56 protein-coding genes (1 of these 56 cut by a window edge) are annotated in these 56,101 nt (G+C 69.8%); 19 read left to right on the top strand and 37 right to left on the bottom strand.

The genetic code is table 11. The features are described 5' to 3' along the window. The 6 genes from scy to AB0M67_RS37940 all read left to right on the top strand — a co-directional run. On the top strand, positions 1–144 hold the end of the coding sequence (gene scy, locus AB0M67_RS37965; protein ID WP_365752273.1) for a polarized growth protein Scy. It extends 3,576 nt beyond the left edge of the window; only the last 144 of its 3,720 coding nucleotides appear in the window; its start codon lies beyond the left edge, outside the window; the stop codon is at positions 142–144. A 114-nt stretch (positions 145–258) separates the two neighbouring features. Next, on the top strand, positions 259–1,197 hold the full coding sequence (locus AB0M67_RS37960; RefSeq protein ID WP_365752271.1) for a cellulose-binding protein: 939 nt from the start codon (positions 259–261) through the stop codon (positions 1,195–1,197). Between the two features lie 124 nt (positions 1,198–1,321). Further along, positions 1,322–2,317, top strand: a complete 996-nt coding sequence (locus tag AB0M67_RS37955; protein ID WP_365752269.1) for an ATP-binding cassette domain-containing protein — start codon at positions 1,322–1,324, stop codon at positions 2,315–2,317. A gap of 1 nt (position 2,318) precedes the next feature. Continuing rightward, on the top strand, positions 2,319–3,098 hold the full coding sequence (locus AB0M67_RS37950) for an ABC transporter permease subunit (protein ID WP_365752267.1): 780 nt from the start codon (positions 2,319–2,321) through the stop codon (positions 3,096–3,098). A gap of 191 nt (positions 3,099–3,289) precedes the next feature. Continuing rightward, the gene (locus tag AB0M67_RS37945) at positions 3,290–4,471 is read left to right on the top strand and encodes an ABC transporter ATP-binding protein (RefSeq protein WP_365752265.1); all 1,182 of its coding nucleotides are present in this window, start codon (positions 3,290–3,292) and stop codon (positions 4,469–4,471) included. Further along, positions 4,468–5,346, top strand: a complete 879-nt coding sequence (locus tag AB0M67_RS37940; protein ID WP_365752263.1) for an ABC transporter permease subunit — start codon at positions 4,468–4,470, stop codon at positions 5,344–5,346. The genes AB0M67_RS37945 and AB0M67_RS37940 overlap by 4 nt, the downstream gene beginning before the upstream one ends. A 50-nt stretch (positions 5,347–5,396) precedes the next feature. Here the strand turns inward: AB0M67_RS37940 and AB0M67_RS37935 are convergent, their stop codons facing one another. Further along, complete coding sequence (locus tag AB0M67_RS37935; protein WP_365752261.1) at positions 5,397–5,726, bottom strand: ATP/GTP-binding protein; 330 nt, start codon at positions 5,724–5,726, stop codon at positions 5,397–5,399. A 210-nt stretch (positions 5,727–5,936) separates the two neighbouring features. Between AB0M67_RS37935 and AB0M67_RS37930 the strand changes: the two genes are divergently transcribed. Further along, positions 5,937–6,965 (top strand): LLM class flavin-dependent oxidoreductase, encoded by a 1,029-nt coding sequence (locus tag AB0M67_RS37930; protein ID WP_365752259.1) that lies wholly within the window; start codon positions 5,937–5,939, stop codon positions 6,963–6,965. Between the two features lie 61 nt (positions 6,966–7,026). Here AB0M67_RS37930 and AB0M67_RS37925 read toward each other — a convergent pair whose 3' ends face one another. Further along, complete coding sequence (locus AB0M67_RS37925; protein ID WP_365752257.1) at positions 7,027–7,419, bottom strand: SCO5389 family protein; 393 nt, start codon at positions 7,417–7,419, stop codon at positions 7,027–7,029. A 212-nt stretch (positions 7,420–7,631) separates the two neighbouring features. Between AB0M67_RS37925 and nucS the strand changes: the two genes are divergently transcribed. Further along, positions 7,632–8,303 carry an endonuclease NucS gene (gene nucS / locus AB0M67_RS37920; RefSeq protein WP_193563976.1) on the top strand — a complete coding sequence of 224 codons (672 nt, stop codon included), beginning with the start codon at positions 7,632–7,634 and terminating at the stop codon, positions 8,301–8,303. A gap of 251 nt (positions 8,304–8,554) precedes the next feature. After that, positions 8,555–9,586, top strand: a complete 1,032-nt coding sequence (locus AB0M67_RS37915; RefSeq protein ID WP_365752255.1) for a medium chain dehydrogenase/reductase family protein — start codon at positions 8,555–8,557, stop codon at positions 9,584–9,586. A gap of 40 nt (positions 9,587–9,626) precedes the next feature. Here the strand turns inward: AB0M67_RS37915 and AB0M67_RS37910 are convergent, their stop codons facing one another. From AB0M67_RS37910 to AB0M67_RS37895, 4 genes are all read right to left on the bottom strand, one after another. Next, a complete protein-coding gene (locus AB0M67_RS37910) occupies positions 9,627–12,212 on the bottom strand; it encodes an ATP-binding protein (protein ID WP_365752253.1) in 2,586 nt (861 codons plus the stop codon). Between the two features lie 211 nt (positions 12,213–12,423). Further along, on the bottom strand, positions 12,424–12,747 hold the full coding sequence (locus AB0M67_RS37905) for an STAS domain-containing protein (RefSeq protein ID WP_030351976.1): 324 nt from the start codon (positions 12,745–12,747) through the stop codon (positions 12,424–12,426). A gap of 171 nt (positions 12,748–12,918) precedes the next feature. Then, positions 12,919–13,767, bottom strand: coding sequence for a 3-hydroxyacyl-CoA dehydrogenase family protein (locus tag AB0M67_RS37900; RefSeq protein WP_365752251.1), 849 nt, complete (start codon positions 13,765–13,767; stop codon positions 12,919–12,921). Between the two features lie 154 nt (positions 13,768–13,921). Next, entirely contained in the window at positions 13,922–14,560 is a 639-nt protein-coding gene (locus AB0M67_RS37895) for a TetR/AcrR family transcriptional regulator (RefSeq protein ID WP_365752249.1), read from the bottom strand. Positions 14,561–14,640: 80 nt separating this feature from the next. Here AB0M67_RS37895 and AB0M67_RS37890 point away from each other — a divergent pair, with 80 nt between their 5' ends. Genes AB0M67_RS37890 through AB0M67_RS37880 form a run of 3 tightly spaced genes read left to right on the top strand, consistent with a single transcriptional unit; the run spans position 14,641 to position 16,799 of the window. Next, on the top strand, positions 14,641–15,423 hold the full coding sequence (locus AB0M67_RS37890) for an ATP-binding cassette domain-containing protein (RefSeq protein WP_365752246.1): 783 nt from the start codon (positions 14,641–14,643) through the stop codon (positions 15,421–15,423). Positions 15,424–15,457: 34 nt separating this feature from the next. Continuing rightward, positions 15,458–16,213, top strand: a complete 756-nt coding sequence (locus AB0M67_RS37885; protein WP_365752243.1) for an ABC transporter permease — start codon at positions 15,458–15,460, stop codon at positions 16,211–16,213. 13 nt (positions 16,214–16,226) lie between these two features. Then, the gene (locus AB0M67_RS37880) at positions 16,227–16,799 is read left to right on the top strand and encodes a cob(I)yrinic acid a,c-diamide adenosyltransferase (RefSeq protein WP_326610365.1); all 573 of its coding nucleotides are present in this window, start codon (positions 16,227–16,229) and stop codon (positions 16,797–16,799) included. Positions 16,800–16,842: 43 nt separating this feature from the next. On the opposite strand, the gene AB0M67_RS37875 is transcribed toward AB0M67_RS37880, so the two are convergent. From AB0M67_RS37875 to AB0M67_RS37865, 3 genes are all read right to left on the bottom strand, one after another. Further along, on the bottom strand, positions 16,843–17,271 hold the full coding sequence (locus tag AB0M67_RS37875) for an RHS repeat-associated core domain-containing protein (RefSeq protein WP_365752303.1): 429 nt from the start codon (positions 17,269–17,271) through the stop codon (positions 16,843–16,845). A 132-nt stretch (positions 17,272–17,403) separates the two neighbouring features. Continuing rightward, positions 17,404–18,402 (bottom strand): alpha/beta hydrolase, encoded by a 999-nt coding sequence (locus AB0M67_RS37870; RefSeq protein WP_365752240.1) that lies wholly within the window; start codon positions 18,400–18,402, stop codon positions 17,404–17,406. Positions 18,403–18,501: 99 nt separating this feature from the next. Next, positions 18,502–18,819: an antibiotic biosynthesis monooxygenase gene (locus AB0M67_RS37865; RefSeq protein WP_365752238.1), complete on the bottom strand. Its 318-nt coding sequence runs from the start codon at positions 18,817–18,819 to the stop codon at positions 18,502–18,504. Positions 18,820–18,963: 144 nt separating this feature from the next. Here AB0M67_RS37865 and AB0M67_RS37860 point away from each other — a divergent pair, with 144 nt between their 5' ends. Both AB0M67_RS37860 and AB0M67_RS37855 read left to right on the top strand, forming a co-directional pair. Beyond that, positions 18,964–19,869 (top strand): AraC family transcriptional regulator, encoded by a 906-nt coding sequence (locus AB0M67_RS37860; protein WP_365752236.1) that lies wholly within the window; start codon positions 18,964–18,966, stop codon positions 19,867–19,869. 138 nt (positions 19,870–20,007) lie between these two features. Next, on the top strand, positions 20,008–20,757 hold the full coding sequence (locus AB0M67_RS37855) for an SDR family oxidoreductase (protein WP_030351986.1): 750 nt from the start codon (positions 20,008–20,010) through the stop codon (positions 20,755–20,757). Between the two features lie 327 nt (positions 20,758–21,084). Here the strand turns inward: AB0M67_RS37855 and AB0M67_RS37850 are convergent, their stop codons facing one another. Next, the gene (locus AB0M67_RS37850; RefSeq protein ID WP_365752234.1) at positions 21,085–21,669 is read right to left on the bottom strand and encodes a hypothetical protein; all 585 of its coding nucleotides are present in this window, start codon (positions 21,667–21,669) and stop codon (positions 21,085–21,087) included. A gap of 235 nt (positions 21,670–21,904) precedes the next feature. Here AB0M67_RS37850 and AB0M67_RS37845 point away from each other — a divergent pair, with 235 nt between their 5' ends. From AB0M67_RS37845 to AB0M67_RS37835, 3 genes are all read left to right on the top strand, one after another. After that, positions 21,905–23,068, top strand: coding sequence for a histidine kinase (locus AB0M67_RS37845; RefSeq protein WP_365752301.1), 1,164 nt, complete (start codon positions 21,905–21,907; stop codon positions 23,066–23,068). Next, positions 23,065–23,715, top strand: a complete 651-nt coding sequence (locus AB0M67_RS37840; protein WP_365752232.1) for a response regulator transcription factor — start codon at positions 23,065–23,067, stop codon at positions 23,713–23,715. The genes AB0M67_RS37845 and AB0M67_RS37840 overlap by 4 nt, the downstream gene beginning before the upstream one ends. Positions 23,716–23,861: 146 nt before the next feature. Then, positions 23,862–25,718 carry a glycoside hydrolase family 18 chitinase gene (locus tag AB0M67_RS37835; protein WP_365752230.1) on the top strand — a complete coding sequence of 619 codons (1,857 nt, stop codon included), beginning with the start codon at positions 23,862–23,864 and terminating at the stop codon, positions 25,716–25,718. 100 nt (positions 25,719–25,818) lie between these two features. Here the strand turns inward: AB0M67_RS37835 and AB0M67_RS37830 are convergent, their stop codons facing one another. The 25 genes from AB0M67_RS37830 to AB0M67_RS37710 all read right to left on the bottom strand — a co-directional run bounded on the left by AB0M67_RS37830 (position 25,819) and on the right by AB0M67_RS37710 (position 52,007). Continuing rightward, on the bottom strand, positions 25,819–26,265 hold the full coding sequence (locus AB0M67_RS37830; RefSeq protein ID WP_249953485.1) for a DUF2550 domain-containing protein: 447 nt from the start codon (positions 26,263–26,265) through the stop codon (positions 25,819–25,821). Between the two features lie 127 nt (positions 26,266–26,392). Next, positions 26,393–26,767 carry a F0F1 ATP synthase subunit epsilon gene (locus AB0M67_RS37825; RefSeq protein ID WP_365752228.1) on the bottom strand — a complete coding sequence of 125 codons (375 nt, stop codon included), beginning with the start codon at positions 26,765–26,767 and terminating at the stop codon, positions 26,393–26,395. Positions 26,768–26,888: 121 nt separating this feature from the next. After that, entirely contained in the window at positions 26,889–28,343 is a 1,455-nt protein-coding gene (gene atpD / locus AB0M67_RS37820; RefSeq protein WP_365752225.1) for a F0F1 ATP synthase subunit beta, read from the bottom strand. Further along, positions 28,343–29,275, bottom strand: coding sequence for a F0F1 ATP synthase subunit gamma (locus AB0M67_RS37815; RefSeq protein ID WP_365752223.1), 933 nt, complete (start codon positions 29,273–29,275; stop codon positions 28,343–28,345). The genes atpD and AB0M67_RS37815 overlap by 1 nt, the downstream gene beginning before the upstream one ends. Before the next feature lie 20 nt (positions 29,276–29,295). Then, on the bottom strand, positions 29,296–30,891 hold the full coding sequence (atpA, locus tag AB0M67_RS37810) for a F0F1 ATP synthase subunit alpha (protein ID WP_365752221.1): 1,596 nt from the start codon (positions 30,889–30,891) through the stop codon (positions 29,296–29,298). Positions 30,892–31,078: 187 nt separating this feature from the next. Continuing rightward, entirely contained in the window at positions 31,079–31,894 is an 816-nt protein-coding gene (locus AB0M67_RS37805) for a F0F1 ATP synthase subunit delta (protein WP_365752218.1), read from the bottom strand. After that, entirely contained in the window at positions 31,891–32,436 is a 546-nt protein-coding gene (locus tag AB0M67_RS37800) for a F0F1 ATP synthase subunit B (protein WP_365752216.1), read from the bottom strand. Before AB0M67_RS37800 ends, AB0M67_RS37805 begins: the two co-directional genes overlap by 4 nt. Before the next feature lie 43 nt (positions 32,437–32,479). After that, complete coding sequence (gene atpE, locus AB0M67_RS37795; protein WP_365752214.1) at positions 32,480–32,713, bottom strand: ATP synthase F0 subunit C; 234 nt, start codon at positions 32,711–32,713, stop codon at positions 32,480–32,482. A gap of 83 nt (positions 32,714–32,796) precedes the next feature. Beyond that, positions 32,797–33,654 carry a F0F1 ATP synthase subunit A gene (gene atpB / locus AB0M67_RS37790; RefSeq protein ID WP_365752299.1) on the bottom strand — a complete coding sequence of 286 codons (858 nt, stop codon included), beginning with the start codon at positions 33,652–33,654 and terminating at the stop codon, positions 32,797–32,799. A gap of 183 nt (positions 33,655–33,837) precedes the next feature. After that, a complete protein-coding gene (locus AB0M67_RS37785; protein WP_365752212.1) occupies positions 33,838–34,275 on the bottom strand; it encodes a hypothetical protein in 438 nt (145 codons plus the stop codon). Between the two features lie 274 nt (positions 34,276–34,549). Then, the gene (locus tag AB0M67_RS37780; protein WP_365752210.1) at positions 34,550–35,902 is read right to left on the bottom strand and encodes an MraY family glycosyltransferase; all 1,353 of its coding nucleotides are present in this window, start codon (positions 35,900–35,902) and stop codon (positions 34,550–34,552) included. Positions 35,903–36,047: 145 nt separating this feature from the next. Then, positions 36,048–37,304 carry a serine hydroxymethyltransferase gene (gene glyA / locus AB0M67_RS37775; protein WP_365752208.1) on the bottom strand — a complete coding sequence of 419 codons (1,257 nt, stop codon included), beginning with the start codon at positions 37,302–37,304 and terminating at the stop codon, positions 36,048–36,050. A 247-nt stretch (positions 37,305–37,551) separates the two neighbouring features. Beyond that, positions 37,552–38,211: a protein-tyrosine-phosphatase gene (locus tag AB0M67_RS37770; protein ID WP_365752205.1), complete on the bottom strand. Its 660-nt coding sequence runs from the start codon at positions 38,209–38,211 to the stop codon at positions 37,552–37,554. Continuing rightward, a complete protein-coding gene (locus AB0M67_RS37765; protein WP_365752203.1) occupies positions 38,208–38,855 on the bottom strand; it encodes an L-threonylcarbamoyladenylate synthase in 648 nt (215 codons plus the stop codon). The genes AB0M67_RS37770 and AB0M67_RS37765 overlap by 4 nt, the downstream gene beginning before the upstream one ends. Positions 38,856–38,947: 92 nt before the next feature. Then, entirely contained in the window at positions 38,948–39,787 is an 840-nt protein-coding gene (prmC, locus tag AB0M67_RS37760; protein WP_249953548.1) for a peptide chain release factor N(5)-glutamine methyltransferase, read from the bottom strand. 96 nt (positions 39,788–39,883) lie between these two features. Beyond that, entirely contained in the window at positions 39,884–40,963 is a 1,080-nt protein-coding gene (prfA, locus tag AB0M67_RS37755) for a peptide chain release factor 1 (protein WP_249953498.1), read from the bottom strand. Positions 40,964–41,064: 101 nt separating this feature from the next. Next, positions 41,065–41,289: a 50S ribosomal protein L31 gene (gene rpmE, locus AB0M67_RS37750; protein WP_066950131.1), complete on the bottom strand. Its 225-nt coding sequence runs from the start codon at positions 41,287–41,289 to the stop codon at positions 41,065–41,067. A gap of 214 nt (positions 41,290–41,503) precedes the next feature. Beyond that, entirely contained in the window at positions 41,504–42,604 is a 1,101-nt protein-coding gene (locus AB0M67_RS37745; protein ID WP_365752200.1) for an LCP family protein, read from the bottom strand. 208 nt (positions 42,605–42,812) lie between these two features. Beyond that, positions 42,813–44,885 (bottom strand): transcription termination factor Rho, encoded by a 2,073-nt coding sequence (gene rho / locus AB0M67_RS37740; protein ID WP_365752198.1) that lies wholly within the window; start codon positions 44,883–44,885, stop codon positions 42,813–42,815. Between the two features lie 394 nt (positions 44,886–45,279). After that, the gene (gene thrB / locus AB0M67_RS37735; RefSeq protein WP_365752196.1) at positions 45,280–46,197 is read right to left on the bottom strand and encodes a homoserine kinase; all 918 of its coding nucleotides are present in this window, start codon (positions 46,195–46,197) and stop codon (positions 45,280–45,282) included. A 286-nt stretch (positions 46,198–46,483) separates the two neighbouring features. Further along, positions 46,484–47,566 (bottom strand): threonine synthase, encoded by a 1,083-nt coding sequence (gene thrC / locus AB0M67_RS37730; protein ID WP_365752194.1) that lies wholly within the window; start codon positions 47,564–47,566, stop codon positions 46,484–46,486. Between the two features lie 7 nt (positions 47,567–47,573). Then, positions 47,574–48,875, bottom strand: a complete 1,302-nt coding sequence (locus tag AB0M67_RS37725; protein ID WP_365752192.1) for a homoserine dehydrogenase — start codon at positions 48,873–48,875, stop codon at positions 47,574–47,576. Positions 48,876–48,983: 108 nt separating this feature from the next. Next, positions 48,984–50,378: a diaminopimelate decarboxylase gene (gene lysA, locus AB0M67_RS37720; protein ID WP_365752190.1), complete on the bottom strand. Its 1,395-nt coding sequence runs from the start codon at positions 50,376–50,378 to the stop codon at positions 48,984–48,986. 23 nt (positions 50,379–50,401) lie between these two features. Then, positions 50,402–51,469, bottom strand: a complete 1,068-nt coding sequence (gene nrtL, locus AB0M67_RS37715) for an ArgS-related anticodon-binding protein NrtL (protein WP_365752188.1) — start codon at positions 51,467–51,469, stop codon at positions 50,402–50,404. A 55-nt stretch (positions 51,470–51,524) separates the two neighbouring features. Further along, positions 51,525–52,007, bottom strand: coding sequence for a response regulator (locus AB0M67_RS37710; protein WP_365752186.1), 483 nt, complete (start codon positions 52,005–52,007; stop codon positions 51,525–51,527). Positions 52,008–52,136: 129 nt separating this feature from the next. Here AB0M67_RS37710 and AB0M67_RS37705 point away from each other — a divergent pair, with 129 nt between their 5' ends. Both AB0M67_RS37705 and AB0M67_RS37700 read left to right on the top strand, forming a co-directional pair. After that, positions 52,137–52,541 (top strand): hypothetical protein, encoded by a 405-nt coding sequence (locus tag AB0M67_RS37705; protein WP_365752184.1) that lies wholly within the window; start codon positions 52,137–52,139, stop codon positions 52,539–52,541. 143 nt (positions 52,542–52,684) lie between these two features. Continuing rightward, positions 52,685–53,341 (top strand): response regulator, encoded by a 657-nt coding sequence (locus AB0M67_RS37700; RefSeq protein WP_365752182.1) that lies wholly within the window; start codon positions 52,685–52,687, stop codon positions 53,339–53,341. Here AB0M67_RS37700 and AB0M67_RS37695 read toward each other — a convergent pair. Both AB0M67_RS37695 and AB0M67_RS37690 read right to left on the bottom strand, forming a co-directional pair. Next, a complete protein-coding gene (locus tag AB0M67_RS37695; RefSeq protein ID WP_365752181.1) occupies positions 53,308–54,594 on the bottom strand; it encodes a hypothetical protein in 1,287 nt (428 codons plus the stop codon). The genes AB0M67_RS37700 and AB0M67_RS37695 overlap by 34 nt on opposite strands. Next, on the bottom strand, positions 54,587–55,780 hold the full coding sequence (locus AB0M67_RS37690) for an ATP-binding protein (RefSeq protein ID WP_365752179.1): 1,194 nt from the start codon (positions 55,778–55,780) through the stop codon (positions 54,587–54,589). The genes AB0M67_RS37695 and AB0M67_RS37690 overlap by 8 nt, the downstream gene beginning before the upstream one ends. Positions 55,781–56,101 lie beyond the last annotated feature (321 nt).

Raw genomic sequence — 56,101 nt, 5'->3', positions numbered from 1 at the left:
CAGGCCGAGATCTCCCGTGTTCAGGACGTACTCGAAGCGCTGGAGTCATTCGAGGCACCTGCCGTGCCCGCGAAGGACAACCCCGTCAAGGCGGGTGCGGCGGCGGGGACCACCCGTTCGAGTGGCAAGTCTTCCGACAGCTAGCCACTCAAAAGGCTGGACATTCTCCATATCAAACCCGCATCAGCTCGATGACACGCCGCTTCGGCCCCTAGGATTCCCCCTATCACCTCACCGGTCTCATTCGACAGGAACCCCATGAGCGACACTTCCTCCCCATTCGGCTTCGAGCTCGTGCGGCGTGGTTACGACCGCGGTCAGGTGGACGACCGCATTACCAAACTCGTCGCCGACCGTGACAGTGCCCTGGCCCGCATCACCTCTCTGGAAAAGCGCATCGAGGAGCTCCACCTCGAAACGCAGAACGCCCAGGCCCAGGTCAGCGACGCGGAGCCGTCGTACGCCGGCCTCGGCGCCCGCGTCGAGAAGATCCTCCGCCTCGCCGAGGAGGAGGCGAAGGACCTGCGCGAGGAGGCCCGCCGCGCGGCCGAGCAGCACCGCGAGCTGGCCGAGTCGGCGGCGCAGCAGGTGCGCAACGACGCCGAGTCGTTCGCCTCGGAGCGCAAGGCCAAGGCCGAGGACGAGGGCGTCCGTATCGTCGAGAAGGCGAAGGGTGACGCCGCCACGCTGCGCTCGGAGGCGCAGAAGGACGCGCAGTCCAAGCGTGAGGAGGCCGACGCGCTCTTCGAGGAGACCCGCGCCAAGGCCGCCCAGGCCGCCGCGGACTTCGAGACGAACCTCGCCAAGCGGCGTGAGCAGTCGGAGCGCGATCTGGCGTCGCGTCAGGCGAAGGCCGAGAAGCGTCTGGCCGAGATCGAGCACCGCGCCGAGCAGCTGCGGCTGGAGGCCGAGAAGCTGCGTACGGACGCGGAGCGCCGGGCCCGTCAGACCGTCGAGACGGCCCAGCGTCAGTCCGAGGACATCGTGGCGGACGCGAACGCCAAGGCCGACCGGATCCGCAGCGAGTCGGAGCGCGAGCTGGCGGCGCTCACCAACCGCCGCGACTCGATCAACGCCCAGCTGACCAACGTCCGCGAGATGCTGGCCACGCTGACCGGTGCCGCGGTGGCCGCCGCCGGCTCCCCGGCCGACGACGAGCCGATCTCGCGCGGCGTCCCGGCCCAGCAGTCGCGCTGATCCAGGGCGAACGCCGGTCGGTGGCGCTTCTCCGGCCGGATAACGATCGCGTCGGATAACGATCGCGCGAAGCCCCCCGTCACTCCGGTGGCGGGGGGCTTCGTGCCGTCTTAGGTTGGTCCGCATGATCGAGGTCCTCGGGCTCACCAAACGCTTCGGCCGCAAGGTGGCGGTCGATCAACTCTCCTTCCAGGTGAGACCGGGGGTGGTGACGGGCTTTCTGGGCCCCAACGGCGCGGGCAAGTCGACCACGATGCGCATGATGCTCGATCTGGACAACCCGACCAGCGGCTTGGTACGGATCGACGGCAGGCACTACCGCGAGCTGGCGGAGCCGCTCAAGCACATCGGGGCGCTGCTGGAGGCCAGAGCGATGCATGGCGGCCGGACCGCGTACAACAATCTTCTCTGTCTGGCGCAGAGCAATCGCATCCCGGCGAGCCGGGTGAACGAGGTGCTGGACATGGTCGGGCTCAGCGCCGTCGCGAAGAAGAAGCCGAAAGGTTTCTCTCTCGGAATGGGGCAGCGGCTCGGGATCGCCTCCGCGCTCCTGGGCGATCCCGAGATCCTGATGTTCGACGAACCGGTGAATGGTCTGGACCCCGAAGGCATCCACTGGGTACGCAATCTGATGAAGGCTCTGGCCCGCGAGGGACGCACCGTCTTCGTTTCGAGCCATCTGATGAGCGAAATGGCGCTGACCGCCGACCATTTGATCGTGATCGGTCAGGGCCGGCTGCTGGCGAACACCTCGATGGCCGACTTCATCCGGGAGAACTCCCGCAGTTACACGCGGCTGCGTTCGCCGGAGCGCGGGCGGCTCCAAGACGCCCTGCGCGACGCGGGGTTCACGGTGGTCGAGGCCGAGGACGGCGTACTGGAGATCGACGGCGCGTCCACCGAGGAGCTGGGGGAACTGGCCGCGCGGCACGGGATCGTGCTGCATGAGCTGAGTTCCCAGCGCGCCTCGCTCGAAGAGGCGTTCATGCGGATGACGGCGGAGTCGGTGGAGTATCACGCCCACGCGGGCCCCGGCGGCGGGCCGGAGCCGGCGGGCCCCCGATGGGGCGCGGACCCGGGCGCGGGCCGGAGCGGGGACCGGCGGAGCGAGGGGGTCTGACATGGCATCGGTAACGGCGGTCCTCCGGTCCGAGTGGACCAAGATCCGTACGGTCTCCTCCACGACCTGGACGCTGATCAGCGCCCTGGTGGTGACCGTGGCGCTGGGCGCCGCGCTGTCCGCGGTGCTGAACTCGCAGTTCGGGGATCTCTCCAGGGAGGAGCGGGCCACCTTCGACCCGACGTACACCAGCTTCTCGGGGATGGTCCTCGGTCAGCTGGCGATGGTGGTCTTCGGGGTGCTGGTGGTCGGCTCCGAGTACACCTCGGGCATGATCCGCACCTCGCTGGCCGCCGTGCCGCGGCGCGGCACGTTTCTCTTCTGCAAGATCCTGGTGGCCGGGGTGCTGGCGCTGGTGGTCGGGGTGCTGACCGGATTCCTCGCCTTCTTCGTGGGCCAGGCGCTGCTCGGCGAGCACGGTACGACCATCGGCGAGCCGAATGTGCTGCGCGCGGTGATCGGCAGCGGGCTGTACATGACACTGATCGCGCTCTTCTCGATGGGGGTGGCGGCGATGCTGCGCAGCTCCGTCCTCTCGCTCGGCATCCTGATGCCGTTCTTCTTCCTGGTCTCGCAGATCCTGGCGGCCGTTCCCGGCGCCAAGGAGGTCGCCCGGTACTTCCCCGACCAGGCCGGCCGCCAGATCACCCAGGTCGTCCCGAACGCGCTGAGCGCCAGCCCCGCCCCCTACGGGCCATGGGCCGGTCTCGGGATCATGGCCCTGTGGGTGGTGGCGGCGCTGGCGGGCGGATACGCGGTCATGAAGAAGCGGGACGCGTAGGCTCACACCGGGGAGACTCCGCCCGTCGCGGCGCTCCGCACCATCTCGTACGAGGGAATCACCCGGCGACGCCCCGTCGTAACGACTTGGCCGGAACCGTCAAGGCACGGATATCCTCGTAACTCTTACGGGGGCTTCAGGTCAGGAACGGCCACGGCCCCGACGACCTGACCTGTCGATGGGGCTGGAGAATGATCGAGGCAGTCGGCCTGACCAAGCGCTACGGCGCCAAGACGGCCGTGTACAACCTTTCCTTCCAGGTGCGACCGGGGTATGTCACCGGTTTCCTGGGCCCCAATGGTTCCGGCAAGTCCACGACGATGCGGATGATCCTCGGTCTTGACCGGCCGACCGCCGGCCAGGTGCGGATCGGCGGGCACCCCTTCCGGCAGCTCCCGAACGCACCGCGCCAGGTGGGCGCGCTGCTGGACGCGAAGGCGGTGCACGGCGGGCGCAGCGCGCGCAATCATCTGCTGTCGCTGGCCCAGCTCTCCGGCATCCCGGCCGCCCGGGTCGACGAGGTCCTCGGGGTCGTCGGCCTCCAGGATGTGGCCAAGAAGCGTTCCAAGGGCTTCTCGCTCGGTATGGGCCAGCGGCTCGGTATCGCGGCGGCGCTCCTCGGCGATCCGCAGGTGCTGCTGTTCGACGAGCCGGTGAACGGTCTCGACCCCGAGGGCATCCTCTGGGTCCGGAATCTGATGAAGCAGCTGGCCTCCGAGGGCCGTACCGTCTTCGTCTCGTCCCATCTGATGAGCGAGATGGCGGTGACCGCCGACCATCTGATCGTGATCGGACGCGGTCGGCTGCTCGCCGATATGACGATCAAGGATTTCATTTCGGCCAACTCCGCGGACTTCGCCCGGGTGCGTACCCCGGAGACCGATCCGCAGCGGCGAGAGAAGCTGACCACGGCGCTCGCCGAGGCGGGCGGCCAGGTGCTGTCCGAGCCGGACGGCGCGCTGCGGATCACGGGGCTGCCGCTGTCGCGGATCAGCGATCTCGCGTACGAGGCGGAGGTACGGCTCTGGGAGCTCTCGCCGCACCAGGCGTCGCTGGAGGAGGCGTACATGCGGATGACCCAGAACGCCGTGGACTACCGTTCGACGGCCGACGCGCTGGAGGGCTTCGAGCCGCCCTATCAGCCGGGCTTCGGGCCGCCCCAGGGCTCCGAGGCGCCTGTCGTCCCGGAGGTGCCGCAGCAGGGCTGGTACGCCCCGCCGCCGCCCGGGGCCAACCCGTACGCGGGCGCTCCCCCGGCGACGGCAGCGGCACCGGCTCCGACACCGGCACCGGAGTCCGCACCGTCGGCCGCTCCCTCGGCGGCATCCGCCGCAGACATGACGAAGCGCGACAGCAACGAGGACGCCCGATGACGACCCCGTACCAGCAGCCTCCGCAGCCCCCGACGCCGCAGCAGACCCCGCAGCTGGAGGGTGGCGGCCCCACGGCCGGCTACACCTCGCCGATCCCGGTCCGCCGGACACATCTCGGCGACGCCCTGGCCTCCGAGTGGACCAAGCTCCGTTCCGTACGGTCCACGATGTGGACCCTCGGCGTCATGGTCGTGCTGATGCTGGGTGTCGGACTGCTCGCGGCCCTGGTGGTCTCCACCGTGTCGAGCGAGCCGGAGATCCCCAGCGGCCAGGACGCGCTCTCCCTCGGCTTCTTCGGTGTGCTGCTCGGCTCGATGTGCGTGATCACGCTGGGCGTGCTGACGATCGCGTCGGAGTACGGCACGGGCATGATCCGTACGACCCTCACCGCGTGCCCGAGCCGGGGCCGGGTGCTCGCGGCCAAGTCGCTGGTCTTCTTCCTGCTGGTCTTCGTGATCGCGATGGTGGTCACGATGACCGTCGCGGCGCTCCAGGTCTCGATCGTGGGCGCGGAGTCGCCCAACGCCAGGGGCTGGCTGCTGGCGACGGTCGGGGTCAGCCTCTATCTGGCGACGCTCGGACTGCTCTCGCTGGCGGTCGGCACGCTGGTCCGGCACTCCGCGGGAGCGATCACCCTCATGATCGGTGTGGTGCTGCTGCCGCTCGTGCTGGCGATGTTCATGTTCTCGGACTCGCTCACGACGCTGCGTGAGGCCCTGTTCGACTACTCGATCCCGAACCAGATGGCGGCGTTCTACAGCGAAGGCATCCGCGTCTCCGGGCCTTCGGGCTGGGAGCCGCTGTGGTTCCTGCTGGGCGTGACGGCGATCGCGTGGGTGGCGGCGTTCTTCGCGCTGGACAAGCGGGACGTCTGAGCGGTCCGGGCCGTGCCCGGTTCCGAGCCGTCCTGACCTCGGCCCGCCGCTCAGTACTTCGGCGCGTTACGGGACCGCTGCACCCGCGTGGTGCGGCGGTCCTTCGCGTTCCAGCACGCCTGGTGCCAGTGCCGCCGGTCATCGACACCGCCGTACTCCGGCCACGCCACCACATGCGGCACCGCGCCGGGGATCTCCTGGTCGCAGCCCGGGCAGCGGTAGCGCTTGCCCGCGGCGCTGGCCCCGGCGACATGGCGCACCGACCAGCCCTCGCCCTGCCAGGACTCGGACCGCTGGAAGCCGCCGTACCGGTCCCCCGCCTCGCCTGCTCGCTCGGTCGGGTTCTCGCCGCCTCGGGGGCGGTTGCGGCGCGGGGACACAGGACACCTCACGGGGCAGACAGCACGGTTCCCTCCAGCCTACGGCCCGCGACACGGGGTACACGCCCCTCGCGGCCCAGGTCCGTCCGGCGCGCGAAAGGCACTGACCGGACAATCGCAAGAATCTCCAAAGAGTGCCGTGCCTTTGGCACGTGTCAGACGTTGTTGCCAGTAGGGGGAGTCGCGTCGGCCGCAAGGAGGCATAAGGCGATGCGTGTGGGAGCTTTTGTACTGGCCGCCCAGTTCCCGGGCCAGGGACAGGGGGAGGCGCTGCACCGGGCGGTGCGCACCACGGAGTTGGCGGAGGAATCCGGGCTCGACTCGGTCTGGCTCGCCGAGCACCATTTCGTGCCGTACGGCGTCTGTCCGTCGGCCGTGACCCTGGCCGGAGTGCTGCTCGGCCGGACCCGACACATCCGGGTGGGAACGGCCGTCAGCGTGTTGCCGAACGTACATCCGGTGGCACTCGGCGAGCAGGCGGCGCTGCTGCATCTCGTCTCCGGCGGCCGGTTCACGCTCGGTGTGGGACGCGGCGGCCCCTGGGTCGATCTGGAGGTCTTCGGCACGGGCCTGAGGGCCTACGAGGAGGACTTCCCCGAGTCTCTCGCCCTGCTGCTGCGCTGGCTGCGCGAGCCGCGTGTGGGGGCATCGGGGGAACGTTTCCGCTTCCGCGAGGTCCCCGTCGTACCGCGCCCCGACGAGCTGATCGAACCGAGCACCGGCCCCGAGACGGTCATGGCCTGTACCTCGCCCAAGAGCGTCGAACTGGCCGCCGAGCACGGCCTGCCGATGCTGCTCGGCATGCACTGCGGCGACGAGGAGAAGGCGGAGATGGTCGCCCTGTGGCGTACGCACGCGCGCGCGGCGGGGCGTACGGCCGACGAGATCGCCGGCGCCGCGCATGTGTCGGCCGGGGTGGCGCAGATCGCCGACAGCGGCGCGGAGGCGACCGAGACGCTCGTCAAGGCGATGCCAGGCTGGCTGCGCCAGGGCCTCGGCGCCCATGTCACGGTCGACGGAAGGATCCGGGCGATGCGGGACCCCGTGGAGTACACCGAACTGCTCTGCGGCCTCCATCCGGTGGGCCCGCCCCGGCTGGCCGCGGACCGTCTCGCGGCCACCGCGGAGCGCACCGGCATCACCCGCTTCGCCCTGCTCGTGGAGGGCTCGGGTGATCTGGCGACGACGGAGGAGAACGTACGGCGGCTGGGCGCGGACGTACTGCCCCAACTCGTCTGAGGGACGCTGCCGCTCCGACACCGTGCCGTCGGGGCGCGGTGTGGAGCGGCAGCAAGAGGCGTCAGCAGTCCCGGAGTTGGGGTGACTGGTTGAGCAACTGGGCCCGCACCGAGGTGAAGCGGGCCAGCCGCTCGTCGACCGTGGGGTCCAACGGGAACACCGCGACACGGTGGCAGTTCTGGAATGCGAGACGCACCCCGAAGTGACGCTGAAGTGCACCGCGAATGGCATCACTCGCGAGCGCGCGCAACAGCTGACCACGTGCTTGCTCGTCCGGCGGGGGCGTCTGGTTGTCGGCGAACTGTCCACCGTCCACCTTCAGCTGTGCCACCAGAGAACTGATCATCTCCCATGCGTAGGGCAGGGAGGTCCGGACGCAGTCGACGAAAGCCGCTTCGTCGACCTCGCCTCGCTCGGCCTGATCCAACAGCGCCGGTGAGACGTCGAGCGACATGGGTTCTCCTCTCGCGACCCCGGGAGGCGGGGTCTTACGGGCAGGGAAGGAGGCGACGACGACGCAGCGTGCACGACCGGCGACCTCCTGCATCCACGTTAGGCGCGCTGTCCGGACCACACCAGCAGAATGGGAACACAACCGGCCAACAACGAACGGGGCTTCCGGGGCGAATCGCGCGCGGTGGCGGCGGTCGAGTAGCGTTGCCGACCATGCGTCTCGTCATTGCCCGCTGCTCCGTGGACTACGCGGGCCGGCTCACCGCCCACCTGCCCTCCGCTCCCCGTCTCATCCTGGTCAAGGCCGACGGGAGTGTGTCGATCCACGCCGATGACCGGGCGTACAAACCCCTCAACTGGATGTCACCGCCTTGCACGCTGAAGGAAGGCGCCGACGCGGACGCCGGCGTGTGGACCGTCGTGAACAAGGCGGGTGAGAAATTGATCATCACCATGGAGGAGGTCCTCCATGACTCCTCGCACGAACTGGGCGTCGATCCCGGCCTCATCAAAGACGGCGTAGAAGCACACCTTCAGGAGCTGCTGGCCGACCGAATCGAGACGCTCGGCGAGGGCTACACACTGATCCGCCGCGAGTACCCGACGGCGATCGGCCCGGTGGACATCCTGTGCCGGGACGCGGACGGCGTGACGGTCGCGGTGGAGATCAAGCGGCGCGGTGAGATCGATGGCGTGGAACAGCTGACGCGCTATCTGGAACTGCTGAACCGCGATCCCCATCTGGCGCCGGTGCGAGGGGTGTTCGCGGCGCAGGAGATCAAGCCGCAGGCGAGGGTGCTGGCGACGGACCGGGGCATTGGGTGCGTGGTGCTGGACTACAACGGGATGAGGGGCATCGAGGACGACAAGTTGCGGTTGTTCTGACGGGCAGTTGACCGCCGTCCCGTGACGAGGGGCCCGAGCGCTCGGCCGATGCCGCGCCCGGGCCCTTTCTCATGTCCGCACCGCCGCGCCCGCACCGTCACGTCCGTACCGTCATGTCCGTACCGCGCGATCACACCCTCACGTTTCAGTTAGAGGCTATCGCGAAACTTATTGACACTCCCACTCGGCATGGTTATAACTTATAACGAGCGCGAGAGCGAGTTACCCAACGGAGTGCGGTGGAGGTCGTCATGAACCCCGAAGGACTGGTCGAGGTCATCCTGCCCGGCAAGGTGGCGCCGGAAGGGCTGCGGATCAGGCGCGGAACCGTCCCCGCCGCGGGCCCGGGACAGGTCGTGATCCGGATGGAGGCGACCGGGGTCTCCTTCGCCGAGCAGCAGATGCGCCGTGGCAGGTACTACGACCAGCCGGCGTACCCCTTCGTGCCCGGCTACGACCTGGTCGGCACGGTGGTGGCGGCCGGCGAGGGGGTCGAGCCCGGCCTGACGGGCACCCGGGTGGCCGCGCTGGTCAAGGTCGGCGGCTGGGCCAGCCATGTGCTCGTCGACGCGGCGGACGTCGTCGAGGTCCCTGCCGGGATCGGCGCGGCGGAGGCGGAGACCCTGGTGGTCAACGGCATCACCGCCTGGCAGATGCTGCACCGCAAGGCACGCGTCCGCGCGGGGCAGACCATCGTGGTGCACGGCGCCAACGGGGGCGTCGGCTCGGTCCTGGTCCAACTCGCCCACGCCGCCGGGGTGAAGGTGATCGGTACGGCGTCCGCCCGCCACCACGACGCCCTGCGGGAACGGGGCGTCACCCCCGTCGACTACCGCGCCGAGGACATCACCGCGCGGATCCGCGAGCTGGCCCCCGGTGGCGTGGACGCCGTCTTCGACCATGTCGGCGGCCGGGGCATCGTCGGCTCCTGGGGTCTTCTCGCCCCCGGCGGGACGCTCGTCTCGTACGGCAGCGCCTCCACCCGGGACGACGAGGGGTCCAAGCAGTGGCCCGTGTTCAAGCTGCTCGGCCGGGTGTGGTGGTGGAACGCGCTGCCCAACCGCCGCCGTGCCTACTTCTTCAACGTCTGGGCCGGACGCGCCCTGGCCAAGGACCGGTTCCGGGCCCGGCTGCGCGCCGATCTGACCGAGGTCTTCGCCGCCTACCGGCGCGGTGATGTCTCCGCCCAGATCGCCGCCCAACTGCCGCTCACGCGCGTCGCCGACGCCATGCGGCTGGCGGAGTCCGGCACCGTCACCGGAAAGGTCGTACTCACCCCGTAGCACTCCCCCGTAGCGCGTCGGTCCGCGGCCGGACCCCGGCCTACACGGCCGTCGGGTCCGGCGAGGAGTCGGACAGCCCCGGGTTCGGGCCGCTCACCGTGGTCTGAGGGGACGACGGCGGTGGCGGGGTCGCCGTGGGCTCCCCCGTCGGATCGTCGTCGCTCGGAGTCGTCGACGGTGACGGCGGCGGGCTCGACGAGCTGGACGGCGGCTTGCTCGACGAGGTCGGCGGCTTCGACGGCGGCTTGGACGGGGAGCCCGGCTCCGACGGGTCGTCGCCGGGGGACGAGGCGCTGTCCGACGGGGTGCCCGAGGGGGACGCCGAGTCGGAAGGGCTCGCGCTGTCCGTCGGAGCGGCGCTGCCGGAGGTGCTGGGTGCGGGCAGTTGGACGTCCGGGTTCGGGGGCACGTCGTCGACGGGCTGGTCGGCCGGCAGGTCGTCCCCACCGTTGTCCGCGTCCGGCGACTGTCCCGTACGGACGTTGTCCGCCGGGGCGTTGTCGCCGCCCGAGGTCGCGCCCAGCGTCACCACCGTGCCCAGGACGGCCGCGAGCATCGCGCCCGCTCCCGCCGCGACGAGGTTGCGGCGGGCGCCGAGGGCCGGGCGGCGGCGACGGTGGGGAGCGGGCAACGGAGCTGTGCCGGGGCCCGGTCCGGGTCCGGGGCCGGGCACCGCGGACTCGCGCCGGGTGACCAGCGTCTCGCTCTCGCCGGGGAGCGAGGCCACCTCGGGAGCGAACGCCGGTCCCTGGCCCAACGCCGGCGGCCCCTCCGCGCCCGGCGGCAACGCGGGCAGCACGAGCGGCGCGGACGTGCCGGGCCGTTCGGTCTCGCGGTCACTGACCAGCGCCAGCGCCCTGCGTCCCGCGACCGTGCCGACCTTGTCGGCGACGGCCCCGCGCATACCGATCGACGCCTCCAGCTCCGCGCGGGCCCGCTCCAGATTTCCCGCACAGAGCGCGAGGACGCCCAACTCATGGTGGAAGTACGCCTCTTCCGCGACCTCCCCGGCGATCCTGGCGGCCTCGGACCCGGACCGCAGCACGCGCTCCCAGGCGCCCCAGTGGAGCCCGGCCAGAAAGGCGGGCGCGGCGCTGCGGGCCAGCAGGACGGCCGCGCTCGGATGTCCCGACTCCTGACCCGGAACCAGCGGGCCCATCGCCGCGAGAATCGCGTCCGCCTCCGCGGCGGCGCGCTCGGGGGTGACCGAGGGGTGCCCCGCCCACCAGGCGTAGTGCTGGGCGGCGGTGTGCGCGTGGGCCACGGCGTCGTCCGCGTACCCCTTCGCCTCCAACTGCGTGGCGACGCCGGGCGCGAGCCGGTAGCGCGCGCCGACCGGGGTGAGGAGGCCGCAGCTCATCAGTTCGCCGAGCGCGGCGTCCGCGTGGGTGTCGCCCACCAGGGCCGGCAGATGCGCCTGGTGCGGTACCTCACCGCCGAGCGCGACCGCGAAGCGCAGTGTGGCGCGGGCGGCCTCGCTCAGCCGGGAGGCGAGCAGGACCGCGGGCGCGGCGCCTTCGCCGAGGGTGGGCAGTGGAATCTCGTAGCCGTCGGGGGTACCGGCGGCGAGTGCCGGCGCGTCGTCGGACTTCCGCTCGAAGGGCCGTACGAAGGGCTCGAACTCGTCGGAGGCCTCGGGGTTGCCGCGCAGTTGGTCGCGCTGCCGCAGCAGCGCGCCCGCCTGGACGAAGCGCACCGGAAGGCCCTCGGACTCGAACCAGAGGTCACCCGCCCAGTTCGCCTCCTCGTCGGTGAGGGGCCGTTCGACGACGCGCTCAAGCAGTTCGAGCGAGGAGCCGCGGCCGAGCCCGCCGAGTGCGACCTCCTCCAGGCCCGCGTCCGCGGAGGGCGGATCGGTGTCGGGCGTCGCGGCCAGCAGGTAGGCGCATTCGGGGGTCGCGGCGAGGAGTTCGTCCAGCGCCTCCCCGCCCAGCTCCAGATCGTCCAGGACTACGATCGCGCCGATCTCATGGACCAGTTCGAGCAGTCCCGCGCGGTCGGGCCGGTACAGCGCGGAGTGGTGGACGGCCGCGCACAGCTCGTACAGCAGCTCGGTGGTGGTGCGGCGGTGGCCGGAGAGGCGTACGACCCCGTCGGGCGCGAGGTCCGCGCAGTCCACGGCGACGGCTTCGAGCAGTGCGGTACGTCCGGAGCCCGGGGCGCCGGTGAGGCGTACGGACCGGCCGCGCCCCAGCAGCCCCACCAACCGCTCGCGTTCCGCGGCACGCTCCAGCAGTGGGAGAGGTGGCGCGGCGGGTCCCGGCGGTACGGAGGGCCGGCCCGCGCGCTGGAGATCGGCGCGTTCGGCGGCGGTGCGCCGCGCGGGGGCGTCGGGCTGTCTGCCGGGCGGACAGAGCTCGATCTCGCTGCCGTCGACGGGGTTGACGGTCAGCAGATACTCGCCGGAGATCAGCTGGACCGTGCGCGCGGGCGGCGGGGTGGTGACCGGCCCGGCGCCCTTGAGATGCGCCAGGGCAGGGGTGACATGGGCGGGGGTGACATGGGAAGGCGTGGCGTGCGTGGCCGCGGGCACGATCTCGGCGCGCGGCGGACGTGCCGAGTCCGCGCTCTCACCGGCGCGTTCGTCGTGGCCGTACTCTTCCGGTCCCCGGTCTATCGGGTCCATGGTGAAAAGCTCCCCAGATCCTGGTGTGCGGTGCCCCCCGGCCTCACACACCCATCTGTCGCTCCTGGTGCCGGTGTCTGCGTCTGCGTCCGCGGGTCAGTCAATCGGCAGACGGCCGAACCCTAGACCTCCGCAGGGTATCCGCCCGCAGCCGGGGTACCACGCCGTCCAAGACATCACGGTCTCATGAGAATTGTGCGATCCGGGACGTTCAGACCCGAGGGAGCGACTCTGCGGCGATTCCACCCTCGATGGCGAGAATGCGGTGCAGTCGGGTCGCCACCAGCAGTCGCTGCATCTGCGGTGGGACACCGCGCAGCACAAGCCTACGGCCGCACCGCCCCGCGCGTCGGTGGGCTCCCATGATGACGCCGAGTCCCGTGGCGTCCCAGGAGTCCAGTGCGGTCAGGTCGAGCACCAGATCGCCGACTCCGTCGTCGACCGCCGAGTGCAGGACCGTACGGGCGTCCGCCGCGCTGCGTACGTCGAGGCGGCCCCCGACGACCAGCTCGGCGTGGTCGCCCCTGATGTGCATATGCGCTCCCCGAGAGTACTTTCCGTGCTCCGTAGTCTGTTCTGTCTTCCAACAACTGACTGCCGCGCGACCCAAGAAGTTGCCGTCTGTAAGCGAACCGATATCGAATTCACCCTGTGGGGTGAGGTGCGCGTACCGATGGCGCGGCTCAGTGCTTACCGATGGCGCGGCTCAGTGCTTGTAGAACCCCTGCCCGCTCTTGCGTCCGATGTCACCCGCGTCCACCATCCGGCGCATCAGCTCCGGCGGTGCGAACTTCTCGTCCTGCGACTCGGTGTAGATGTTGTCGGCCGCGTGGAGCAGGATGTCGACACCCGTCAGATCGGCGGTGGCGAGTGGGCCCATGGCGTGGCCGAACCCCAGTTTGCAGGCGATGTCGATGTCCTCGGCGGAAGCGACGCCCGACTCGTAGAGCTTGGCGGCCTCGACGACGAGGGCGGAGATCAGCCGCGTGGTCACGAAGCCCGCCACATCGCGGTTGACGACGACGCAGGTCTTGCCCACCGATTCGGCGAACTCCCGTGCGGTGGCGAGGGTTTCGTCGCTCGTCTTGTAGCCGCGCACCAGCTCGCACAGGCGCATCATGGGCACCGGCGAGAAGAAGTGCGTCCCGACGACGCGTTCCGGGCGCTCGGTCACGGCCGCGATCTTCGTGATCGGGATCGCCGAGGTGTTGGAGGCGAGGACGGCGTCGTCCCGTACGAGCTTGTCGAGCGTACGGAAGATCTCGTGCTTGACGTCGAGCTTCTCGAAGACGGCCTCGACGACGATGTCCGCGTCGGCGGCGGCGTCCAGATCGGTGGTCGTGGTGATCCGGGCGAGCGCCGCGTCGGCGTCGGCCTCCTCCAGCTTGCCCTTGGCGACGAACTTGCCGTACGAGGCCCTGATCCCGTCGATGCCCCGGGCCAGCGCCGCGTCGGTGACATCCCGCAGGACGACGTCCCAGCCCGCCTGCGCCGAGACCTGCGCGATACCGGACCCCATGAGTCCGGCCCCGATGACGGCGAGCTTCCTTGCCACGACGCACCCCACGATTCTTGTTCGGCTTCTGTTCAGCCTTAACACCTGTTTACATTGCGCTCTCTGCCGGAGGTTAGCGGTCACGGACGGCCAAGTGACGGTGAAGAGATGCGCGTCACGTCTCACATGACGGACATCACACCAGCGGCGCCCATCAGGCGTCGCGCGCCGCGTACTTGAGCACCCTCTCCCCCAGTACCGCTTCCATGTCGTCCAGCAGAACGAGCGCTTCGCGCGAGGCCGGGCCGGGCTCGGCGCCCTCCAGCATCCGCTGGGCGATCCGCCCCATGAGCGTCCCGTGCACCCAGGAGAGCTGGCCGGCCACGAGCGTGGGGAGCGTGTCGTCCTCGTCGGCGCCGGTCTCCTCGCGCAGCGTCCTGTCGAGGTCGACGAGGACTTCGTGCTGGAGGAATCCGAGCCGGGAGCCGAGGGTGTGCGAGCCGTGCACGACCTCCATGAAGCGTGCGTACCCCTCGAAGAGACCGATGGCGGGCGACACGGCCTCGACCAGCTCGCGCAACTCGCGGAAGACGGCGTCCGAGGCCGACTCGCCCTTGCCGCGGGCCCGTACGAAGCGGGAGAGCCGGTCCACGATGGACTTGCTGCGGTCGAGGAAGAGATCTTCCTTCGCCTCGAAGTAGTTGTACACCGTGTTGACGGAGACGTCCGCCCCCTCGGCCACCTCCGCGATCGTCACCGCGTCGAAGCCGCGCTCCAGGAAGAGCCCCGTGGCCACATCCGAGATGTGCTGCCTGGTCTGCCGCTTCTTCCGTTCCCTGAGGCCCTCGGACATGGCCCCATCCTAGGCTCCGCCGTCATGAGTGAAAACTTGGAGTCATTGCAAACTTTAAGAGACTCTGTTTTTCTGGGGCCATGCCCATCATCAGTACGGCCGGGCTCGCCCGGACCTTCCAGACCAAGAACGGACCCGTCGAGGCCGTTCGCGGCATCGATCTGACCGTCCGCCCCGGCGAGATCATCGGCTTCCTCGGCCCCAACGGCGCCGGCAAGACCACGACCCTGCGGATGCTCACCACCCTGCTGCCGCCCACCGGGGGCGCGGCGACCGTCGCGGGCTTCGACCTGGAGCGCGAGCCGGAGGCGGTCCGGCGGAAGATCGGGTACGTCGCCCAGGCCGGCGGCGTCGATCCGCAGATCTCCGTACGCGAGGAACTGGTCACGCAGGGACGGCTCTACGGCCTCGGCAGGACCGCCGCCCTCGACCGGGCCGGGGAACTGGCGCGCGATCTCGGCCTCGTGGAACTGCTCGACCGCCCGTGCGGCGCGCTCTCCGGCGGCCAGCGGCGCCGGCTCGACATCGCGCTGGGGCTCATCCACCGGCCCGAAGTGCTCTTCCTCGACGAACCGACCACCGGACTCGACCCGGGCAGCCGGGCCGACCTGTGGGATCTGATCCGCTCCATCCGCGAGCGGCATGGCACGACCGTCTTTCTGACCACGCACTATCTGGACGAGGCGGACGAGCTCTCCGACCGGCTGATCGTGGTCGACCGGGGCGTGGTGGTGGCCGAGGGCACCCCGAGCGCGCTCAAGCGCGCGTACGCCGGTTCCCCCGACGCCACCCTCCAGGACACCTTCCTCGCGATCACCGGGCGCGGGATCGCCCCGGGGGACGCCACACCCGTAGCCGTGTGACCACCTTTCGGCTTCCCGTCACAGGAGATACGTGATGACCGCGCTGCTGTCCGACACCGCGCTGATCTTCGGGCGCTACACCCGTCAGACCCTGCGCTCCCGGTTCCAGATCCTCTTCGGCGTGCTGATGCCGCTGCTCTATCTGCTCTTCTTCGGTCCACTGCTGACCGGGCTGCCGCTCGGTGGCGCGGGTGACTCCTGGCAGGTCCTCGTGCCCGGCCTGCTGCTCCAGCTCGCCCTGTTCGGCGCGCTCTTCGCCGGCTTCTCGGTCATCGTCGAGAAGCAGCTCGGTGTGGTGGAGCGGATGCGGGTCACACCCGTCAGCAGGCCGGCCCTGCTGCTGGGACGGGTGCTGCGGGACGCCGCGCTCCTCGTCCTCCAGGCGGTGCTGCTGGTGCTGGCCGCCCTGCTGATGGGGCTGCGCGCGCCGCTCGCCGGCGTCCTCATCGGCTTCGCGTTCGTGGCGGTACTGACGATCGCGCTCGCCTCGCTCTCGTACGCCCTCGCCCTGAAGGTCGGCACACCGCAGGAGTTCGGTCCCACCATCAACGCCGTGAGCATGCCCTCGATGCTGCTCTCCGGACTGATGCTGCCGATGGCGCTCGCACCGGGCTGGCTGGACGTGCTGTCGCACTTCGTCCCGTTCCGCTACCTGGTGGACGCGGTCCGGGCCGGCTACGTGGGCGACTACGCCGGTACGGCCATGCTGTACGGGGTCCTGATGGCGGTCGCGCTCACGCTCATCTCCGTCACCGTCGGTACACGGGTCTTCCGGAAAGCGGGCGCCTAACTACGCTGGCCATATGGTCAATCTGACGCGCATCTACACCCGCACCGGCGACAAGGGCACGACGGCGCTCGGCGACATGAGCCGTACCGCCAAGACCGATCTGAGGATCGCCGCGTACGCCGACGCCAATGAGGCCAACGCGGTCATCGGTACGGCGATCGCCCTGGGGCAGCTGCCCCCCGAACTCGTGAAGGTCCTCGTCCGCGTCCAGAACGATCTGTTCGACGTGGGCGCGGACCTGTCCACCCCGGTGGTGGAGAAGCCGAAGTTTCCGCCGCTGCGCGTCGAGCAGCCGTACATCGACAAGCTGGAGGCGGACTGCGACCACTTCCTGGAGCAGCTGGAGAAGCTGCGCAGCTTCATCCTTCCCGGCGGCACCCCGGGCGCGGCCCTGCTGCACCAGGCATGCACGGTCGTACGTCGCGCGGAGCGCTCCACCTGGGCGGCGCTCGACGTACACGGCGAGACGATGAACGCCCTGACGGCGACGTACCTGAACCGCCTCTCCGACCTCCTGTTCATCCTGGCCCGCGTGGCGAACAAGGAGGTCGGAGACGTGCTCTGGGTCCCGGGCGGCGAACGCTGACGCCGGGCTCTACGCGGTTTTGTCCGTGTCCGTGCCCGAGCCGTCACCCGGCCGGGGGCCCGGGTCTCGGTTGCGTGGTCGGAGTCGGCGCCGACTCGTCGTCGGCTTCCTCCATGGCCTCGTCGATGGCTTCGTCGATCGTGTCGATGGCCGCCTCGATGGCGACGGTTGCGGCTGCCACCACAACCACAGCGGCCACCGCGACGACCGCGACCGCGGCCACGGGCACCAGAACGGCGAACCAGACCAGATGGCCGTCCAGTTCGACGAAGCTGGTCGGATTGCCACCGGTGAAGGCATACCTGTCACCGGTGTACGGGTCCATGCCGAGGTTCATGTCGGCGGGGGCGCCGGTGTACATGTCCCGGGTGGTGAAGCGGTTCAGACCCGGACTGTAGTCGCGGAAGCCCATGTCGTACGTACGGGACTGTGCGTCCCAGCGCTTGGAGTTGTACCGGTAGGAAGCGCGCAGGTTCGCAGATTCCTGGAGGGGAGCGAGCGAGAACCCGCGCGCCGGTCATCCGATTTAAAGGAGCCCTGACGCGCGGGTTCTGCATGTTGATGGCGATTCTTGGAAATGGGTTGGACCGCGTATCCGTGAAAGCTATGGACGATCACCGTCGACTGGAGTCAGCGGCGCTATGCGGCGCAGTTCGAGGAGTCGGGCGAGCCAGTCGGTGCGGGTTCGGCGGGCTGTGGTCGAGATGTGTGCCTGCGGGTACAGGGCGTCGAAGCCGTGGAAGCCACCCGCCCAGACGTGGAGTTCGGCCTGGCCGCCCACCGCCCAGATGCGGGTGGCGTAGTCGGTGTCCTCGTCACGGAAGACCTCGGCGGAGCCGGTGTCGATGTAGGTGGTCGGCAGGCCCGAGAGATCTTCGGCCAACGCCGGCGAGACGTATTCGGACACCTCGGCGTCGGTGAGGTCGCCGAGGACCGCGCCCCATCCGAACGCGTTCATCTCACCGGTCCAGACGCCGGGCACACCGGAGTACTGGCGGCTGGAGGTGGTGGTGTTGCGGTGGTCGAGCATGGGGCAGATCAGCATCTGCGCGGCGATCGCCGGGCTGCCGAGGTCGCGGGCCAGCAGGGTGACGCCGGCGGCGAGGCCGCCTCCCGCGCTGGCGCCCGCGACGACGATCCGGGCGGGGTCTATGCCCAGTTCGGCGGAGTGTTCAGCGACCCAGAGCAATCCCTGATAGCAGTCGTCGACCAGGGCGGTGCCGGTGGCCTCGGGTGCGAGCCGGTAGTCCACGGAGACCACGACCGCGCCGAACTCGTCGAGCCACTCCAGCGGGATGTCGATCTGGGAGAAGCGGTCTCCCATGACCATCCCTCCGCCGTGGATCCAGTAGATGCAGGGTGCGGCAGTGGTCCGATCGGTGTTCGCAGGGCTGAGGACCGAAAGAGGAATCGGGGCACCGTCCTTGGCGGGCACGGTGATCTCGCGCCGGTCGACCTGTCGGTGTTCGAGGAGGGATTCGATGGGTGTCGAGGGGAGTTGGCGCAGTTGCGCGAGGACTTCCGGGTTGAGCCGGGACATGAGGGGCATGTCGGCCAGGAGCTCACGCAGTTCGGGGTCCAGGGCGGGTCGTGCCATGGTCATGGTCGTTTGCCTTTCGTGGTGGTGCCGGACGGCCGGGCAGGGAGGGTGCCGCCTCGGCGGGCGCCGAGGCGGCAGGCCGGGGGGGGATTGATCGGGGCTTCAGAAGGCGGCCTTGCCGCGGACCGGGACGTAGTCGGTGTACTCGGGCTCCTTGGCCAGCAGCGGGTCGATCTGCGCCACGATGGCCTGGGCGACCTCACCGGCGAAGATCCGGTGATGGTCGCCCTCGCTGGTCCAGCCCTCGGTGACGTGGACGACGCCGGGATCGGACGCGGAGCGGGAGACCAGGTAGACGACGCAGTGTTCGCTCGCGCCGGGGCTGCCCTCGTTCAGACCGGTCAGCAGCAGGTCGACCAGCCGGTCGCCCATGCCGGGCCTGGCGGTCAGGGTGGCGCTGAAGCCATAGTTGGCGATCATGGTTGCCCTCTCGGTCGGTGTTGGAGTTCGGTGACTCCATTCAAACGAGCTGACCTGCGGAAACGTTAGAACGATGCTCGCCCGCACTTGCACGATCCTCGCGAGTACGGGAGCCATGGCCCGCAACGGTGCTCCAATGGACGCATGCACCTCGACGAGCTCCGCACCCTGCTGGCCCGGCACGCCCGGCCCGACTGGACCACCGCTATCGACGGCGTCCTCATCTCGAAGGTCGACCGCCCGGACCCGCCGGCCCCGTCCATGTCCGGCACAGTGCTGGCGGTCATCGCCCAGGGCGCCAAACGGCTTGCTCTCGGCGACCGGGTCTACGAGTACGGTCCCGGGCAGTACCTGGTCGCATCCGTCGACCTGCCCGTCACAGGACAATTCACCCAGGCCGACCCCGAACAGCCGGCGCTCGGCTTCGGGCTCACGCTGGAACCGTCCGCCGTCGCCGAGCTGCTCCTCCAGGCCGGCCCCGGAGTCGCCCCCCGCGCCGGCGGCGGCACGCCCTCGGCAATCGCCGTCAGCGATGCCCCGCCCGCGCTGCTCGACGCGGTGGTCCGGCTGCTGCGGCTGCTCGACGAGCCCCGCGACCGGGCCGTACTCGCCCCGCTGGTCAAACGCGAGATCCTGTGGCGCCTGATCACCAGCGAGCAGGGTGCGACGGTCCGCCAGCTCGGCCTCGCCGACAGCAGCCTCAGCCACGTCTCCCGGGCCGTGCGCTGGATCCGCGAGCACTACGCGCAGCCCTTCCGTGTGGAGGACGTGGCACGGATGTCCGGCATGAGCGCCTCCGCCTTCTACCGCAACTTCCAGGCGGTGACCGCGATGAGCCCCATCCAGTTCCAGAAACAGATCCGGCTCCAGGAAGCCCGCCTGCTGCTCGCCACCCACCCGGGCGATGTCACCGGAGTCGGCCACCGCGTCGGCTATGACAACCCGTCACAGTTCAGCCGGGAGTACGCCCGCCAGTTCGGCGCGCCGCCCAGCCGGGACGCCGCCCGCTTGCGCGATGCCGTTCGCGCCCCCACTGGTGTCCTGCCCTGAGAGGATTACGCAAGGGGGAGCGAGGATAGTTCTACTATTCCCGCAGGCCAGAGCGATTCAATGGGATTGCCAGTTCTTCTGCGGAGCAGGAAAATGCCTGTGCTCCGCGGATCCCATCACATCGCCGAGGGGCACAGCATGAAGACAGTTCTGATCACGGGTACGTCGTCCGGATACGGCCGGGAGATCGCCCTCCACTTCCACGCGCAGGGGTGGAACGTCATCGCCACGATGCGCACCCCCCGTGCGGGCGTCCTGCCCGAGTCGGACCGGCTCCGCATCGTCGAACTCGACGTGACCAAGCCCGCGAGCATCGCCGCCGCGCTCAAGGCGGCGGGACCCATCGACGTCTTGGTCAACAATGCGGGCGTCCCCTCGATCAGCGTGTTCGAGGGCACCCCCATGGCCCAGGTACGGGAGGTCTTCGAGACCAACACCTTCGGTGTGATGGCGACCACGCAGGCGGTGCTGCCCCAGTTCCGCGAGCGCGGCTCCGGCGTGGTGGTCAACGTGACCTCCAGCGTGGTGCTGGGCCACATGCCGCTCTCAGCCGTCTACAAGGCGAGCAAGATGGCCGTCGAGGGGTTCACCTCGTCCCTCGCGCTCGAACTCGCGCCGTTCGGTGTGCAGGCGAAGACGGTCGAGCCGGGCGCCTGCCTGACGACGAACTTCGCCACCAGGGCGACGAACGGCGCTTCACCGGACGAGTTGGTGCCGGCGCCCTACGCACCGTGGGCGAAGAAGGCCATGGACTCCTTCACGGGCCAGGACCTGTTCACCAAGGAGACCGATGTCGCCGAGGCGGTGTGGCGAGCCGTGCACGACACGACCGGCCAGCTGCGATTCCCGGCCGGTCCCGACGCGGTCTGGCTCGCCCAGGCGAAGTGACCAACAGCAGGCAAGGTGACGCGCACTGACGCCAGAGACCCGCCCCGCGCACACGCGCGGGGCCGGGCCGCCGTTCCATGTGACGCCTGCCGAGGTAGCTTGGCTGTTCGCTCCGGGTGGGCGGCGCCGACGTAGCGCATGGCGGTCCCCCGGGCGACCATGGACCGGATCATGTCCTGGATCAAGCCCGCCCACCACCCCAGGATCGCCATCGGCTGAGGGGCACCGAGCTGGAATGCCGGGCCTCCTCAGCCACGAACCCGGTGAGGAGGCCCACCAGCGGGCCCACCGGGGCACCCATCGGGACACCCACCGGGCACCCCCGGCTCAGCGCTGCCCCATCGACGACGGCCGTTCCACGCGGACGGATTCCGCGTCCGCCGGGGGCTTCTTCGGCCAGAGCGCGTACGTCAGGGCGATCACCCCGTGGATACCGACGACGCGCGCCGCGTTGAACTGCCACGCGACCAGCGGGTCCGTGCTGCCCGCGTCGCCCACGTACCAGATCGCGATCTGGAGCAGGACGGCCGCGACGGCGGCGGCCACCACCGTACGGAGCCACAGGTGGCCCTCGTGCCGGGCACGGGCCATGCCGTACTTCGGCGGTTTGACCGGCGGAGGGCCGCCGGCGAAGCGATGGGCGAACCAGCCGTCGATCCGCTTGATCGTGTAGTGCCCGTAGCCGACCGTGAAGCCGATGTACATCGCGGCCAGACCGTGCTTCCAGTCCGGCTCCGCGCCGTTTCTGAGATCGATGGTCGTGACCACCAGCAGCACGACCTCAAGCAGCGGTTCCAGCAGCAGGACCGCCCCGCCGAGCCGCGGCATCCTGGCCACATAGCGCAGGAACAGCCCGGCGGCCAGCAGCACCCAGAAGCCGACCTCGCAGGCGACGATCAGTGTGACGATCACGGCGCCTCTCCTTTCTGTCGGCTCCAGCCTCCCGTCCGTCCGGCCACGGCACGTCGTCGCCAGTGACGAACCGTGACTGCATCCTTCGATGTACTCGGTCCTCGGCCGCCCTGTGGAGGACGGTGCGGCGCGGGCCGTGTTTGATGGGGTGATGATCGCTTCTCCCCGATCTGCCGTGTTCCTCCCCGCCCGCCGGTCCGGGTTCCCGTCCCGTCGGCCGCACCGCGTGGACGCGATGATCGCCCTGGCCGGAGTGCTCGGCGGTGTCGCCCTGTGGTCGGCGGGTCTGCACACCCAGGGGGGCCGCGCGCTGCCCGGGGCATGGGTGCTGCTGCCGCTGGCCGTCATGGCGGGGGTGGAGCTGCTGCGCAGGACCGCGCCGGCGACCGCCTTGGCCGTCGGCACGCTCGCGCTGGTCGCCGACCAGTTCACCACCGGCAGTCTGGCGACGGTGGTGATGTTCACGGACGTGATGTACGCGGCCGTGCTGTACGGGACTCCCGCCGCCGCCCGCCGTATCCCCTGGACCACCGGGCTGATCACGGTCGCGGTGACGATCGGCTTCGTCACCTGGCTGCGCACGCCCGAGGCGCTGCTGATCGGGGTGGTCACCGCGTTGATCAGCTTCTTTCCGGCCAGTACCGGCGTTCTCGTACGCAACCACCGGGACGCCGCCGAGTCGGCGCGGCTACGGGCCGAGCAGACGGCGCTGCTGGCCGAGATGGACCGGACACAGGCGGTGGCGGCCGAGCGCACGCGGATGGCCCGGGAGCTGCATGACATGGTCGCCAACCATCTCTCGGCGATCGCCATCCACTCGACGGCCGCGCTCTCGCTGGACGACGCGCGCACGACCCGGGACGCGCTCGGCGTCATCCGGGAGAACAGCGTCGAGGGGCTGGCCGAGATGCGCCGGCTGATCGGGCTGCTGCGCGAGAGCGACAAGAGCGGCACCGTGTCCGCCGCGCCCACGCTGCGGGCGTTGGACACGCTGGTGGAGCAGGCCCGTACGAACGGCGCCTCCAGCGGGCTGTGCTTCACGCTGGACGACCGGCGCGGCGAGGGCGTCGCGCCCCCGCTGCCCACCCCCATCGATCTGGCCGCGTACCGCATCATTCAGGAGTCGCTGACCAACGCGCTCAAACACGCGGTCCCCGGCACGATCACCGTCGGGCTGAACGGGACGGAGCGTGCGCTGACGGTGGAGGTCCGCAGCCCGTTCGGTGACCGGCCGGGGCCGCGCGCGCCGGGGTCGGGCGCCGGTCTGGTCGGGATGCGCGAGCGGGTCGAGCTGCTGGACGGAGACTTCGAGGCGGGTCCCGTCACCGCGGCCGACGGGGGAAAGATCTGGCTGGTACGGGCCGAACTGCCGGTCGTGGAAAGGCGGGAGAGAGCATGACGATCCGGGTGCTGGTCGCGGAGGACCAGTCGGCGGTACGCGCGGGGCTGGTGCTCATTCTGCGCAGCGCGTCGGACATCGAGGTCGTCGGGGAGGCGTCGGACGGCGCGGAGGCGGTCGCGCTGGCCCGGGAGCTGCGGCCCGATCTGGTGCTGATGGATGTGCAGATGCCACGGCTCGACGGGGTGTCGGCGACCCGGCAGGTGGTCGCGGAGCGGCTGGCCGATGTGCTGGTGCTGACCACCTTCGATCTGGACGAGTATGTCTTCGGGGCGCTGCGGGCCGGGGCGGCGGGCTTTCTGCTGAAGAACGCGGAGGCCGGTGAACTGCTCGCCGCGGTTCGGACGGTGGGGCGTGGCGAGGGCCTGATCGCCCCGGCCGTCACCCGCCGGCTCATCGCCGAGTTCGCCGTGCCGACGCCCGTACGTTCACCTGACGCCCCCGACCCGGCGATCCTGGACGTCCTCACGCGCCGGGAGCGCGAGGTGCTTTCCTGTCTCGGTCAGGGGCTGTCGAACGCGCAGATCGCGGCCCGGCTCACGATGGCCGAGGCGACCGTGAAAACCCATGTGAGCAGGCTGCTGGGCAAGTTGGAGCTGCGCAGCCGGGTGCAGGCCGCCGTCCTCGCCCAGGAGCTGGGAATCTGATCCGCGGCTCCCCACCTTTGGTCTGGACCTATTGACGAGTGGTCCAGACCTTCCTACTCTCACCGCACACACTGCGGTGAGCCGTCGCAGGGTGAGCAGTGCACGGACCACCCCCGTTTTGTCCTGTACTCACCTGAGGAGCACGCTTGAACTCCCAACCCGCCCTCCACAGACCCCGATTCAGATCCAGAGCCGTCGCGGGTCTCACCGCGCTGCTGCTGCCCCTGGCCGCCCTCGTCGGGCTGGCCACCCCCGCGGAGGCCGCCACCTCGGCGACCGCCACATACACCAAGGCCTCCGACTGGGGCAGCGGCTTCGAGGGCAAGTGGACGGTGAAGAACACCGGCACCACGAGCCTCAGCTCCTGGACCGTCGAGTGGGACTTCCCGGCCGGTACGGCGGTCACCTCCGGCTGGGACGCCGACATCACCGGAGCGGCCAACCACTGGACGGCCAAGAACAAGACCTGGAACGGCACGCTCGCCCCCGGGGCGACCGTCACCTTCGGCTTCAACGGCACCGGCGCCGGCGCCCCGACCGGCTGCAAGCTCAACGGCGGCTCGTGCGACGGCGGCCCGAGCGTCCCGGGCGACAACCCGCCCTCGGCCCCCGGCACCCCGACCGCGAGCGAGATCGCCAATACCTCGGTGAAGCTGAGCTGGACCGCGGCCACCGACGACAAGGGCATCAAGAACTACGACGTCCTGCGGGACGGCGCGAAGGTCGCCACGGTCACCGGTACGACGTACACCAACACCGGTCTGACCGCGGGCACCGACTACTCCTACACCGTCCAGGCCCGTGACACGGCCGACCAGACGGGCCCGGTCAGCGGCGCCCGCGCGGTCCGCACCACCGGTGGCGACACGGGCCCCGGCCCCGGTCCCGGCAGCAAGGTCAAGCTCGGCTACTTCACCGAGTGGGGCGTCTACGGCCGGAACTACCACGTCAAGAACCTGGACACCTCCGGTTCCGCGGCCAAGATCACCCATATCAACTACGCCTTCGGCAATGTCACCGGCGGCAAGTGCACCATCGGTGACTCCTACGCCGACTACGAGAAGGCGTACACCGCCGACCAGTCCGTCGACGGCGTCGCCGACACCTGGGACCAGCCGCTGCGCGGCAGCTTCAACCAGCTGCGCAAGCTCAAGGCCAAGTACCCGCACATCAAGGTCCTCTGGTCGTTCGGCGGCTGGACCTGGTCGGGCGGCTTCGGCCAGGCCGTGCAGAACCCGGCGGCCTTCGCGCAGTCCTGCTACGACCTGGTGGAGGACCCGCGCTGGGCCGATGTCTTCGACGGCATCGACCTGGACTGGGAGTACCCCAACGCCTGTGGTCTGACCTGTGACACCAGCGGCCCCGCGTCGTTCAAGAACATGATGCAGGCCATGCGCGCCAAGTTCGGCGCCAACAACCTGGTCACGGCGGCCACCACGGCGGACGCCTCGGCCGGCGGCAAGATCGACAAGGTCGACTACGCGGGCGCGGCCCAGTACATGGACTGGTTCAACGTCATGACGTACGACTTCTTCGGCGCCTTCGCCGCGCAGGGCCCGACGGCTCCGCACTCCCCGCTCACCTCGTACCCGGGCATCCCGCAGGCGGGCTTCAACTCCGCCGAGGCGATAGCCAAGTTCAAGGCGCAGGGCGTACCGGCCAACAAGCTGCTGCTCGGCATCGGCTTCTACGGACGCGGCTGGACCGGGGTGACCCAGGCGACCCCGGGCGGCACCGCGACCGGCGCCGCTCCCGGTACGTACGAGGCCGGGATCGAGGACTACAAGGTCCTGAAGAACACCTGCCCGCCCACCGGCACCATCGCGGGCACCTCGTACGCCAAGTGCGGCAGCAACTGGTGGAGCTACGACACCCCGGCCACCATCACGTCCAAGATGGCCTGGGCGAACCAGCAGAGCCTGGGAGGCGCCTTCTTCTGGGACTTCACGGGTGACACCGCCAACGGCGAGCTGGTGACCGCGCTCAACAACGGTCTCGGATAGCCACAACGGCACAGGTGAAGGGGGCGGCGCCCGAGCGCCGCCCCCTTCATCGTGCACAACTCATCGTGCTCATGTCCGAGCCCTGACAGCGGGTCAGGGCTCAGGCCACATTCACCCGCTGCCCCGGCGGAGCCGCCTCCAGCCAGGCGAGAAAACCGGTGAGGGCGTCATCACTCATCGCCAGCTCCAGCCGGACCCCGCGGTGCGCACAGCCCAGGATGACCGCGTCGGAGAGCAGCGCGAGCTCCTCCTCGCCCTCGGGCGCACGGCGCGACACCACCTCGATCGCGGAGCGCTCCAGCGTACGGCGCGGGCGCGGGGCATAGGAGAAGACCCGGAACCAATTGATGCGGTCGCCGTTGTAGCGGGCCACGCCGTACACCCAGCCCTTGCCGGAGAGATCGGGCTCCGCCGGCACGTTCCAGCGCAGACTGCAGTCGAACGTCCCGCCGGAGCGCTGGATCAGCCGCCGGCGCAGACCGAAGACGAAGAGCCCCACCGCAACCAGTACGACGACCAGTCCGCAAATGAGCAGAGCGAGGACCATCAAACACCGACCTCCTCGCCTCATTCAGTACCGGAACAGGAACCGCACCCGCATCGCCTCAGCCGCGACCCGGTCCGGAGGGATCCGGAACGAGCCGCGGCTGAGGATAAATCCGTGATAGCAGCGCTCAGCGCACCGCCACCGCACGCAGTCGGACATCGGCGCGCCGTTCGGCGGCGTCGTCGTCACCCGACTTCGCGCGTTCCAGCGCACGCTCGGCGCGCTGGGTGTCGATCTCGTCCGCCAGCTCGGCGATCTCCGCCAGCAGCGAAAGCTTGTTGTCGGCGAACGAGAGGAAACCGCCGTGCACAGCGGCCACGACCGTTTCGCCCTCGCTCGTACGAATGGTCACCGGGCCCGACTCCAGCACACCGAGCAGCGGCTGGTGACCGGGCATGACGCCGATGTCGCCGGACGTGATGCGCGCGACGACCAGGGTGGCCTCGCCGGACCAGATACTGCGGTCAGCGGCGACCAGCTCGACATGCAGCTCAGCAGCCAAGGGTGGCTCCTCGGGTCACCACCCGGCCGTATCGCCGGGTGTTGGCTTCAATTCTATGGGGTGTCGATAAGAGCGACGGAGGGGGGCGGGAGGTACCCGCCCCCCTCCGTGCGCCGACGGCTCAGGAAACGCCGAGTTCCTTGGCCTTGGCCTTCAGGTCCTCGATGCCACCGCACATGAAGAACGCCTGCTCGGGGAAGTGGTCGTACTCCCCGTCACAGATCGCGTTGAACGCGGCGATCGACTCGTCGAGCGGTACGTCGGAACCGTCCAGACCGGTGAACTGCTTGGCGGCGTGGGTGTTCTGCGACAGGAAGCGCTCGACGCGACGGGCCCGGTGGACAACGAGCTTGTCCTCCTCGCCCAGCTCGTCGATACCGAGGATCGCGATGATGTCCTGGAGGTCCTTGTACTTCTGCAGGATTCCCTTGACGCGGCTGGCCGCGTCGTAGTGGGCCTGCGAGATGTAACGCGGGTCCAGGATGCGGGACGTCGAGTCCAGCGGGTCCACCGCCGGGTAGATGCCCTTCTCCGAGATCGGACGCGACAGCACGGTCGTCGCGTCGAGGTGCGCGAAGGTCGTGGCCGGCGCCGGGTCGGTCAGGTCGTCCGCGGGGACGTAGATCGCCTGCATCGAGGTGATCGAGTGACCGCGGGTCGAGGTGATGCGCTCCTGGAGCACACCCATCTCGTCCGCCAGGGTCGGCTGGTAACCCACCGCGGACGGCATACGGCCGAGCAGCGTGGAGACCTCGGAACCGGCCTGGGTGAAGCGGAAGATGTTGTCGATGAAGAGCAGCACGTCCTGCTTCTGCACATCGCGGAAGTACTCCGCCATGGTCAGCGCGGAGAGCGCCACCCGCAGACGCGTGCCCGGCGGCTCGTCCATCTGGCCGAAGACCAGCGCGGTCTTGTCCAGCACGCCCGACTCGGTCATCTCGTCGATGAGGTCGTTGCCCTCACGGGTGCGCTCACCGACACCGGCGAACACGGAAACACCGTCGTGCAGCTTGGCCACACGCATGATCATTTCCTGGATGAGGACGGTCTTGCCGACGCCCGCACCACCGAACAGACCGATCTTGCCGCCCTTGACGTACGGGGTCAGCAGGTCGACGACCTTCAGGCCGGTCTCGAACATCTCGGTCTTCGACTCAAGCTGGTCGAAGGCCGGGGCCTTGCGGTGGATCGGCCAGCGCTCGGTGATCTGCGACTCGGCCTCGGGCTCGTTCAGGATCTGACCGAGGGTGTTGAACACCTTGCCCTTGGTCACATCGCCGACCGGCACGGTGATGCCGTTGCCCGTGTCGGTCACCGGGGCCTGGCGTACCAGACCGTCGGTGGGCTGCATCGAGACCGCGCGGACCAGACCGTCGCCCAGGTGCTGGGCGACTTCGAGGGTCAGCGTCTTGAGCTTGCCCTCCTCGGCCGGGTCGGCGACCTCGACGTGCAGCGCGTTGTAGATTTCCGGCATCGCGTCGACGGGGAACTCCACGTCGACGACCGGGCCGATGACCCGGGCGACGCGGCCCGTGGCCGTGCTTCCCGGGGTGGCCGCCTCAACTGTGGTCGTCATTAATTTTCACTCCCCGCGGTCGCGTCGGCCAGGGCGCTCGCGCCACCGACGATCTCGCTGATTTCCTGGGTGATTTCGGCCTGGCGGGCCGCGTTGGCAAGCCGGGACAGGCTCTTGATGAGGTCCCCGGCGTTGTCGGTCGCCGACTTCATCGCGCGGCGGGTGGCAGCGTGCTTGGAAGCGGCGGCCTGGAGCAGCGCGTTGTAGATACGGCTCTCGACGTAGCGCGGCAGCAGGGCGTCGAGGACTTCCTCCGCCGACGGCTCGAATTCGAACAGCGGCCGGACCTCGGTACCGCGCTTGCCGGCCTCGGCCGACTCCTCCGTGCTGCTCGGCTTGAGGGTGAGCGGCAGCAGCCGCCTCTCGACCGGCGTCTGCGTCATCATCGACACGAACTCGGTGAAGACGATGTGGACCTCGTCCACCCCGCCTTCCGACGTTTCCTTGGTGATCGCCTCGATGAGCGGGGCGGCCACCGCCTTGGCGTCGGCATAGGTGGGGTTGTCGGTGAAGCCCGTCCAGGAGTCCGCGACCGGACGGTCACGGAAGCCGTAGTAGGCCACGCCCTTGCGACCCACGATGTAGGTCACGACGTCCTTGCGCTCACCGCGAAGCGTGTTGGTGACGTGCTCGGCCGCCTTGATGGCGTTCGAGGAGTAGCCCCCGGCCAGACCGCGGTCGCTCGTGATGAGCAGGACCGCGGCCCGGGTCGGGTTCTCGACCTCGGTGGTCAGGGCGTGCTTGGTGGAGGAACCGGTGGCCACCGCCATCACCGCGTGGGTGAGCTCGGTCGCGTACGGCTCGGACGCCGCCACCTGGCGCTGCGCCTTGACGATGCGCGAGGCGGCGATCATCTCCATCGCCTTGGTGATCTTCTTGGTCGCGGTGACGGATTTGATGCGACGCTTGTAGACCCGGAGCTGGGCTCCCATGAGTCAGGTCCCTTCCGTCGTCACTTGGAGACGCTGACGGCCGGCGCGTCGTCGCCGAGGAGCTGACCGTCCGAGGTCTCGAACTGCTGCTTGAAGGCGGCGATGGCGTCCCCGATGGCCTGGATCGTGTCGTCGTTCATCTTGCCGCCCTCGGCGATGCTGGTGAGCAGGTCCTTGCGCTCACGGCGCAGGTACTCAAGCAGCTCGCTCTCGAAGCGACGGATGTCGGCGACCGGTACGTCGTCCATCTTGCCGTTGGTGCCGGCCCAGACGGAGACGACCTGCTCCTCCACCGGGAACGGCGCGTACTGCGGCTGCTTCAGCAGCTCGACCATGCGCTTACCGCGCTCCAGGGACGCCTTGGAGGCCGCGTCCAGGTCGGAACCGAAGGACGCGAACGCCTCCAGCTCACGGTACTGGGCGAGGTCCACACGCAGTCGGCCGGAGACCTGCCGCATGGCCTTGTGCTGGGCGGAGCCACCGACTCGGGAGACCGAGATACCGACGTTCAGCGCGGGCCGCTGGCCGGCGTTGAACAGGTCGGACTCCAGGAAGCACTGTCCGTCGGTGATGGAGATGACGTTGGTCGGAATGAACGCCGACACGTCGTTGGCCTTCGTCTCGACGATCGGGAGACCCGTCATCGAACCGGCGCCCATGTCGTCGGAGAGCTTGGCGCAGCGCTCCAGCAGACGCGAGTGCAGGTAGAAGACGTCGCCCGGGTAGGCCTCACGGCCCGGCGGACGGCGCAGCAGCAGGGACACGGCGCGGTAGGCGTCGGCCTGCTTCGAAAGGTCGTCGAAGATGATCAGGACGTGCTTGCCCTGGTACATCCAGTGCTGGCCGATGGCCGAGCCGGTGTACGGCGCCAGGTACTTGAAGCCGGCCGGGTCGGACGCGGGGGCGGCGACGATCGTCGTGTACTCAAGCGCGCCCGCCTCCTCCAGCGCACCGCGGACACCCGCGATGGTGGAGCCCTTCTGGCCGATGGCGACGTAGATGCAGCGGACCTGCTTGTTGGTGTCGCCCGAGCGCCAGTTGTCACGCTGGTTGATGATCGTGTCGACGGCCAGAGCGGTCTTGCCGGTCTGCCGGTCGCCGATGATCAGCTGACGCTGGCCACGGCCGATCGGCACCATGGCGTCGACAGCCTTGTAGCCGGTCTGCATCGGCTCGTGGACCGACTTACGGACCATGACGCCCGGGGCCTGCAGCTCCAGGGCGCGGCGGCCTTCGGTCTCGATCTCGCCGAGGCCGTCGATCGGGTTGCCGAGGGGGTCGACCACGCGACCCAGGTAGCCCTCGCCGACAGCGACGGAGAGGACCTCGCCGGTACGGGTGACCGACTGTCCCTCCTCGATACCGCTGAACTCGCCGAGGACGATCGAACCGATCTCGCGCTCCTCAAGGTTGAGGGCGAGACCGAGGGTGCCGTCCTCGAACTTCAGCAGCTCGTTCGCCATGGCCGAGGGCAGACCCTCGACCTTCGCGATGCCGTCACCGGCCACGCTGACCGTACCGACCTCCTCGCGCGAGGCCGCGTCCGGCTTGTACGACTGGACAAAGTTCTCCAGCGCGTCCCGGATCTCCTCCGGCCGGATCGTGAGCTCCGCCATCTGGGTTCCCTGCTCTCCTTGTTGGGCCCGAAGTTTCTTTGGGGGTCTGCGGGTCTGGGGGCGACCCCCAGGAATCTTCTGCAATTTCTGCACGGCCCAACCGGGCCGCTGGTGTTGCTCTGTTCCGTTGCCTGCGTCTGCCTGCGTCGGTGTTGCCTGCGTCGACGGATGGCTTCGCCGCCCGCCGTCAGCCCGCGAGTCGCCGTTCCGCCTCTTCGAGACGGCCCGCGACGGTGCCGTTGATGACCTCGTCGCCGACCCGCACCGAGATCCCGCCGAGGACCTCGGGGTCCACGTCCAGGTTCAGATGCATCGGGTGGCCGTACAGCCCGGCCAGAGCGGCGCCGAGACGCTGCTTCTGCCCGTCACTGAGCGGCACGGCCGAGGTGACGACCGCGACCATCCGGTCCCGGCGCGCCGCGGCGAGCCGGGACAGGGTCTGGAGACCCGATTCCAGGCTACGTCCCCGGGGCCGGGTGACGAGACGCACTACCAGACGCTCGGTAGCCGGATTGGCCCGGCCGCCCAGCAGACTGTTGAGAAGGCCGGTCCTGGCGGTGGTCGTGGCCGACCGGTCGGTCAGCGCGGACCGCAGCGCGGGGCTGGACTCGACGATCCGGCCGAACCGGAACAGCTCGTCCTCCACGTCGTCCAGCGAACCCGCCTGCTGCGCGGCGGTGAGCTCGGCGGTCGCCGAAAGCTCCTCCACTGAGTCGACCAGGTCACGCGGCTGCGACCAGCGGGAGCGGACCATGCCGGCGACCAGATCGGCGGCCGGACCGCCCACCTGACCGCTGAGCAGCCGTCCGGCCAGCTCCGCCTTGGCCTCGCCGGCCTGCGCCGGGTCGGTCAGGACCCGACGCAGCGAGACCTCACGGTCGAGCAGCGCGGTCACGGCGGTCAGCTCCTCGGCGAGCTTCGCCGCGTCGACCGACGTCGAGTCGGTCAGCGCGTCGAGACGCTCACGCGCGGCGGCCAGCGCCTCGCGGCTCGCTCCGTTCATCGCGTGGCCTCTGCCTTCGAAGCGCCGTCCTCAAGCTCGTCGAGGAAGCGGTCGATGGTGCGGCTCTGCCGGGCGTGGTCCTCAAGGGACTCCCCGACCAGCTTGCCGGCCAGTTCGGTGGCGAGCTTGCCCACGTCCTGGCGCAGCGCGCTTGCCGCGGCCTTGCGGTCGGCCTCGATCTGGGCGTGACCGGCGGCGACGATCTCTTCACGCTGCCGCTGACCTTCCGCCCTCATCTCCTGGATGATCGCGGTGCCCTGCTCGGTCGCCTCCTGGCGGAGACGCGCGGCCTCGTGCCGGGCCTCGGCGAGCTGGGCCCTGTACTGCTCAAGGACGCTCTGTGCCTCGACCTGAGCCGCTTCGGCCTTCTCGATACCGCCTTCGATCGCCGCGTGGCGCTCCTCCAGGGCCTTGTTGATGGCCGGGAGGAGCTTCTTGGCGAAGGCGAAGTAGATAATGCCGAAACAGATCAGACCGATGACGACCTCGGGCCAGACCGGGAGCAGCGGGTTCTGCGGCTCCGATGCTGCCAGGTACATCATGGTGGACCTTTCGTCGTGAACGGCTGTGTCCGGACCGTCAGGCTTACTTGAAGATGAGCGGAGCGACGAAGCCGATCAGGGCGAGGGCCTCGACGACCGCGAAGCCGAGCAGCATGTTCTGACGGATCAGGCCGGCCGCCTCGGGCTGACGGGCGATCGCCTGGACACCGTTACCGAAGATGATGCCGACGCCGATGCCGGGGCCGATCGCGGCGAGGCCGTAACCAATGGTGCCGACGTTGCCGCTGATGGCCGCGGTGGTCTCGAGAGCAGACATGTGCGTGGTTCCTTCTCTTGGTGGGCCGGTGGGTGGTTGGTCCACCGGACGTTGTGGGGTTCTCCGAGGTGGGCCCGTGGGGCTCAGTGAGCCTCTTCGAGCGCCTGGGAGAGGTAGGTGGCGGTCAGCACGGTGAACACGTACGCCTGGAGCGCCTGGATGAACATCTCGAAGACCGTGATCACGACGGCCATCACGAAGGACACGGAGGCATAGGCGGTACCGAGCCAGGTGCCGAGCAGGTACCAGGTGGCGATCGTGAAGATCAGGATCAGCGCGTGACCGGCGAACATGTTCGCGAACAGTCGGACGGCCAGGGTGAACGGCCGCAGGAAGATGTTCGAGACGAACTCGATCGGGGTCAGGATGAAGTAGATCGGCTTCGGCAGCCCGCGCGGGACGCAGAGGTTCCTGATGCCGCCGACGAAGCCGTTGACCTTGAAGGTCACCGTCATGTACGTGACCCAGACCACGACCGCCAGGCCCGCCGGGAAGGCGATCACCGAGCTGACCGGGAACTGGGCGAGCGGGATCAGGGCCCAGAGGTTCAGCATCCAGACGAAGAAGAACAGCGAGACCAGCAGCGGAATGAAGGGCTCGGCCTTCTTGCCGATCACCTCACGGCCGATGCCGCGCCGGACGAAGTCGTAGAGCACTTCGGCGACCATCTGCGTCTTACCGGGCACGACCTTCGGCTTGGCGAAGGCCCGCCAGAAGAAGACCATGATCAGGATCGTGCCGATGATGGCCAGCAGCATCGGCTTGTTGAATTCCACCGGGCCGACCGTGGCGATCGGTTTGAAGAAGAACGACCACACGCTCGGTCCCTCGAAACCACACCCCTTGAAAAGGTGGCAGTCGGTCTCGAAAGCGAGCACCTGCGTCGGGTCAGCACTCACCGGGGGCTCCTTCAGCGTGACGCATAGGTACGGCAACCTCATGGTGTCGGCGCGGCGCGCAGCCACGATTCGGCACTGGACGGGTGAAACGGATGTGGGGACGGCGGACGGGCGAAGAGCCTCGCGTGAGAACAGGCGTCAGCTCGGATGCCCGCGTCCGCAATGCCACAGTTGGCACCGGACGATAGCAGGGTTCCGAACAGGCACTTATCCCGGCCCTACCTCTCACGTCGAAGAACCGCTCTTCCCGGCCTGCTCGGCCGTCGCGGATTCGGGTTCGACGTAGAGGCGCTTGGCTGTCATCTGCTCACGCGCCTGAGCGGCGATCCAGACGAGGACCACCGAGACCAGTGTGAACGCGAAGGCCTTGGGGTTGAACAGGGTGACGTCCTTGATGGCCGCCATGAACATGAAGAGGAACAGCAGCTGCGTCATGTAGACCAGCAGGCCCATCCCCTGGAACAGGTGCGGCATCGACTTGGCCACGCGTTGGAGAACAACGAGCCCGATCCCCATGAAGGCGATGACCACCACCGCACCGATCACGGCTCCCAGCACCCCCTTCCCGCCCGCGACCACACCACTGACGGCCGCGGCGATGACGCCGGCGGCGGCGGTGGGCACGGCGGTGTGAAGGAGAGTCCGGACGTCGTTGGACGGCATGGCGGCAGCTCCGCTGAATGGGTGGGGCAGATGGTGTCGTCATGGACGAGCGTAGGCCCGGTCCGAGAGAGGGTTTCTCGGGCCAACGGACCGTCGCACTACGGTCCTTCGGCTCTGTCGCCGGGTCTCGTGAACAGTATCACAAACTATTTGATGAGGTCTTTACCATGGTGGTGTGCTGACTGTCACACATGAGAGTTACCCCGCGCGTGTGCGCACGACAGCGGTGCGTTGTGTCTGGTATTGGGCTCCGACGAGTGTAATGGCCCCAGGGTCAGCGCCTGGAATCAGCCTTTCTTCTGTCGGAAAAACGCGAACGAGCGCCGAGGGCGGTCGCCCCGTTGACGCCGGCGGGAACAGGCGTACGCTCCGCCGCCCTCTCCTGCGCCCCCAACGGCTCGGGGACGGGCTCGGGAAGGATCTCCTCGTGCGATCCGTCCGGCTCGGCGGCGGCCCGCTTGCGGCGCCGGTAGCGCGGCGGTACGAAGGCCTGCGCCCAGAGCGGGGCCCGCGGTGTGAAGCGCGGCAGCAGCAGGAGCACCAGCCCCACCGCGCTCAGGACGACAACGACCGGCAGGATCCACATCGACGCCGAGTGCACCGAGTACAGAACCACACCGAAAGCGATCAGCGCCGACCAGAAGTACATGATCAGGACGGACCTGCTGTGCGAGTGACCGATCTCCAGCAGCCGGTGATGGAGATGGCCCCGGTCGGCGGCGAACGGCGACTGACCGTTCCAGGCGCGGCGTACGACCGCCAGCACCAGGTCCGCGAACGGGATGGCGATGATCGTCAGTGGCAGCAGCAGCGGGATGAAGACCGGCAGTGCCGCGTGGGTGGCCGCGCGTCCCGAACCCTCGAAGACCTTCAGGACGTCCAGGTCGACCTGGCCCGTCACGGAGATCGCACCCGCCGAGAGCACCAGACCGATCAGCATCGATCCCGAGTCGCCCATGAAGATGCGCGCCGGATGCATGTTGTGGGGCAGGAAGCCCACACACATGCCCATCAGGATGACGGCGAAGAGCGTGGCGGGGGCGGCGGCCTCGATGCCGTACCCGTACCAGAGCCGGTAGGTGTACAGGAAGAAGGCGGTGGCGGCGATACAGACCATGCCGGCCGCGAGCCCGTCGAGACCGTCCACGAAGTTGACCGCGTTGATGGTGATCACCACCAGCGCGACGGTGAGCAGTGTGCCCTGCCAGGACGTCAGCGAGACCATGCCGATACCGGGCACCGGGATCCACAGGATCGTCAGACCCTGCATCACCATCACACCGGCGGCGATCATCTGGGCGCCCAGCTTGATCAGCGCGTCGATCTCGAACTTGTCGTCGAGGACACCGATCAGCCAGATCAGCGCGGCGCCGGAGAGCAGCGCGCGCGGCTCGTTGGAGAGCTCGAAGACCCCGTTGAGGTTCTGCAGGTTGTCGGCGACGAGCAGTCCGGCGCACAGGCCGAAGAACATGGCGATGCCGCCGAGCCTCGGCGTCGGTTCGCGATGTACGTCGCGGGCGCGGATCTCCGGCATCGCTCCGGTCGCGATGGCGAACTTCCGCACCGGGCCGGTCAGCAGATAGGTCACCGCAGCCGTCACACAGAGCGTCAGCAGGTAATCACGCACGGGCTGCCCCACAGGAATCGCTGGCCATCTCAGCCCCACACACTAGCCCGCTCCGGATCCGCCGATGGAAACCGAGTCGCCTTATGAGCAAGGACAACGCACTGAGCGAGATGGTTGCACGGCTTCCCGCCCCCGGATGTCTCATTCAGAAAAGCGTCCCATACGGCGGAAAACGCCCGGTCAGGCTCCGTACTTCACCGCGGACCCCCCGCGCCTTCGCGATATCCTCACGCAGCGCCGCGGCGAACAGGGCCGCGATCCGGCGCATTTCCGCCTCTCCCATGCCCTGAGTGGTCACGGCGGCGGTACCCAGCCGCAGGCCGCGCCCGTCCGCGTAGGGCAGCGCACAGGTGTCAAGCACCACACCGGCGGCGGCCAGCCGGCCGCGGGCCGCCCTGCCGTCCACCCCCAGGGGTGACGGGTCGGCGGTGATCAGATGCGTATCGGTACCACCCGTAGTGATGAGAAGACCCTCCGTGGCCAACGCCTCGGCCAGCGCACGGGCGTTGGCGACGACCCGGTGCGCGTACGCCGTGAACGCCGGGGTCGCCGCCTCCCCGAAGGCGACCGCTTTGGCGGCGATCGTATGCATCTGCGCGCCGCCCTGCGTGAACGGGAACACCGCACGGTCGACGCGCTCCGCGTACTCCTCGCCGCACAGGATCATCCCGCCGCGCGGTCCGCGCAGCACCTTGTGCGTCGTCGCGCACACGACATCGGCGTACGGCACGGGGTTGGGCGCCGCTCCCCCGGCTACCAGCCCGATCGGATGTGCGGCGTCCGCGATCAGATACGCGCCGACATCGTCGGCGATCTCCCGGAACGTGGCGTAGTCGATATGCCGGGGATAGGAGATCGAGCCGCAGACGATGGCTTTGGGCCGGTGCGTCCGCGCCAGCTGGTGCACCTGCGCGTAGTCGATGATCCCGCTCTCCGCGTCGACCCCGTACCCGACGAAGTCGAACCAGCGGCCCGAGAAATTGACGGGCGCGCCATGGGTGAGATGCCCGCCGTACGGCAGCCCCATGGCCAGCACGGTGTCTCCGGGCCGCAGCAGGGCGGCGTAGGTGGCCAGGACGGCGGAGGAGCCGGAATGCGGCTGTACGTTGGCGTGCTCGGCCCCGAAGAGCGCCTTCGCCCGCGCGATCGCGATCCGCTCGGCGGCGTCGACCAGCTCGCAGCCGCCGTGGTGGCGGGCGCCGGGATAACCCTCGGCGTACTTGTTGGCGAGCGGGGAACCGAGCGCGGCGAGGACGGCGGGCGACGTGAAGTTCTCTGCGGCGATCAGCTGAAGACTGTCCGCCTGCCGACGTGCCTCCCCGAGGATCACCTCGGCCATCTCGGGGTCCTGCCGCCGCAGGGCGTCCGACGCTGTCGTGGGGGTGGCGGTGACAACGGACATGGCGGACTCCGGACCTCGGAGGGGGTGCGTGCCTTCCAATGTAGGCGGGTGGGAACGCTGATGCGCGATGGGCGACACGAGTTTCCCAGCTGCCCACACGTTCCGGTTTCCCACGACCGCCGGCGAGTGAGCCGAAGGGGCGCGCCGACGTCGAAAGGGAGAGCGCGCGCAGGCCCCGAGGAACGAGGGGGCGAGCACGGTCGACCGTCGACGTCGGCACAAAGCGCCCCGGAGGCGAACCGAGCCCTCAAAAAAGAGGAGGCCGCGCCGGGACTCCTGTCAGCGCCGTGACGACCGGGTCCAGCGCCTGGTGGATCTCCTCGCCGATGGAGCGGAAGAACGTGATGGGCGCGCCGTACGGGTCGTAGACCTCGTCCGCGTCCGCCGTGGGCGCCAGCAGCCAGCCGCGGAGCGCCGCCGCCGCGCGGACCAGCGCGCGGGCGCGCTCGACCACGCCCTCGTCGAGGGGGTCCGGCAGTGTCGCCGGGTCTATGGCGCGCACCAGCCGGGTGAACTCCTTGAGCGTGAAGGTGCGCAGCCCCGCCGAGTGGCCCATGGAGATCACCTGGGCGCGGTGGTCGCGGGTCGCGGTGAGGACCAGGTCGGCGCGGATGACGTGTTCGTCGAGCAGCTCACGGCCGACGAAGCCGGAGGCGTCCGCGCCGAAGTCGGCCAGGACGGCTTCGGCGTTGGCCTCCATGGCGGCGCCCTCGTGCCCCCAGGTGCCCGCGCTCTCCACGATCAGGCCGCCGGTGAGCCGCTCGCCGAGGCGGACGGTCAGGGCATGCCGGTTCAGCCGCTCGGTGATCGGCGAGCGGCACACGTTGCCGGTGCTGACGTGGAGGATGCGGAAGGTGTTGCCGGTGAATGCGGTCTCCGCTATGCCACGCCCCTCAGGGGCGGTCAATTGGCCACCTCAAGGTCGGGTACCACCTTGCGGAGCTCGTCCGCGTTCAGGGCGCCGGCCCGTAGCAGTACCGGGACCCCGCCGGTGACATCGACGATCGAGGAGGGGACGATCCCGGGCGTCGGGCCGCCGTCGAGATAGACGGAGACGGCGTCCCCGAGCATCTCCTGCGCGGCGTCGCAGTCCTCGGGGGCCGGGTGTCCCGTGAGATTGGCGCTGGAGACGGCCATCGGGCCGACCTCGGTGAGCAGTTCGATGGCGACGGGGTGCAGCGGCATCCGGATGGCGACGGTGCCGCGGGTGTCCCCGAGGTCCCACTGGAGGGACGGCTGGTGCTTGGCGACGAGAGTGAGGGCGCCGGGCCAGAACGCGTCGACCAGCTCCCAGGCCTGCTCGGAGAAGTCGGTGACCAGGCCGTGCAGGGTGTTCGGGGAACCGATCAGGACAGGGGTGGGCATATTGCGGCCACGCCCCTTGGCGCCCAGCAGATCGGCGACGGCCTCGGAGCTGAAGGCGTCCGCACCGATCCCGTAGACGGTGTCGGTGGGCAGCACGACCAGCTCACTACGGCGGACGGCCGACGCGGCCTCGCGCAGACCCGTCGTACGGTCGGTCGCGTCGTTGCAGTCGTATCGCCGTGCCATTTAGCCGGCCCTCCTGTGGTGTGATGCCCGGTTCGCCGCCGGTGCGGCTGTCTGTGCTGCGCCCGGTACGGCGCTCCGTGCGGCCGGCGCGGTCACGGCATGGCCTTACGGGCTGTCGCGAAGCGCGGTCGCTTGTTCAGATCGGGGTGGTCGGCTGCGTCGGCCCAGCCGGATTCCTCGCTGAAGATCCACGGCACCTGGCCGCCCTGGGTGTCCGCGTGCTCGACGACGACCAGACCGCCGGGCCGCAGCAGCCGGTGCGCGGTGCGTTCGATGCCACGGATCGTGTCGAGGCCGTCCTCGCCGGAGAAGAGGGCCATCTCCGGATCGTGGTCACGGGCCTCGGGCGCGACGTACTCCCACTCGGTCAGCGGGATGTACGGCGGGTTGGAGATGACCAGGTCGACCTGGCCGTCGAACTCCGTGAGGGCGCTCAGAGCGTCTCCCTGGTGGACGGTGACCCTGGACCCCTCCGCGTTCTTCCGCGTCCAGGCGAGGGCCTGCTCCGACAGCTCCACGGCGTGCACACGCGAGCGCGGCACCTCCTGTGCCATCGCGAGCGCGATCGCGCCGGAGCCCGCGCACAGGTCGACGATCAGCGGCTCCACGACGTCCATGGCGCGTACGGCGTCTATCGCCCAGCCGACGACCGACTCGGTCTCCGGGCGCGGCACGAACACGCCGGGGCCCACCTGGAGTTCCAGATAGCGGAAGAAGGCACGTCCGGTGATGTGCTGGAGCGGCTCACGGGCCTCGCGGCGGGCCACGGCCTCCCAGTAGCGGGCGTCGAAGTCCGCGTCCTTGACGTTGTGCAGCTCTCCCCGCTTGACACCGTGCACATACGCGGCCAGCTCCTCCGCGTCGAAGCGCGGCGACGGCACGCCCGCGTCCGCCAGCCGCTGAGTGGCCTGGGCCACCTCGGCGAGCAGCAGGCTGCCGCGGCTGGCGGGCCCGCGACGGAGCCGCTGAGGGTCGCTGTGCCCACCGGGAAGTGGCTGCACGCTGGTTCCTCCGGACTGCGAGAGTGGTTACTGGGCGGCGGCGAGCTTCGCCGCGGAGTCGGCGTCGACGCAGGCCTGGATGACCGCGTCCAGCTCTCCGTCGAGCACCTGGTCCAAGTTGTACGCCTTGAAGCCGACGCGGTGGTCGGAGATCCGGTTTTCCGGGAAGTTGTAGGTCCGGATCTTCTCGGACCTGTCGACCGTCCGTACCTGGCTGCGCCTGGCGTCCGCGGCGTTCTTCTCCGCCTCCTCCTGTGCCGCCGCGAGAAGCCGCGAGCGAAGGATACGCATGGCCTGCTCCTTGTTCTGGAGCTGGCTCTTCTCGTTCTGGCAGGAGGCGACGACACCGGTCGGCAGATGGGTGATGCGTACGGCGGAGTCGGTGGTGTTGACGGACTGGCCGCCGGGTCCCGAGGAGCGGTAGACGTCGATCCGCAGATCGTTCGCGTGGATCTCCACATCGACCTCCTCCGCCTCGGGCGTGACGAGCACACCGGCGGCGGAGGTGTGGATACGGCCCTGCGACTCGGTGGACGGCACGCGCTGTACGCGGTGCACCCCGCCCTCGTACTTGAGCCGCGCCCAGACGCCCTGTCCGGGCTCGGTGGCGCCGTTGCCGCCCTTGGTCTTCACCGCGACCTGGACGTCCTTGTAGCCGCCCAGCTCGGACTCGGTGGCGTCGATGATCTCGGTCTTCCAGCCGACGCGCTCCGCGTACCGCAGATACATGCGCAGCAGGTCGCCCGCGAAGAGCGCGGACTCGTCGCCGCCCGCGCCGGCCTTGACCTCCAGGATGACGTCCTTGTCGTCGCTGGGGTCGCGCGGTACGAGCAGCAGGCGGAGCTTCTCGGTCAGCTCTTCGCGCTGCTTCTCCAGCTCCTTGACCTCGGCGGCGAAATCGGGATCGTCGGCCGCGAACTCGCGGGCGGTCACGATGTCCTCGCCGGTCTGCTTCCAGGAGCGGTAGGTGCCGATGATCGGGGTGAGTTCGGCGTAACGCTTGTTGAGCTTGCGCGCGTGTCCCTGGTCCGCGTGGACCGACGGGTCGGCGAGCTTCTTCTCCAGATCGGCGTGCTCGCCGATCAGTTCCTCGACCGCCTCGAACATCGGGGGCTCCTGGTTTCCGTACGAAAGGTGCTTCGGGACGCCAAAGCGCCGGTCTCGGCGCCCCGGTCAACGGGGCACCGAGAACCGGCGCGGGTTGCTCGCTACTTCTTGGCGGAGGCGGCGGCCTTGCCGAAGCGGGCCTCGAAGCGGGCCACGCGGCCACCGGTGTCGAGGATCTTCTGCTTGCCCGTGTAGAACGGGTGGCACTCGGAGCAGAGGTCGGCACGGATGGTGCCGGACTCGATGGTGCTCCGGGTGGTGAACGACGCACCGCAGGTGCAGCTGACCTGGGTCTCGACGTACGCGGGGTGGATGTCGCGCTTCAAGGGGTTCTCCTAGGGACTTCCCCGCGCGGAGGCGGGGAGGGTGCCGGGTCGCACGCGCGGAGTGCGCGTGCGTGAACCGGGACCGACGAACCAGTCTGCCAGGACCGGCCGTATCTCCCAAAACCGGGGTGCGGCGGAAAGTATTCCGGATTCCGCCCCACACCCATGGAAAGCCGGTGCGCCGCGGCGGGCGGATCGTCCGTGCGCGGGCCGGTCAGCCGCCCCTGACCACGCCGTTCGCGTCGCCCTGGTCGCCCGCGGAGTCCTTGGTCGCGGAGGCCGGGATGGGCCTGTCCTGTCTGAGCGCCGTCCAGACCTGCTCGGATTCGGCCTGGAGGGGCAGTACGCGGTTCCGGTCGGCGGGGTCGTACCGGACGGGGAGCGTGATCATCTTGACGTCCTTGGCCCCGAGGTTCTTGAGTCCGTCGGCGAATCCGACCAGCTCGGGGATCGAATCGAGCTGGGAGTCGGGGGTGATCGCGCGGGTGGCGGTGTCGGCGAGGTCGTACAGCTTCTTCGGGCTGCTGAACAGGCCGATGCTCCTGACCTGGTCGATCAGTGCCTTGATGAAGGCCTGCTGGAGCTCTATCCGGCCCAGGTCGCTGCCGTCGCCGACGCTGTGGCGGGTCCGTACGAGACCGAGGGACTGCTCACCGTCGAGGGTGTGGGTGCCGGGCGCGAGCCTCAGATGGCTCTTGGGGTCGTCGATGGCCCGTGTGGTGGTGATCCGCACGCCGCCGAGCTGGTCGACGAGCTTCTTGAAGCCGGTGAAGTCGATCTCGATGTAGTGATCCATACGGATACCGGACATCGTCTCGACGGTCTTCACGGCGCAGGCGGGGCCTCCGACCTCGTACGCCGTGTTGAACATGGCGAGCCGCGCGCCGGGCACGGCGGCGCCCGTGGAGTCGGTGCACTCGGGGCGGTCGATCAGGGTGTCCCGCGGTATCGAGACGACGCTGGCCGTCTTGTGGCCCTTGTAGACGTGGACGATCATCGCGGTGTCGGAGCGTGCGCCGCCGCCATCCCGGCCGTACGTGGCGTTCGCACCGGCCCGGGAGTCCGAGCCGAGGACGAGGATGTCCTCGGAGCCGTTGTCGGCGTTGGCCGGGCGGTCACGGCCCAGCAGGGCGTTGATGTCGATGCCCGAGAGGTTGCCGTCGAGCTTGAAATAGACGTAGCCGAGCCCGGAGCCGCCGAGGAGCATCAGAGCCGCGGCGGACCACGCCACGAAGGTGGTCGCGCGCCGGCGCTTGCCCGAGGTCTTGCGGCGCTTGTCGCCGTCACGTATTCGGCTGTCGCTCCGGTCGGTCATGGTCTCCCTCTGTCCGTCGCGCCGGTTCCGCTACCTCCCGCCAGGTGATGTGGGGCGTTTTGCCACCACTCATCCACATAGTGAAACATCAAGAAGGGCGGCACGGCACGCTGTGGCCGTCCGGGGGACCCGGGCCCGGAGACGGAAACCGCCCCCTCGCCGGAGCGAGGGGGCGGTTTCCGTGAGCGTCGGACCTGGCCGATCCCGGTCAGTCGTTGCCGTTGCCGTTTCCGGGGCCGGGCGTCGTCTTCTGGATCTGGAGCAGGAACTCCGCGTTCGACTTCGTCTGCTTCATCTTGTCCAGCAGCAGCTCGATCGCCTGCTGCTGATCGAGGGCGTGCAGCACCCGGCGCAGCTTCCAGACGACGGCGAGCTCGTCGCTGCCGAGCAGGATCTCTTCCTTACGGGTGCTGGACGCGTCCACGTCCACCGCCGGGAAGATGCGCTTGTCGGAGAGCTTCCGGTCGAGCTTGAGCTCCATGTTGCCGGTGCCCTTGAACTCCTCGAAGATCACCTCGTCCATGCGCGAGCCGGTCTCGACCAGCGCGGTGGCCAGGATGGTCAGCGAGCCGCCGTCCTCGATGTTGCGTGCCGCACCGAAGAAGCGCTTCGGCGGGTAGAGCGCGGTCGAGTCGACACCACCGGACAGGATGCGTCCGGAGGCGGGGGCCGCGAGGTTGTACGCACGGCCCAGACGGGTGATGGAGTCCAGCAGGACGACCACGTCGTGACCCAGCTCGACCAGGCGCTTGGCACGCTCGATGGCCAGCTCGGCGACGGTGGTGTGGTCCTCGGCCGGGCGGTCGAAGGTCGAGGAGATGACCTCGCCCTTGACCGACCGCTGCATGTCGGTGACCTCTTCCGGACGCTCGTCGACGAGGACGACCATCAGATGGCACTCGGGGCTGTTGACCGTGATCGCGTTGGCGATGGCCTGGAGGATCATGGTCTTACCGGTCTTCGGCGGGGCCACGATCAGACCGCGCTGGCCCTTGCCGATGGGGGCGACCAGGTCGATGATCCGCGTCGTCAGCACACCCGGGTCGGTCTCCAGCCGGAGCCGGTCCTGCGGGTAGAGCGGCGTCAACTTCTGGAACTCCGGCCGGCCGCGGCCGGTTTCGGGCGCCATGCCGTTGACGGAGTCGAGGCGGACCAGCGCGTTGAACTTCTCGCGGCGCTCGCCTTCCTTGGGCTGGCGGACCGCGCCGGTGACATGGTCACCCTTGCGCAGGCCGTTCTTGCGGACCTGGGCGAGCGAGACGTACACGTCGTTGGGACCGGGCAGGTAGCCGGAGGTCCTGATGAACGCGTAGTTGTCGAGGATGTCGAGGATGCCCGCGACGGGGATCAGCACATCGTCGTCGGCGACCTGCGGCTCGCCGGGCCCGAACTCGTCGCGGCCACGGCGGCCACGGCGGTCGCGGTAGCGCCCGCGCCGGCCGCGCCGGCCGCCAGCCTCGTCGTCGAAGTCGTCCTGCGGGCCGGTGTTCTGGCCGCCGCTCTGGCCCTGGCCCTGTCCGCCGCCGCGGTTGTCGCGCTGCTGGCGACCGCCGCCCTGCTGCTGACCGCCCTGGCCGCCCTGCTGGTCCTCGCCCTTGCCCCGGCGGTCGCGCTGGCGGTCACGGCGGTCGCCGCGCTCGCCGCGGTCACGGTCGCCGCGCTGACCGCGGTCCTGGCGCTCACCGCGCCGGCCGTCGGCCTCGGTCTGCGCCGAGCCGTTGGCGGACGCGGAGACGGCCGCCTCGGCCTTGGCGTCGGGCTGGGCCTCGACCTTGACATCGGCCGGGGCCTCGGCCCTGGCGTCCGCGGCGGTGTCGGGGCTGCCCGCCTGCGCGGTGGCCCTGCGACGGCGGCGCTCGCCCGAGGGCTGATCGTCACTGGCGGGCTGGCCGGGAATATCGATCTGCTGCTGGGCCACGGCCGTATCGGCCTTGCCGGACTTGTCCTCGGCGCCATCGCCCGTACGGGCCTTGGAGGTCGCGCGCCGCTTCGGCTTGGTCTCGGCGTCGGCGCTGCCGGAGTCGGCGCTCTTGGCGGCGGACGAGCCCCCGGCCTGCGCCTCCTTGATGACCTCGATCAGCTGGCTCTTGCGCATCCGCGCGGTGCCCCTGATGCCGAGGCCTGACGCGACCTGCTGCAGCTCGGCCAGGACCATGCCCTCAAGGCCGGTGCCGGAGCGGCGGCGCCGTGCGGTGGTGCCAGTGGCAGCACCTTCGGCGGGCGCGGTCGTGTCGACAGTGCTGTCGGCAGTCACGCCCATCAGATCGGTGGTGTCGCTCACGAAGGGTCCTTCCCTGGAGCGGACGTCGGCCTTCTGGCTCGGCGACCGGTTGTGCTGTCCGACTGCGGTCCTGTCTTGTGGACCGTGCCGGGGCGGTGGTCCCGCCGGGTATGGCGGAGAAATCTGCAAACGTGCATACGTGCAATGGGTCCGGCCCGAGGTCCCCCTGCTCGGCCCACCGCTGGGAAAAGCGGGGGGTGTCGTGCCGGTTCCGGTGCGTGCTCAAAACTGCTCAGGCAGGCTGCTCAGGCAGTTGGGGAGGCTCCCGGAAGAAGGGTGGTCCCGAAGCGGGACACGAAGCACCGCGCCTCAAAGACGTCGGTTGCAGACTTGAGGTTAACACTACCGGCTCCAACAAACATTCCCCCTCTCACTCACCGGCAATCTCCTGTGGCTACGAGCCGAGCGGCAGAACGCTCGTCCCCGCGTCGTCGAGGGAGAGCCGATTGGCCGCCCATCCCTCGCCCGCAAGCCGTGCGACCTTGTCGGCCGCACCGTCCTCGACCAGCGCGAGGACCGTGGGGCCCGCGCCGGAGATGACCGCGGGGACGCCGTCCGCGCGCAGTCGGTTGACAAGGGCGACGCTCTGCGGCATCGCCGGGGTCCGGTAGTCCTGGTGGAGCCGGTCCTCGGTGGCCGGCAGCAGCAGCTCGGGGCGCCTGGTCAGGGCCTCTACGAGCAGGGCCGCGCGACCGGCGTTGACCGCGGCGTCCACATGGGGGACGTTACGCGGCAGCAGGCCGCGGGCGGTCTCGGTGAGAACCGGGCTCTCGGGCACGAAAACCACCGGAACGATGGAATCGGCGGGCTTCATCCTGATGGCGCGCGCCGCCCCGCCGTCCATCCAGGCCACCGTGAATCCGCCGAGCAGACAGGCGGCGACATTGTCGGGGTGGCCCTCGATCTCGGTGGCCAGTTCGAGCAGCGCCACATCGTCCAGCCGGACGTCGCCGCCTATGGTCACCGCGCGGGCCGCGACGATCCCGGCGCAGATCGCGGCCGACGAGGAGCCCAGACCGCGGCCGTGCGGGATGCGGTTGGCGCAGACGACCTCCAGGCCGCGCGGCTGCCCGCCGAGCAGCTCGAAGGCCGTGCGCAGGGACCGTACGAGCAGATGGTTCTCGTCACGGGGAAGCGTTTCGGCGCCCTCACCCGCGATGTCGACATGCAGGCCGGAGTCGGCGACGCGGACGACCACGTCGTCGTAGAGCCCCAGCGACAGGCCGAAGGCGTCGAAGCCCGGGCCGAGATTGGCGCTGGTGGCGGGGGTGCGCACCCGTACGGCGGCGGCGCGGAACGCGGGACCGGCCATCGCTCTGACGACTCTCCTTGTGACGGCGGGACTACCGGGGTGGTGACTGCGGGGCTGCGGGATTCGGCTGCGAGACAGGGGCTGCTGCGAGATGTTCGAGGACATACGGAACACCCGAGGGCCACAGGGGCAACACCGCGGCATATGCGGCGGGGCGGGTTGAGTACAGCTTATCGAAGGAAGGTTCCATGGCGACATAGGGCGCACAGGAGGCGCACGATGCGTGTCGCACGACTCCTGTGCGCCGAAGGCCGGGCCGGTGGCGCTGGACGTTCCTGTGGCCGGTTTACGCCAGGCCCAGCCGCTGGGCCGCCGCGACCGCGTCCACCGGTACGGTGACCGGCTGCGGCGCACCCGCGACCGCCCAGTCCGGATCCTTGAGACCGTTTCCCGTGACGGTGCAGACGATGCGCTGGCCGGGGTCGACCTTGCCCTCTTCCGCGGCCTTGAGCAGACCGGCGACGGAGGCGGCCGAGGCGGGCTCGACGAAGACGCCCTCCTGGGAGGCCAACAGCCGGTAGGCGGCCAGGATCTGGCGGTCGGTCACCTCGTCGATGAAGCCGCCGGACTCGTCACGGGCCGCCAGCGCGTACTGCCAGGACGCCGGGTTGCCGATCCGGATGGCGGTGGCGACGGTGTGCGGGTCCTTGACGATCTCGCCGCGCACGATCGGCGCGGATCCGGACGCCTGGTAGCCCCACATACGGGGGGTGCTCGCGGCGGGGCCGTCGGCCGCGTACTGGGTGTAGCCCTTCCAGTACGCCGTGATGTTGCCGGCGTTTCCGACGGGCAGCACATGAATGTCGGGGGCGTCGCCCAGCGCGTCCACGATTTCGAAGGCGGCGGTCTTCTGGCCTTCGATCCGCACCGGATTGACCGAATTGACCAGCGCCACCGGGTAGTTGTCGGACAGTGAGCGCGCGAGCGTCAGACAGTCGTCGAAGTTGCCCTCGACCTGGAGGATGCGCGCGCCGTGGACGAGCGCCTGGCCCATCTTGCCCAGCGCGATCTTCCCCTGGGGTACGAGCACGGCGCAGACCATTCCGGCGCGTACCGCGTAGGCGGCGGCCGAGGCCGAGGTGTTGCCGGTGGAGGCGCAGATGACCGCCTGGGCGCCTTCCTCCTTGGCCCGGGTGATGGCCATGGTCATGCCACGGTCCTTGAAGGATCCGGTGGGGTTGGCGCCCTCGACCTTGAGATGAACGTCACATCCCGTGCGCTCGGAGAGCACCTGCGCGGGGACGAGCGGCGTACCACCCTCACGGAGAGTGACGACCGGCGTCTTCTCCGTCACCGGGAGGCGGTCCCGGTACTCCTCGATGATGCCGCGCCACTGGTGGGTGCCCTGGCGGGTGCCAATGCTGGTCATGGGTCCCTTACTCCCCTTCAACACGCATGATGCTGGCGACACCGCGCACGGTGTCGAGCTTGCGCAGCGCTTCGACGGTCCCGGAGAGGGCGGCGTCTGGCGCGCGGTGGGTGACGACGACGAGGGCGGCTTCGCCGCCGCCGTCCTGTCGGCCTTGCTGACGTACGGTATCGATCGAAACACCATGTTCGGCGAAGACCGTGGCGACTTGGGCGAGTACGCCGGGTTTGTCGGCCACATCGAGGCTGATGTGGTAGCGCGTCACGACCTCGCCCATGGGACTCACGGGCAGCTGGGTGTACGCCGACTCGCCGGGGCCCGTGGCCTCGTTGAGCTTGTTGCGGCAGACGGCGACGAGGTCGCCGAGCACGGCGGAGGCCGTCGGGGAGCCGCCCGCGCCGGGGCCGTAGAACATCAGCTGTCCGGCCGCCTCGGCCTCGACGAAGACGGCGTTGTACGCCTCGCGCACGGAGGCGAGCGGATGGCTGAGCGGGATCATCGCCGGGTGGACCCGCGCGGTGACGGACCGGCCGTCGGCGGCGCGCTCGCAGATGGCGAGGAGTTTGACGGTGCAGCCCATCCGTTTCGCCGAGGCGAGGTCGGCGGAGGTGACCTCCGTGATGCCCTCGCGGTGCACATCGTCGAGGCGTACCCGGGTGTGGAAGGCGATCCCGGCGAGGATGGCGGCCTTGGCGGCGGCGTCGAAGCCCTCGACGTCGGCGGTCGGGTCGGCCTCCGCGTAGCCGAGTGCGGTGGCCTCGTCGAGCGCCTCGGAGTAGCCGGAGCCCGCGGTGTCCATCCGATCGAGGATGAAGTTGGTGGTGCCGTTGACGATGCCGAGGACCCTGTTCACCTTGTCACCGGCGAGGGACTCGCGCAGCGGCCTGATCAGCGGAATGGCGCCGGCGACGGCCGCCTCGAAATACAGATCCCGGCCGTGCCGCTCGGCCGCCGCGTAGAGCGTCGCACCGTCCTCGGCGAGCAGGGCCTTGTTCGCGGAGACCACGGAGGCGCCGTGCTCGAACGCGGTGGTGATCAGCGTACGGGCGGGCTCGATCCCGCCGATGACCTCGACGACCACATCGATGTCACCGCGCTTGACCAGCGCGGTGGCGTCGGTGGTGATCAGCGCGGGGTCGATGCCCTCACGCACCTTGGAGGGACGCCGTACGGCCACCCCGGCCAGCTCGACCGGGGCCCCGATCCGCGCCGCGAGGTCGTCGGCGTGCGTCGTCATGATGCGCGCCACCTCTGAGCCGACCACTCCACAGCCCAGCAGCGCCACCTTCAGCGGACGCGTACGCATCATCCGACCTACGCCTTTCATCCATCACAGCTGTTTAAAGCAGGAATCCGAACCAGTCTCACTCACTGGACGGGACTTTCTGTCTCTCGTCCAGATTGCGAGACATGTATTTCAGTGACCGACATCGAGACGCAGAAGATCTTCCTCCGTCTCACGCCGGACGATCACCCGTGCCTCACCGTCCTTCACGGCGACGACGGGCGGCCGGAGCGCGTGGTTGTAGTTGCTCGCCATCGAGCGGCAGTACGCGCCGGTGGCGGGGACGGCGATCAGATCACCGGGCGCCAGATCCGCGGGCAGGAACGCGTCACGTACGACGATGTCGCCGCTCTCGCAGTGCTTGCCGACGACGCGCGTCAGCATCGCCTCGGCGTCGGAGCGGCGGGAGACGAGCGCCACGCTGTACTCGGCGTCGTACAGGGCCGTACGGATGTTGTCGGACATGCCACCGTCCACACTGACATACGTACGCAGCCCTTCGAGCGGCTTGATCGTGCCGACCTCGTACAGGGTGAAGGCCGTGGGCCCCACGATCGCGCGCCCCGGCTCGACGGAGATCCGCGGGGTGCGCAGCCCGGCGGACTCACACTCACGGGTGACGATGTCGTTGAGGGCCTTCGCGATGTCGTTCGGCTCGCGGGGATCGTCCTCGGAGGTGTACGCGATGCCGAGGCCGCCACCGAGGTCGATCTCGGGCAGTTCCACGCCGTGCTCGTCACGTACCTCGGCGAGCAGCTGGACGACGCGGCGGGCGGAGACCTCGAAGCCGGCCATGTCGAAGATCTGCGAGCCGATGTGGGAGTGGATACCGATCAGTTCGAGCCCGTCGAGCTTGAGGGCCCGCCTGACGGCCTCCGCGGCCTGCCCGCCCGCGAGGGCGACCCCGAACTTCTGGTCCTCGTGCGCGGTGGCGATGAACTCGTGCGTATGCGCCTCGACGCCGACCGTGACCCGGATCTGGACGGGCTGGCGCCTGCCGAGACGCTGGGCGACATGCGCGACCTGGACGATCTCCTGGAAGGAGTCGAGGACGATACGGCCGACGCCGGCGGAGACGGCCCGCTCGATCTCCTGCACGGACTTGTTGTTGCCGTGGAAGGCGATCCGCTCGGCGGGCATCCCGGCCGCCAGCGCGGTGGCGAGCTCACCGCCGGAGCAGACATCGAGGTTGAGGCCCTCCTCGTCGAGCCAGCGGACGACGGCCCGGGAGAGGAACGCCTTGCCCGCGTAGAACACATCGGCGTCCTTGCCGAAGGCGTCGGCCCAGGCGCGGCAGCGGGCGCGGAAGTCCGCCTCGTCGAGGATGTACGCGGGGGTGCCGAACTCCTCGGCCAGCCGGGTCACTTCGATCCCCGCGACGGTCGCCACCCCGTCCTCGTTCCGGCGGACCGTACGCGACCAGACCTTCTCGTCAAGGGCGTTGAGGTCGGCGGCGGGCGCGGTGTAGTGGCCCTCGGGGAGGACATCCGCGTGACGGGGGCCTGCGGGGTGTGCGGAACGGCTCATGTTCTTGGCTCTCTTGGTTCTCTTCAGAGGTATGCGGGGGCGTCGATGCCGAGCAGGGACAGGCCGCCGGCCAGCACGGTCCCGGCGGCGTCGGCGAGCGCGAGCCGGGAGCGGTGGGCGGCCGAGGGTTTCTCGTCACCGAGCGGCAGCGGGCGGCAGGTCTCCTGGAAGCGCAGGAACGTGTCCGCCGTCTGTTCGAGATGGCGGGCGAGCCGGTCGGGCGCGCGCAGCCGGGCGGCGGCTTCGAGAACGGCGGGGTGATCGCCGAGGGCGGTGAGGAGAGGCGCGATGGCGCTGTCGTGACCGGTGATCTCCGGGATCTCCGGGATCGGGGGGGCATCCGGGGTCGGGTCCCCGGGGGTGATGCCCAGTCGCGCCGCGTTGCGCGCGAGAGCGCGCGTACGGGCGTAGGCGTACCGCACCAGGAACAGGGGGTTGCTCTCACGCTGTACGAGCAGGTCGGCGCCGGTGAGCGGGCGGTCGTGGGCGGCGGGCCGCAACAGCCCCCAGCGGGCCGCGTCGGGGCCCAGCCGGGCGAAGAGGTCGTCGCCGGCGGGGGCGGGAACCGGGCGGAGCCTCTCCGCGGCCCCGGGCACGATCTCCGCCCACGCGCCCTGGGTACGGAGCAGTCCGACGACCGTACGGGTCCAGAGGGCGGCCCGGGGCTCGTCGGAGGGGGCGAGCGGCACGCTCGTACCGGCGAGCGCGTCGCCGTGTCCGTAGCGCGGTCCCGCGCGCAGGACCGTACGGACCAGCTCGGCGCGGCTGTCGCGGGCCAGGGTGAAGTTGAGGAAGCCGGGGCCGGTGATCTCGATACGGTCGATACCGGGAGCCGTGCCGGGGCTCGTCGCGGGACCCGCGTCGGCCGCGGCACGGAGGATGCTCGCGCGCACGATCTCGGCGACCTCGCGGGGCGGGCGTCCGGCCGGGCCCGCCAGCCGCAGCGCGATATTGCTGGCGTAATCCCCCCGGCCGCCCGGGCGGGGCCGCTCGACCGCGACCCGTTCCGGTACGGGCCCGGGAAGGGCGTCGTCCTCGACCGCGCGGCACACGGCGCGCCGTACGGTTCGGGAGAGCTCGGCGGGGGTCACGGGACAAGCGTATGGGAGGAGGGGGGCCTCTTCGCGAACCGGTTTCGCGATGCGGTCAGCCGCGGGCGCTTCCGGCCCGCCCGGCACCGTGCCTGCCGTCCAGGGAGGACGGGCCCTCCCGGTGCGTCAGCCGCCGTACGAGCCGGATCAGCTCGGCCGGCTCGAAGGGCTTGGCGAGGAAGGCGTCCACCCCGGCGGCCATCCCGGAGTCCACCTCGTACTGCGTACAGGCGCTGATGATCGCGACCGGCAGATCGCTGGTGCGGGGGTCGGCGCGCAGCCGCTGGGCGGTGCGGACCCCGTCGAGGCGCGGCATCACCACATCGAGGGTGATGACATCGGGCATGACGTCATGGACCACTTCCAGGCACTCGGCACCATCGGCCGCGGTCACGACCTCGAACCCCTCAAGTTCGAGATTGACCCTGATCAGCTGCCTGATGACCCTGTTGTCGTCGACAACAAGCACCCGGCCGGACTCGCCCGACACCACTTGAGGGTAGGTCCGAACCCGGCGCCGCGTCCGGGTTTTGCCCACTTCCACCTCGCGCGGGCGACGCCGACGCGGCGCCCCGGCGGGCGGCCACGTCTTGGCCACGTCTTGACCTCGCCATGAACAGCGGCGGACGGGCCCACGGACCGCGGCGCGCCGCCATAGGCTCTGGGTATGGAGCAGAGCGAAGTCGTTCTCAGGGCCATCGGCATTCTCACGCAGTCCGCTGAGTGGATCCGGACCGCCAACGGGGACTCGGACGGGAACGTCGGGGCGGAGGGGGGTACGGACGGCGGCGAGCGGGGCTCCGGCGAGGGTGCGTCCGGCGAGGGGCAGATCGGTTCGCTGCTCGCCGAGGTCTTCCCGTCGTTCACGGTCTCGCCGGAGTCCACCCCGCTCGAAGCGGCGCACGCGGTGACCGCCGCCGCGCTGCCGCCGATGATGCAGCTGATCGGGGCGTTCACCTATGTCTTCGCGCAGCTGGCCGAGGTCCATGACAGCGGCCGTACGGACATCACCTCGGAGGAGCTGCTGCGGGAGCTGGCGCTGCGGATGTCCCGTTCGAACGACGCGGCGTGACGCCGGCCTCGGGGGTGTCCACGGGGGCGTCCACGGAGGTGTCCACCGGGTAGTGCGGTACGGGCGGCAGGCCGGGCGTGACCTCCCCCCGGCTCCTTCGGCCGGGCATGGCGGGACACCCGCGGTTGAGGGGATGATGAGGCATGCCGGAAAACGAGCCCGTGAGCGTGGCGCTGATCGACGATCATCCCGTGGTGCTCGCCGGGATCGAATCCTGGTACGCCGCGTCGGAACGGCCGATCACCGTCACCGCCAAGGGCCCCGACCTCGCCGTCGCCATGAGCGGTCCCGGCCGGGCGGCGGATGTGGTGGTGCTCGACCTCCAGCTCTCCCACGGGGTCCCCGCGTACCCCGAGCTGAAGCACCTGGTCGCACAGGAGCGCCAAGTGATCATCTACACCATGCAGGAGAGCCAGGAGACGGCTCTTACCTGTCTGGATCTGGGCGCGTTCACCTATCTGACGAAGGCCGAGGGCGAACGGCATCTCATGGCCGCCACCCTGGCCGCCGCCGACTGCCGGCCCTATACGCCGCCCGCGCTCGCCGGTGCTTTCGGCAGCGATGCCAGAAAGGGCCGCCCCGCGCTGACCCCGCGTGAGGTGGAGGTGCTGCTTGAGTGGTTCCAGTCGGAGTCGAAGGCCATGGTCGGGGAGAGCCTCGGCATCTCCGTACGTACGGTGAACACCTATCTGGAACGGGTACGGATCAAGTACGCCAACGCGGGGCGGCCCGCGACGACCAAGGCGAATCTGGTCGCGAGGGCCATTCAGGACGGGCTGACCTCGCTGGACGAGCTCTGACCGCTCGGAGTGCCCTGGGTGTTCTGGGTGTTCTGGGCGCTCGGGACGTCGGGCGTACGGGCGTCCCCGGCAGGAGACGGCGCGCGCAGCGTGTACGACGCCTCGACGAGAAGCCGTCCCTCGCTGTGCACCGTCCGTACGCGGATACCGCGCTCGGTCGGTTCCGGGATGTCCGTCTCGGGCGCGTCCGTCACCACACTGACCCGTACCTGCCCGCCGCCGCGTACGACGGTGGCCCGCGCGCTGCGCTCGGCGGTCGCGAGCGCGGCGAGTACGGGCTCGGTCAGCGCGCGGCGCAGATGCCGGGGAACCGGAGCGGAGACGCCCCGTACGGCGAGCTGCACATCGACCCCATGACGTTCGGCCACCCCGATACCGGCCCGTAGTTCATGGAGCAGCGGGTCCGACGCGTGGTCCCGTTCGGCGAAGAGGCGTCGCAGCCGGGCGGCCTCGAAGGCGCATCGGCGGCGTATCCGCTCGTCCCCGGGGTCGAGCGTTCCCTCGGCCAGCCCGGTCAGCAGCGGCAGTACCGAGCGGCCGAGATCGCGGTAGCGCGACCGCTGGTCGGCGTGGACCTGGGCGGAGACCGCTGCCTCGGTGCGTACCCGCTCCTGCTCTCGTGCCGTGGCACCGGCGGCGGTCGCGCAGTCCCGCAGCAGCCTGGCCATCACCGCGGCGGCGATCTGGAACGCGCAGATGGCCAGGGCGCTGACGGCCATACCGGCCGCGGCCTGCCGGGACGGGATCCCGGCGAGCGTCAACTGCCCGAGCGTCACGACGACATGGAGCCCGAGGAAGAGCAGGGTCGCGTTCAGACCTGCGTCGAACAGCAGCAGGACTCCGAACCAGCCGATCTCCAGAAACGTCCAGTGCGGCGTGGCGAGATAGTGGTCTCCCGGCAGTTGGCTGGTGGCGACGACCGCCGCCACGAGCGAGCACACCAGCCCCGCCGCGACCCAGGCGCGCGGTCTGCGCCGGCCGGCCACTCCGAGAAGCGCGTCGACCACGATGATGAGCGTCAACAGGCCGAACGCGCTGAGCTGCACCCAGGTGTGCCGGTAGCCGTCGAGGTTGGCCAGCAGGGCGGGGAGCGCCAGCCCGAAGTGGACCGCGGAGAGAATGACGAGCCCCGCCAGCCGCAGCGCGCCGAGCATGCCGGCGGCGATCCGGTCCGTCAGCGGATCGGATGCCGATGGTTCGCTGTCGAGGGGATCGGGCGCCCGCGGACCTGGCGGCTGACGATCGTCAGACATGCGGCCACTCCAGGCGTACGGCGGTGCCGTGCCCCGGCCGGGAGTCGACCGTCGCCCTGCCCCCGACGGCGGCCATGCGCTCGACGACCGAGCGGGCCAGCCCCTGGCAGTGCGGCGGCACCCGCGTCACATCGAATCCGGCGCCGTCGTCGCTGATGACGACCGTGACGGTGTCACCCTCCCGGCTCGCCGTCACCGTCGCGGAGTTGACGCCCGCATGGCGCGAGACATTACGCAGCGCCTCACCGAGGCTGCCGCGCAGCGCCGCGACGGCCGGCCGCCACATCAGGCCGAGAGAGGCGTCGAACTCGGTGCGTACGACGAGCCGATGGTCGCCGGTCTCCGCGAACAGCTCTTGTGCCACATCCGTCTCACCGGACGTCGCCCGCTCCGACGACAGGCGCCGCAGGTCCTTGGCCGCCTGGGTACGCAGTATCTCCGGCCGGAGGGACTGGCCATGGGCCGAGACCATCAGCATGGTGGCGCACGCGGTGTCGTGCAGGGTCGCGAGATGCTCGCGCTCCGCCGACCGCTGCGCCTGTGCCACTTCGTGCCGTCGCCGGGCCGCGGCGGCCCTCGTACCGACCGCGTCGGCGGCTCTGCTCGCGCGCAGCACCAGCCGGTAGAGCCCCTGGGCGAGCAGGCTCTGCACCAGCAGCCAGCTGACGTTGGGCACCGCGTAGTCCCAGCCGTCGGGGCGGTCGAGCATGGCACCGGCCAGATCCACGGCGGCCAGCAGCAGCGCCGCGGCCAGCGCGAGTCCCGCCGGGTACATCATCTGGTACCCGACCGCCACGATGCTGACCACCACCAGTAGCCAGGTATTGCCGTACCTGGTCTGGCTGTCCGGAATCGTCAGATCCTGAGTGAGGCAGAGTGCGGTCAGCACCACCACGTCGGCGGCGAGCAGTCGCCCGGGGTGGGCCCCCGTCATCCCCAGCCGGTAGTGCAGAGCGCTCCAGCCGAGCACGACGCAGGAAATGGCCGAGGCGACGGCCATACGGTCCGCGGGCATCGCCGGTACGGCCAGCACCGCGCAGGAGCAGACCACCACCACTCGGATCCGGTACGCGTAGCGGTACGCGAACCGCACGAACTCCCGCTCGGCAGGCCCCGGGCGCGGGGCGGAGTCCGTTCTCCCGGCGCGTTCGGGCGGGGCCTGGGAGTCATCCGGCTCATCTGCCACTCGGTGCCCCACCTGTCGCTGTCCCGCGTCGGCTTGTCGGTCGATTGACCGTCACACGTCGAGGTGCTCAAGCGATAGCGTTTCTTTGGTCACTATGCGGACGCTTTCCGTGGGGGCGGAAGCGGTCCCACCGACCGTGCGCACACCTGCCTCATGGGGGTGGGCAGGGGTGCGCGCGGGGGGAGTCCGGGGGCGGGGCCGGGGCGGGGGCCGCCCCCGGGGCCCCGCCTGGGGGCCGGGGCCCGGGCCGGTGGCGCGCGCCCCGCGCCCGCCACTGCGCGACCGACAGACGGCGGACACGCCGGCACAACGGACGAAGCG

Source organism: Streptomyces sp. NPDC051662 (assembly GCF_040681655.1).
Taxonomy (GTDB): domain Bacteria; phylum Actinomycetota; class Actinomycetes; order Streptomycetales; family Streptomycetaceae; genus Streptomyces.
The sequence above is the reverse complement of the archived record's forward strand: the minus strand, read 5'-3'. Positions and strand labels throughout refer to the sequence as shown.

What these genes read in the sequence shown, in the direction of transcription:
- AB0M67_RS37960 (WP_365752271.1), top strand. Translation starts at nt 259, where the DNA reads ATGAGCGACACTTCCTCCCCATTCGGCTTCGAGCTCGTGCGGCGTGGT.
- AB0M67_RS37955 (WP_365752269.1), top strand. Translation starts at nt 1,322, where the DNA reads ATGATCGAGGTCCTCGGGCTCACCAAACGCTTCGGCCGCAAGGTGGCG.
- AB0M67_RS37950 (WP_365752267.1), top strand. Translation starts at nt 2,319, where the DNA reads ATGGCATCGGTAACGGCGGTCCTCCGGTCCGAGTGGACCAAGATCCGT.
- AB0M67_RS37945 (WP_365752265.1), top strand. Translation starts at nt 3,290, where the DNA reads ATGATCGAGGCAGTCGGCCTGACCAAGCGCTACGGCGCCAAGACGGCC.
- AB0M67_RS37940 (WP_365752263.1), top strand. Translation starts at nt 4,468, where the DNA reads ATGACGACCCCGTACCAGCAGCCTCCGCAGCCCCCGACGCCGCAGCAG.
- AB0M67_RS37930 (WP_365752259.1), top strand. Translation starts at nt 5,937, where the DNA reads ATGCGTGTGGGAGCTTTTGTACTGGCCGCCCAGTTCCCGGGCCAGGGA.
- AB0M67_RS37925 (WP_365752257.1), bottom strand. Translation starts at nt 7,419, where the DNA reads ATGTCGCTCGACGTCTCACCGGCGCTGTTGGATCAGGCCGAGCGAGGC.
- nucS (WP_193563976.1), top strand. Translation starts at nt 7,632, where the DNA reads ATGCGTCTCGTCATTGCCCGCTGCTCCGTGGACTACGCGGGCCGGCTC.
- AB0M67_RS37915 (WP_365752255.1), top strand. Translation starts at nt 8,555, where the DNA reads ATGAACCCCGAAGGACTGGTCGAGGTCATCCTGCCCGGCAAGGTGGCG.
- AB0M67_RS37910 (WP_365752253.1), bottom strand. Translation starts at nt 12,212, where the DNA reads ATGGACCCGATAGACCGGGGACCGGAAGAGTACGGCCACGACGAACGC.
- AB0M67_RS37905 (WP_030351976.1), bottom strand. Translation starts at nt 12,747, where the DNA reads ATGCACATCAGGGGCGACCACGCCGAGCTGGTCGTCGGGGGCCGCCTC.
- AB0M67_RS37895 (WP_365752249.1), bottom strand. Translation starts at nt 14,560, where the DNA reads ATGTCCGAGGGCCTCAGGGAACGGAAGAAGCGGCAGACCAGGCAGCAC.
- AB0M67_RS37890 (WP_365752246.1), top strand. Translation starts at nt 14,641, where the DNA reads ATGCCCATCATCAGTACGGCCGGGCTCGCCCGGACCTTCCAGACCAAG.
- AB0M67_RS37885 (WP_365752243.1), top strand. Translation starts at nt 15,458, where the DNA reads ATGACCGCGCTGCTGTCCGACACCGCGCTGATCTTCGGGCGCTACACC.
- AB0M67_RS37880 (WP_326610365.1), top strand. Translation starts at nt 16,227, where the DNA reads ATGGTCAATCTGACGCGCATCTACACCCGCACCGGCGACAAGGGCACG.
- AB0M67_RS37870 (WP_365752240.1), bottom strand. Translation starts at nt 18,402, where the DNA reads ATGACCATGGCACGACCCGCCCTGGACCCCGAACTGCGTGAGCTCCTG.
- AB0M67_RS37865 (WP_365752238.1), bottom strand. Translation starts at nt 18,819, where the DNA reads ATGATCGCCAACTATGGCTTCAGCGCCACCCTGACCGCCAGGCCCGGC.
- AB0M67_RS37860 (WP_365752236.1), top strand. Translation starts at nt 18,964, where the DNA reads ATGCACCTCGACGAGCTCCGCACCCTGCTGGCCCGGCACGCCCGGCCC.
- AB0M67_RS37855 (WP_030351986.1), top strand. Translation starts at nt 20,008, where the DNA reads ATGAAGACAGTTCTGATCACGGGTACGTCGTCCGGATACGGCCGGGAG.
- AB0M67_RS37845 (WP_365752301.1), top strand. Translation starts at nt 21,905, where the DNA reads ATGATCGCCCTGGCCGGAGTGCTCGGCGGTGTCGCCCTGTGGTCGGCG.
- AB0M67_RS37840 (WP_365752232.1), top strand. Translation starts at nt 23,065, where the DNA reads ATGACGATCCGGGTGCTGGTCGCGGAGGACCAGTCGGCGGTACGCGCG.
- AB0M67_RS37830 (WP_249953485.1), bottom strand. Translation starts at nt 26,265, where the DNA reads ATGGTCCTCGCTCTGCTCATTTGCGGACTGGTCGTCGTACTGGTTGCG.
- atpD (WP_365752225.1), bottom strand. Translation starts at nt 28,343, where the DNA reads ATGACGACCACAGTTGAGGCGGCCACCCCGGGAAGCACGGCCACGGGC.
- AB0M67_RS37815 (WP_365752223.1), bottom strand. Translation starts at nt 29,275, where the DNA reads ATGGGAGCCCAGCTCCGGGTCTACAAGCGTCGCATCAAATCCGTCACC.
- atpA (WP_365752221.1), bottom strand. Translation starts at nt 30,891, where the DNA reads ATGGCGGAGCTCACGATCCGGCCGGAGGAGATCCGGGACGCGCTGGAG.
- AB0M67_RS37805 (WP_365752218.1), bottom strand. Translation starts at nt 31,894, where the DNA reads ATGAACGGAGCGAGCCGCGAGGCGCTGGCCGCCGCGCGTGAGCGTCTC.
- AB0M67_RS37800 (WP_365752216.1), bottom strand. Translation starts at nt 32,436, where the DNA reads ATGATGTACCTGGCAGCATCGGAGCCGCAGAACCCGCTGCTCCCGGTC.
- atpE (WP_365752214.1), bottom strand. Translation starts at nt 32,713, where the DNA reads ATGTCTGCTCTCGAGACCACCGCGGCCATCAGCGGCAACGTCGGCACC.
- atpB (WP_365752299.1), bottom strand. Translation starts at nt 33,654, where the DNA reads ATGAGGTTGCCGTACCTATGCGTCACGCTGAAGGAGCCCCCGGTGAGT.
- AB0M67_RS37785 (WP_365752212.1), bottom strand. Translation starts at nt 34,275, where the DNA reads ATGCCGTCCAACGACGTCCGGACTCTCCTTCACACCGCCGTGCCCACC.
- glyA (WP_365752208.1), bottom strand. Translation starts at nt 37,304, where the DNA reads ATGTCCGTTGTCACCGCCACCCCCACGACAGCGTCGGACGCCCTGCGG.
- AB0M67_RS37765 (WP_365752203.1), bottom strand. Translation starts at nt 38,855, where the DNA reads ATGGCACGGCGATACGACTGCAACGACGCGACCGACCGTACGACGGGT.
- prfA (WP_249953498.1), bottom strand. Translation starts at nt 40,963, where the DNA reads ATGTTCGAGGCGGTCGAGGAACTGATCGGCGAGCACGCCGATCTGGAG.
- AB0M67_RS37745 (WP_365752200.1), bottom strand. Translation starts at nt 42,604, where the DNA reads ATGACCGACCGGAGCGACAGCCGAATACGTGACGGCGACAAGCGCCGC.
- thrB (WP_365752196.1), bottom strand. Translation starts at nt 46,197, where the DNA reads ATGGCCGGTCCCGCGTTCCGCGCCGCCGCCGTACGGGTGCGCACCCCC.
- thrC (WP_365752194.1), bottom strand. Translation starts at nt 47,566, where the DNA reads ATGACCAGCATTGGCACCCGCCAGGGCACCCACCAGTGGCGCGGCATC.
- AB0M67_RS37725 (WP_365752192.1), bottom strand. Translation starts at nt 48,875, where the DNA reads ATGATGCGTACGCGTCCGCTGAAGGTGGCGCTGCTGGGCTGTGGAGTG.
- lysA (WP_365752190.1), bottom strand. Translation starts at nt 50,378, where the DNA reads ATGAGCCGTTCCGCACACCCCGCAGGCCCCCGTCACGCGGATGTCCTC.
- AB0M67_RS37705 (WP_365752184.1), top strand. Translation starts at nt 52,137, where the DNA reads ATGGAGCAGAGCGAAGTCGTTCTCAGGGCCATCGGCATTCTCACGCAG.
- AB0M67_RS37700 (WP_365752182.1), top strand. Translation starts at nt 52,685, where the DNA reads ATGCCGGAAAACGAGCCCGTGAGCGTGGCGCTGATCGACGATCATCCC.
- AB0M67_RS37695 (WP_365752181.1), bottom strand. Translation starts at nt 54,594, where the DNA reads ATGTCTGACGATCGTCAGCCGCCAGGTCCGCGGGCGCCCGATCCCCTC.